Origin of the sequence: Rubritalea squalenifaciens DSM 18772 (genome assembly GCF_900141815.1) — a bacterium.
GTDB lineage: Bacteria > Verrucomicrobiota > Verrucomicrobiia > Verrucomicrobiales > Akkermansiaceae > Rubritalea > Rubritalea squalenifaciens.
The window spans coordinates 229,911-285,810 of sequence record NZ_FQYR01000002.1 but is presented as its reverse complement, the minus strand read 5'-3'; the positions used below and the strand labels follow the sequence as shown (position 1 = coordinate 285,810).

Annotated in this window: 57 protein-coding genes and 1 tRNA gene (1 of these 58 running past the window's edge); 33 read left to right on the top strand and 25 right to left on the bottom strand. The window is 54.1% G+C overall.

What is annotated here, in order from left to right; translation table 11 throughout:
* Positions 1 to 156: 156 nt before the first annotated feature.
* The 6 genes from cas1 to BUB27_RS01215 all read left to right on the top strand — a co-directional run bounded on the left by cas1 (position 157) and on the right by BUB27_RS01215 (position 5,446).
* On the top strand, positions 157 to 1,092 hold the full coding sequence (cas1, locus tag BUB27_RS01235; RefSeq protein ID WP_159434721.1) for a type II CRISPR-associated endonuclease Cas1: 936 nt from the start codon (positions 157 to 159) through the stop codon (positions 1,090 to 1,092).
* A complete protein-coding gene (gene cas2, locus BUB27_RS01230; protein ID WP_143157715.1) occupies positions 1,083 to 1,388 on the top strand; it encodes a CRISPR-associated endonuclease Cas2 in 306 nt (101 codons plus the stop codon). The genes cas1 and cas2 overlap by 10 nt, the downstream gene beginning before the upstream one ends.
* A 137-nt stretch (positions 1,389 to 1,525) precedes the next feature.
* A complete protein-coding gene (locus tag BUB27_RS01225) occupies positions 1,526 to 2,533 on the top strand; it encodes a hypothetical protein (RefSeq protein ID WP_159434720.1) in 1,008 nt (335 codons plus the stop codon).
* A gap of 134 nt (positions 2,534 to 2,667) precedes the next feature.
* Entirely contained in the window at positions 2,668 to 2,832 is a 165-nt protein-coding gene (locus BUB27_RS18820) for a hypothetical protein (protein ID WP_159434719.1), read from the top strand.
* A gap of 385 nt (positions 2,833 to 3,217) precedes the next feature.
* Positions 3,218 to 4,606, top strand: coding sequence for a Fic family protein (locus BUB27_RS01220; protein WP_143157713.1), 1,389 nt, complete (start codon positions 3,218 to 3,220; stop codon positions 4,604 to 4,606).
* 273 nt (positions 4,607 to 4,879) lie between these two features.
* Entirely contained in the window at positions 4,880 to 5,446 is a 567-nt protein-coding gene (locus BUB27_RS01215; protein WP_143157712.1) for a hypothetical protein, read from the top strand.
* A 36-nt stretch (positions 5,447 to 5,482) separates the two neighbouring features.
* Here the strand turns inward: BUB27_RS01215 and BUB27_RS01210 are convergent, their stop codons facing one another.
* From BUB27_RS01210 to BUB27_RS01200, 3 genes are all read right to left on the bottom strand, one after another.
* On the bottom strand, positions 5,483 to 6,031 hold the full coding sequence (locus tag BUB27_RS01210; protein WP_143157711.1) for a hypothetical protein: 549 nt from the start codon (positions 6,029 to 6,031) through the stop codon (positions 5,483 to 5,485).
* A 1-nt stretch (position 6,032) separates the two neighbouring features.
* Positions 6,033 to 6,641, bottom strand: coding sequence for a hypothetical protein (locus tag BUB27_RS01205; protein ID WP_143157710.1), 609 nt, complete (start codon positions 6,639 to 6,641; stop codon positions 6,033 to 6,035).
* 191 nt (positions 6,642 to 6,832) lie between these two features.
* Complete coding sequence (locus BUB27_RS01200; RefSeq protein ID WP_143157709.1) at positions 6,833 to 7,507, bottom strand: PEP-CTERM sorting domain-containing protein; 675 nt, start codon at positions 7,505 to 7,507, stop codon at positions 6,833 to 6,835.
* A 307-nt stretch (positions 7,508 to 7,814) separates the two neighbouring features.
* Here BUB27_RS01200 and BUB27_RS01195 point away from each other — a divergent pair, with 307 nt between their 5' ends.
* The 4 genes from BUB27_RS01195 to BUB27_RS01180 all read left to right on the top strand — a co-directional run bounded on the left by BUB27_RS01195 (position 7,815) and on the right by BUB27_RS01180 (position 9,991).
* Positions 7,815 to 8,273, top strand: a complete 459-nt coding sequence (locus tag BUB27_RS01195; RefSeq protein WP_143157708.1) for a hypothetical protein — start codon at positions 7,815 to 7,817, stop codon at positions 8,271 to 8,273.
* A 130-nt stretch (positions 8,274 to 8,403) separates the two neighbouring features.
* Complete coding sequence (locus tag BUB27_RS01190) at positions 8,404 to 9,045, top strand: hypothetical protein (RefSeq protein ID WP_143157707.1); 642 nt, start codon at positions 8,404 to 8,406, stop codon at positions 9,043 to 9,045.
* Between the two features lie 63 nt (positions 9,046 to 9,108).
* Positions 9,109 to 9,507 carry a hypothetical protein gene (locus tag BUB27_RS01185; protein ID WP_143157706.1) on the top strand — a complete coding sequence of 133 codons (399 nt, stop codon included), beginning with the start codon at positions 9,109 to 9,111 and terminating at the stop codon, positions 9,505 to 9,507.
* Positions 9,508 to 9,532: 25 nt separating this feature from the next.
* Positions 9,533 to 9,991 carry a hypothetical protein gene (locus BUB27_RS01180; RefSeq protein ID WP_143157705.1) on the top strand — a complete coding sequence of 153 codons (459 nt, stop codon included), beginning with the start codon at positions 9,533 to 9,535 and terminating at the stop codon, positions 9,989 to 9,991.
* Positions 9,992 to 10,334: 343 nt separating this feature from the next.
* Here the strand turns inward: BUB27_RS01180 and BUB27_RS01175 are convergent, their stop codons facing one another.
* The 5 genes from BUB27_RS01175 to ribD all read right to left on the bottom strand — a co-directional run bounded on the left by BUB27_RS01175 (position 10,335) and on the right by ribD (position 21,796).
* Complete coding sequence (locus BUB27_RS01175; protein WP_143157704.1) at positions 10,335 to 10,865, bottom strand: hypothetical protein; 531 nt, start codon at positions 10,863 to 10,865, stop codon at positions 10,335 to 10,337.
* 732 nt (positions 10,866 to 11,597) lie between these two features.
* A complete protein-coding gene (locus BUB27_RS01170; protein ID WP_143157703.1) occupies positions 11,598 to 19,559 on the bottom strand; it encodes a cadherin domain-containing protein in 7,962 nt (2,653 codons plus the stop codon).
* A gap of 419 nt (positions 19,560 to 19,978) precedes the next feature.
* Entirely contained in the window at positions 19,979 to 20,467 is a 489-nt protein-coding gene (locus BUB27_RS01165; protein ID WP_143157702.1) for a hypothetical protein, read from the bottom strand.
* Between the two features lie 110 nt (positions 20,468 to 20,577).
* Positions 20,578 to 20,652 (bottom strand) — tRNA-Thr (locus BUB27_RS01160).
* An 85-nt stretch (positions 20,653 to 20,737) separates the two neighbouring features.
* Complete coding sequence (gene ribD / locus BUB27_RS01155; protein ID WP_143157701.1) at positions 20,738 to 21,796, bottom strand: bifunctional diaminohydroxyphosphoribosylaminopyrimidine deaminase/5-amino-6-(5-phosphoribosylamino)uracil reductase RibD; 1,059 nt, start codon at positions 21,794 to 21,796, stop codon at positions 20,738 to 20,740.
* A 577-nt stretch (positions 21,797 to 22,373) separates the two neighbouring features.
* Here ribD and BUB27_RS01150 point away from each other — a divergent pair.
* A complete protein-coding gene (locus tag BUB27_RS01150; protein ID WP_143157700.1) occupies positions 22,374 to 22,970 on the top strand; it encodes a hypothetical protein in 597 nt (198 codons plus the stop codon).
* A 145-nt stretch (positions 22,971 to 23,115) separates the two neighbouring features.
* Entirely contained in the window at positions 23,116 to 23,805 is a 690-nt protein-coding gene (locus tag BUB27_RS01145) for a class I SAM-dependent methyltransferase (protein ID WP_143157699.1), read from the top strand.
* A gap of 137 nt (positions 23,806 to 23,942) precedes the next feature.
* Here the strand turns inward: BUB27_RS01145 and BUB27_RS01140 are convergent, their stop codons facing one another.
* The 3 genes from BUB27_RS01140 to BUB27_RS01130 all read right to left on the bottom strand — a co-directional run bounded on the left by BUB27_RS01140 (position 23,943) and on the right by BUB27_RS01130 (position 25,279).
* The gene (locus BUB27_RS01140; RefSeq protein ID WP_143157698.1) at positions 23,943 to 24,194 is read right to left on the bottom strand and encodes a hypothetical protein; all 252 of its coding nucleotides are present in this window, start codon (positions 24,192 to 24,194) and stop codon (positions 23,943 to 23,945) included.
* A gap of 27 nt (positions 24,195 to 24,221) precedes the next feature.
* A complete protein-coding gene (locus tag BUB27_RS01135; RefSeq protein WP_143157697.1) occupies positions 24,222 to 24,812 on the bottom strand; it encodes a hypothetical protein in 591 nt (196 codons plus the stop codon).
* Between the two features lie 80 nt (positions 24,813 to 24,892).
* Positions 24,893 to 25,279 (bottom strand): hypothetical protein, encoded by a 387-nt coding sequence (locus BUB27_RS01130; protein WP_143157696.1) that lies wholly within the window; start codon positions 25,277 to 25,279, stop codon positions 24,893 to 24,895.
* 152 nt (positions 25,280 to 25,431) lie between these two features.
* Here BUB27_RS01130 and BUB27_RS01125 point away from each other — a divergent pair, with 152 nt between their 5' ends.
* The 3 genes from BUB27_RS01125 to BUB27_RS01115 all read left to right on the top strand — a co-directional run bounded on the left by BUB27_RS01125 (position 25,432) and on the right by BUB27_RS01115 (position 27,860).
* Complete coding sequence (locus tag BUB27_RS01125; RefSeq protein WP_143157695.1) at positions 25,432 to 25,671, top strand: hypothetical protein; 240 nt, start codon at positions 25,432 to 25,434, stop codon at positions 25,669 to 25,671.
* 4 nt (positions 25,672 to 25,675) lie between these two features.
* Complete coding sequence (locus BUB27_RS01120; RefSeq protein ID WP_200797040.1) at positions 25,676 to 26,395, top strand: ATPase; 720 nt, start codon at positions 25,676 to 25,678, stop codon at positions 26,393 to 26,395.
* Positions 26,396 to 26,486: 91 nt separating this feature from the next.
* On the top strand, positions 26,487 to 27,860 hold the full coding sequence (locus tag BUB27_RS01115; protein WP_143157693.1) for an FAD-binding oxidoreductase: 1,374 nt from the start codon (positions 26,487 to 26,489) through the stop codon (positions 27,858 to 27,860).
* Between the two features lie 36 nt (positions 27,861 to 27,896).
* Here BUB27_RS01115 and BUB27_RS01110 read toward each other — a convergent pair whose 3' ends face one another.
* From BUB27_RS01110 to BUB27_RS01100, 3 genes are all read right to left on the bottom strand, one after another.
* A complete protein-coding gene (locus tag BUB27_RS01110; RefSeq protein ID WP_159434718.1) occupies positions 27,897 to 28,427 on the bottom strand; it encodes a P-loop NTPase family protein in 531 nt (176 codons plus the stop codon).
* Between the two features lie 15 nt (positions 28,428 to 28,442).
* Positions 28,443 to 29,942 (bottom strand): trypsin-like peptidase domain-containing protein, encoded by a 1,500-nt coding sequence (locus tag BUB27_RS01105; RefSeq protein WP_143157691.1) that lies wholly within the window; start codon positions 29,940 to 29,942, stop codon positions 28,443 to 28,445.
* Between the two features lie 87 nt (positions 29,943 to 30,029).
* Complete coding sequence (locus tag BUB27_RS01100; protein WP_143157690.1) at positions 30,030 to 31,877, bottom strand: hypothetical protein; 1,848 nt, start codon at positions 31,875 to 31,877, stop codon at positions 30,030 to 30,032.
* Between the two features lie 106 nt (positions 31,878 to 31,983).
* Between BUB27_RS01100 and BUB27_RS01095 the strand changes: the two genes are divergently transcribed.
* Entirely contained in the window at positions 31,984 to 32,400 is a 417-nt protein-coding gene (locus BUB27_RS01095) for an acyl-CoA thioesterase (RefSeq protein ID WP_143157689.1), read from the top strand.
* Positions 32,401 to 32,464: 64 nt separating this feature from the next.
* Here the strand turns inward: BUB27_RS01095 and BUB27_RS01090 are convergent, their stop codons facing one another.
* From BUB27_RS01090 to mnmG, 3 genes are read right to left on the bottom strand one after another with little or no spacing between them, the layout of a single operon-like run.
* Entirely contained in the window at positions 32,465 to 32,839 is a 375-nt protein-coding gene (locus BUB27_RS01090) for a hypothetical protein (protein WP_143157688.1), read from the bottom strand.
* Complete coding sequence (locus BUB27_RS01085) at positions 32,836 to 33,039, bottom strand: tautomerase family protein (protein WP_143157687.1); 204 nt, start codon at positions 33,037 to 33,039, stop codon at positions 32,836 to 32,838. Before BUB27_RS01085 ends, BUB27_RS01090 begins: the two co-directional genes overlap by 4 nt.
* A 24-nt stretch (positions 33,040 to 33,063) precedes the next feature.
* Positions 33,064 to 34,941 (bottom strand): tRNA uridine-5-carboxymethylaminomethyl(34) synthesis enzyme MnmG, encoded by a 1,878-nt coding sequence (gene mnmG / locus BUB27_RS01080; RefSeq protein ID WP_343124695.1) that lies wholly within the window; start codon positions 34,939 to 34,941, stop codon positions 33,064 to 33,066.
* 314 nt (positions 34,942 to 35,255) lie between these two features.
* Here mnmG and pdhA point away from each other — a divergent pair, with 314 nt between their 5' ends.
* The 7 genes from pdhA (at position 35,256) to tnpA (BUB27_RS01050) (ending at position 40,686) form a co-directional block, all read left to right on the top strand.
* Positions 35,256 to 36,332, top strand: coding sequence for a pyruvate dehydrogenase (acetyl-transferring) E1 component subunit alpha (gene pdhA, locus BUB27_RS01075; protein WP_143157685.1), 1,077 nt, complete (start codon positions 35,256 to 35,258; stop codon positions 36,330 to 36,332).
* Positions 36,333 to 36,374: 42 nt separating this feature from the next.
* Entirely contained in the window at positions 36,375 to 37,358 is a 984-nt protein-coding gene (locus tag BUB27_RS01070) for an alpha-ketoacid dehydrogenase subunit beta (RefSeq protein ID WP_143157684.1), read from the top strand.
* A 129-nt stretch (positions 37,359 to 37,487) separates the two neighbouring features.
* Positions 37,488 to 37,619, top strand: coding sequence for a hypothetical protein (locus BUB27_RS19160; RefSeq protein ID WP_268793958.1), 132 nt, complete (start codon positions 37,488 to 37,490; stop codon positions 37,617 to 37,619).
* A gap of 204 nt (positions 37,620 to 37,823) precedes the next feature.
* Positions 37,824 to 38,180: a hypothetical protein gene (locus tag BUB27_RS01065; RefSeq protein ID WP_143157683.1), complete on the top strand. Its 357-nt coding sequence runs from the start codon at positions 37,824 to 37,826 to the stop codon at positions 38,178 to 38,180.
* 217 nt (positions 38,181 to 38,397) lie between these two features.
* Positions 38,398 to 39,672: a pyruvate dehydrogenase complex dihydrolipoamide acetyltransferase gene (locus tag BUB27_RS01060; protein ID WP_143157682.1), complete on the top strand. Its 1,275-nt coding sequence runs from the start codon at positions 38,398 to 38,400 to the stop codon at positions 39,670 to 39,672.
* 97 nt (positions 39,673 to 39,769) lie between these two features.
* Positions 39,770 to 40,081, top strand: a complete 312-nt coding sequence (locus BUB27_RS01055) for a hypothetical protein (protein WP_143157681.1) — start codon at positions 39,770 to 39,772, stop codon at positions 40,079 to 40,081.
* 164 nt (positions 40,082 to 40,245) lie between these two features.
* Positions 40,246 to 40,686: an IS200/IS605 family transposase gene (gene tnpA, locus BUB27_RS01050; protein WP_143157680.1), complete on the top strand. Its 441-nt coding sequence runs from the start codon at positions 40,246 to 40,248 to the stop codon at positions 40,684 to 40,686.
* Positions 40,687 to 41,132: 446 nt separating this feature from the next.
* On the opposite strand, the gene BUB27_RS01045 is transcribed toward tnpA (BUB27_RS01050), so the two are convergent.
* Entirely contained in the window at positions 41,133 to 41,687 is a 555-nt protein-coding gene (locus BUB27_RS01045) for a hypothetical protein (RefSeq protein ID WP_143157679.1), read from the bottom strand.
* Between the two features lie 172 nt (positions 41,688 to 41,859).
* Between BUB27_RS01045 and BUB27_RS01040 the strand changes: the two genes are divergently transcribed.
* The 3 genes from BUB27_RS01040 to BUB27_RS01030 all read left to right on the top strand — a co-directional run bounded on the left by BUB27_RS01040 (position 41,860) and on the right by BUB27_RS01030 (position 44,717).
* Positions 41,860 to 42,267 (top strand): DUF4259 domain-containing protein, encoded by a 408-nt coding sequence (locus BUB27_RS01040; RefSeq protein ID WP_143157678.1) that lies wholly within the window; start codon positions 41,860 to 41,862, stop codon positions 42,265 to 42,267.
* 189 nt (positions 42,268 to 42,456) lie between these two features.
* Positions 42,457 to 43,719 (top strand): Glu/Leu/Phe/Val family dehydrogenase, encoded by a 1,263-nt coding sequence (locus BUB27_RS01035; protein ID WP_234991650.1) that lies wholly within the window; start codon positions 42,457 to 42,459, stop codon positions 43,717 to 43,719.
* 14 nt (positions 43,720 to 43,733) lie between these two features.
* A complete protein-coding gene (locus BUB27_RS01030) occupies positions 43,734 to 44,717 on the top strand; it encodes an MDR family NADPH-dependent oxidoreductase (RefSeq protein WP_143157677.1) in 984 nt (327 codons plus the stop codon).
* On the opposite strand, the gene BUB27_RS01025 is transcribed toward BUB27_RS01030, so the two are convergent.
* From BUB27_RS01025 to BUB27_RS01005, 5 genes are all read right to left on the bottom strand, one after another.
* Positions 44,714 to 45,163, bottom strand: a complete 450-nt coding sequence (locus tag BUB27_RS01025) for an RDD family protein (protein WP_143157676.1) — start codon at positions 45,161 to 45,163, stop codon at positions 44,714 to 44,716. The genes BUB27_RS01030 and BUB27_RS01025 overlap by 4 nt on opposite strands.
* A 77-nt stretch (positions 45,164 to 45,240) precedes the next feature.
* Positions 45,241 to 46,206 (bottom strand): tryptophan--tRNA ligase, encoded by a 966-nt coding sequence (trpS, locus tag BUB27_RS01020; protein ID WP_143157675.1) that lies wholly within the window; start codon positions 46,204 to 46,206, stop codon positions 45,241 to 45,243.
* A gap of 130 nt (positions 46,207 to 46,336) precedes the next feature.
* Positions 46,337 to 46,546, bottom strand: coding sequence for a hypothetical protein (locus tag BUB27_RS19005; RefSeq protein ID WP_200797039.1), 210 nt, complete (start codon positions 46,544 to 46,546; stop codon positions 46,337 to 46,339).
* A gap of 396 nt (positions 46,547 to 46,942) precedes the next feature.
* Positions 46,943 to 47,383 (bottom strand): IS200/IS605 family transposase, encoded by a 441-nt coding sequence (gene tnpA / locus BUB27_RS01010; protein WP_143157674.1) that lies wholly within the window; start codon positions 47,381 to 47,383, stop codon positions 46,943 to 46,945.
* Between the two features lie 325 nt (positions 47,384 to 47,708).
* Entirely contained in the window at positions 47,709 to 48,749 is a 1,041-nt protein-coding gene (locus tag BUB27_RS01005) for a hypothetical protein (protein ID WP_143157673.1), read from the bottom strand.
* 154 nt (positions 48,750 to 48,903) lie between these two features.
* Between BUB27_RS01005 and rseP the strand changes: the two genes are divergently transcribed.
* Complete coding sequence (gene rseP, locus BUB27_RS01000) at positions 48,904 to 50,376, top strand: RIP metalloprotease RseP (protein ID WP_143157672.1); 1,473 nt, start codon at positions 48,904 to 48,906, stop codon at positions 50,374 to 50,376.
* Here the strand turns inward: rseP and BUB27_RS00995 are convergent.
* Together BUB27_RS00995 and BUB27_RS00990 are read right to left on the bottom strand one after the other, a co-directional pair.
* The gene (locus tag BUB27_RS00995) at positions 50,366 to 50,749 is read right to left on the bottom strand and encodes a hypothetical protein (RefSeq protein WP_143157671.1); all 384 of its coding nucleotides are present in this window, start codon (positions 50,747 to 50,749) and stop codon (positions 50,366 to 50,368) included. The genes rseP and BUB27_RS00995 overlap by 11 nt on opposite strands.
* A gap of 13 nt (positions 50,750 to 50,762) precedes the next feature.
* Positions 50,763 to 52,151, bottom strand: coding sequence for an AI-2E family transporter (locus BUB27_RS00990; protein ID WP_143157670.1), 1,389 nt, complete (start codon positions 52,149 to 52,151; stop codon positions 50,763 to 50,765).
* Between the two features lie 73 nt (positions 52,152 to 52,224).
* Between BUB27_RS00990 and BUB27_RS00985 the strand changes: the two genes are divergently transcribed.
* The 6 genes from BUB27_RS00985 to BUB27_RS00960 form a co-directional block, all read left to right on the top strand.
* Positions 52,225 to 52,620, top strand: a complete 396-nt coding sequence (locus BUB27_RS00985) for a TfoX/Sxy family protein (protein WP_200797038.1) — start codon at positions 52,225 to 52,227, stop codon at positions 52,618 to 52,620.
* 57 nt (positions 52,621 to 52,677) lie between these two features.
* The gene (locus BUB27_RS00980; protein ID WP_143157669.1) at positions 52,678 to 54,027 is read left to right on the top strand and encodes a sulfatase; all 1,350 of its coding nucleotides are present in this window, start codon (positions 52,678 to 52,680) and stop codon (positions 54,025 to 54,027) included.
* Positions 54,028 to 54,069: 42 nt separating this feature from the next.
* On the top strand, positions 54,070 to 54,564 hold the full coding sequence (locus tag BUB27_RS00975; protein WP_143157668.1) for a hypothetical protein: 495 nt from the start codon (positions 54,070 to 54,072) through the stop codon (positions 54,562 to 54,564).
* 134 nt (positions 54,565 to 54,698) lie between these two features.
* Positions 54,699 to 55,172 (top strand): hypothetical protein, encoded by a 474-nt coding sequence (locus tag BUB27_RS00970; RefSeq protein ID WP_143157667.1) that lies wholly within the window; start codon positions 54,699 to 54,701, stop codon positions 55,170 to 55,172.
* Positions 55,173 to 55,235: 63 nt separating this feature from the next.
* The gene (locus BUB27_RS00965; protein WP_143157666.1) at positions 55,236 to 55,643 is read left to right on the top strand and encodes an acyl-CoA thioesterase; all 408 of its coding nucleotides are present in this window, start codon (positions 55,236 to 55,238) and stop codon (positions 55,641 to 55,643) included.
* Positions 55,644 to 55,655: 12 nt separating this feature from the next.
* Positions 55,656 to 55,900, top strand: partial view of a hypothetical protein gene (locus BUB27_RS00960; protein WP_143157665.1) — the 5' portion only. Its footprint extends 202 nt past the window's final position; 245 of the gene's 447 nt are visible here — the first part of the coding sequence; it begins with the start codon at positions 55,656 to 55,658; the stop codon falls past the right edge of the window.

The following is a 55,900-nucleotide window of genomic DNA, read 5'->3' as shown; positions in this document are numbered from 1 at the left end:
ATACAGTGAGATAGGGTTGTTCGCACACAACAAAAAAAGCTCAAAGGAGGCAAGCATTTCGCCTAGCCCCCTCGTTTTCTCCACCAGATAACACCACTACATACTTACTCTTAGACACTTGCATCACCATAAAAGATCATGCTAGGATGCCGGGCTTTGATTAAACATACACTGGAAATATCCGAGCGCCCGGCAAGTGTCAGCCTGCGCAATCACCAGCTGCTTATCCGTGCCGGTGAACTGGAGCGCCGCTATGCCTGCGAGGACGTTGGCGTGCTGATCCTAGAACATCCGGGTATCACCATCAGCGCGGCAGCGGTCAATGAACTGCTGACCGAGGGTGCGGTGGTGCTTTTCTGCGGGGCCAACCACCTGCCTACGGGTATGCTCCTGCCTACCATCACGCATACCGAGCTGGTGCCGCGCATGATGAACCAACTCCAGGCGGACCAGCCCAGCCGCAAACGGCTCTGGAAGGAAATCGTCCGCTCCAAGATCCAGGCCCAGGCCGCCAATGTGACTGAGCCCTACAAGCGGAAGCTTGGCCATCTGGCCAGCAAGGTGAAATCCGGCGACCCGGAAAACCGCGAAGCCCAGGCCGCCAAAATCTACTGGCCAGCCTACTTCCCCGATCAGTATGGAGCAGGAATGGCGCGGGATTATAACTGCAGCTCATTCTTTAACTCAGCTCTGAACTACGGGTATGCCATCATGCGCGCTGCTGTGGCCAGGGCTCTGGTCTCTGCGGGCCTACTCCCCGCGCTGGGAGTCTTCCATAAAAGACGGGATAACCCCTACTGCCTGGCAGATGATGTGATGGAGCCTCTGCGCCCGATTGTCGATACCAGGGTGAAAGAACTTCTCCAGGATACGGCGCATGGTGATACACAGCCTAACAGTCTGGAGAAAGAACACCGTGCCGCACTCCTGAGTCTCTTGTCAGAGCGGGTCACTTGTGGGGACTTCGAAGGTCCACTCATGGTGGCACTCCCCCGCTACATCAGCAGCTTCTACCGGATGCTGACCAAAGAAGCCTATACCCTACTCCCCCCCTACCAATGCTCATCTCACACTACCGATGTATGTGGCTAGTTGTCCTGTTTGATCTCCCCGTAGATACGCCTAAAGCCCGTAAACAATATACGGACTTCCGCAAGGACTTGCTGGGAGACGGGTTCGACATGATGCAGTATTCCGTCTACTACCGCCACTGTGCCAGCCAGGAAAACGCCCTGGTTCACATCAAGCGCATCCGCCACATCGTCCCACCTGACGGCGAAGTACGCATCATGCAATTTACGGACAAACAGTTCGAGCGCATGGAAGTTTTCTTCGGCCAGCGCAGAGTCAGAACCGAGGAAGCCCCGGCGCAGCTGGAAATGTTCTGAGTGTTTTTGTTAGAACAAACTATTACGAACTTGGCCTCAACACTCCTGTTTGGCTTTGACCAGCTGTTTCATTCACCTAGTTTATTATCGATCACCAATCTAGGATTACGGTGAATCTAGCCAGCTTTGCTATGAAGATGCGCGCCATTCCAATCTGTCTCTTGCTTACATCCCAGGCCTTGCTGGCGCGTTTGCCGGAAAACCTGCCACAAGCCAATACGCGACCTGTAGAGGGTAGCAGACAGGAAGCGGCTATCGATACCGAGACGCCACTGCCAAAACTCGTCTCACGGCTGGAGGGCGAGTGGCAGCTCGTGAGTACCGGGAAGATGTACTTGATAGGCTACACCAATGACATGTATTCCATCGCAGCGCATGGTGAGAAGGCACTCTCAGAATTAAACAAGCTGATCAAGAACACCAAAAGCGCCAAGGCTAAGTCGGGAGCGATACTCTGCATCCACCTGATAGGCATCGAGAGTACGGTGAGCGGCAGATTTGCGGAGGATTTTAATAACGAGATGGCGCGCCAGACTCTACTGGCACTGGCGGATGACAATGAGTTCGGGCCCATGGCGATCAATCTGCTCGCCCGTGATCCCTGGAAAAGCGATCTGCCGACTCTCGTCCGGATCTTGAAGAAACATGAAAAGCCAAATCCGGCGCTGATTCACGCTCTCTTCCGCTATGTCCGCGAGGGCTTCCCCTTTCGCGAGGACATCGATGAAAAGCTGGACCAGATTCCAGTCTACTTCGAGACAAGCGAAGGTAAAAAGCGTTTGGGCGTGCTCACCACCGTATTACGAGAGAAGCCAGACGATGATCCTAAGATCATCAATAAGATGAAGCGGCCAGACTATGTCATTCAGTGGGACGACACACTAACCAATCGTATCGTGCGCCGCTACACGCCAGCTCCCGATTCCCCCATCCTCTCTGAGATCAAATTCGGAAAGATCGAGAATGTACTCAGCCAATTTTTACGATTGAGCAGGGAAAAGGTGGGTGTTTTCAGCTACTGCGGCCAGCTGGAGCCCTACTGTCACTACGTAGAGCAAGGCGCAATCATCATCGTAGATGACAGTGTCGCGCGCAAGCGCTGGATCAGTCACTTCGACAAGCATCCACCAGCTCCACAGCCATGATGGCTCTAACACGTGATCATTCGTGAAGGTTAAACGACACCGAGCTCAGAGTTCCCTGCCCGAAAAAACCTCTAACCATCGGGGGATTCTTCCTTAGTACTCCGTAACCCAAGATGAACCGGAAACCCAAGGACATGAAACTCATCACCCTGCCGCTGCTACTGACTCTCCTCCCGCTCTGGGCTGAAGAACCAAAGGCGGAAGCCAAGAGAGATCCCCAGGACCCATCCAACTTCCCGCTGACAAGCCAGATGTGGCAACAATTCCTATTTCAGCAGCCTCTTCCATTCTACCTTTGAATGCCTTAACTTCCTTATTCCCCAGGGAGCCATGTAAATGGCCAAGGCTAGCAGCCCCAGCCAGCCCAGAGTTTGCATCTGTACCGGAAAAAGATGATGCAATGCCCACAGACCTCCGGGGGTCGTAACAACTCCGGCTACTTTTATCCAGTTATCGTTCGTCATAACATGCTTGACGCGGGCCTTCATGTGGGCACCGGAGTATTTTTTCTCTCTCTTTTGATCTTTCATCCTACAGGGAGCAGGCATGTCAAACGGCTCCGAGTACGCCCGTAGCTGACTTTTAAAGTGTCGCCAGCCAATACTTCTGGATGCCTCCTCAGATCATTTTAAAATGGCACGATTTAGAAATCGTGCCATAATCGTGCCACATTAGGTCATAATCATGCCATCTCAGCCACCAGACGATGAATTGCAGGTTATCCTTGAAGTTGTGGCTTCAGCTCCGCACGGGATTTCCATAGGAGAATTGTTGGAAAATAGCCGACTCGATCTCAAACGACGGACATTACAGCGCCGAATAGATTATCTCTGCGATCAAGGCCTCCTTGAGCCACGGGGAGAGGGACGAGGCCGCCGCTATTTGGTTCCGGCGGTTACGGTCGACAATACAGTTCCGGCAGCAAAAGCATCCACAGTGGACCGCGGCTGGCTCGGCCCTGAATCCACTGAAATAAGAAGACTGGTTTCCCTTCCACCCAGCAAACGCCAGCCTGTCGGGTACGACCCATCGTTTCTGGAATCCTACCAGCCTAACGTTACATTCTATCTTCCTCAGAAGACCCGTTCACACCTTGTCGAGATAGGACAAGTCGGTATCACGGACTTGCCAGCAGGCACCTATCTTCGCCAGATTCTGGATCGACTGCTAATCGATCTTTCCTGGAACTCAAGCCGACTTGAAGGCAACACCTATTCCCTGCTAGAAACCCAGCGCCTGCTGGAACTGGGCGAATCAGCGGATGGCAAGGCCACCCAGGAAGCCCAGATGATTCTCAACCACAAGGAAGCCATCGAGATGCTAGCAGAGCAGTCCGAAGAAATAGGCTTCAACCGCTACACCGTGTGCAACCTCCACGCCCTTCTATCCAACAACCTGCTCAGTGATCCGGCTGCCTGCGGGAGAATACGTTCCCGTCCTGTCGGCATTTCCGGCACGGTCTTCCATCCCCTGGAAGTTCCCCAACAGATAGAAGAATATTTCCAGCTCATTTTGGACAAGGCCGAGGCCATAAAAGACCCTTTTGAGACAGCATTTTTCGTGATGGTGCAGTTGCCTTATCTCCAAGCTTTCGAGGACGTCAATAAACGAGTCTCCCGCCTGGCTGCCAACATCCCAATGATCAAGTACAACTTCTGCCCCCTGTCCTTTGTCGATATAGAAGCAGACGACTATATTAACGCTCTGATCGGTGTCTATGAGCTTCAGCGCATCGAATACCTTCGAGATGTTTTTGTCTGGGCCTACGAGCGCTCAGCTCTACGTTACAATGCGGTACGCCAGTCTCTTGGAGATCCCGACCCATTTCGGCTGAAATATCGTTCCCAGATCGGACGTTTCGTGCGTGAGATCGTGCAATCGTCACTCGATGCGAGCGAGGCCATCCGGTGGATTCAGCAGCATGCCACGACAGAAATCCCGGAGGAAGACTATACACAATTCATCGAAACCGTGGAAACCGAACTACTCAGCCTGCACGAGGGAAACATTGCCCGCTTCCGACTACGTCCGGGAGAATTCGCCAACTGGATGTCCAAGCAAATAAGAGCATAACACTCTTAGCTCTCCTGGATTCTGCTGCGGGCAGTTACCATGTAGGATGACGTCAACTCAAATTCAATCTTGCTGCGGGTTGACCGCAAGCAGTGATCAGTTACTTCGACAAGCATCCTCCATCTCCACAGCCATGAAGGTCCTAACACGTGATCATGCCTGAAGCTCAAGCGACACCGAGCTCAGAGTTCCCTACTCAAAAAAAATCCTCTAACCATCGAGGGGTTCTTCCTTAGTACCCCGTAACCCGAGACTAAAGATTAACCCAAGGACATGATACGCATCACCCTGCCGCTGCTACTGACTCTCCTCCCGCTCTGTGCTGAAGAACAGAAGGCGGAAGCCAAGACAAATCCCCAGGACCCGAACGTGCGCCCTGCTGGCGAGGTGGTACTGCAGTTCGAGCACCGTATCGAGATTCCCCAGATCAAGCGCTTCAAGAGCGAGGACGGCGTGCTCGAGCTCTTCCCCGGCGATACCGTCCATCTGGAATTCCAGAGCAAGGAGGGCAAACTGGTCGACCCCAAGGTGGTGGCCAAGGTCACCCATCCCAAGCGCACCATCAGCTTCTCCATGACGCAGGACAAGGACATGACCTGCCTCTCCCGCAGCACGCAGATCCAGCAGACCGTGGCCTTCGACTGCATCCACCGCCAGCTCGGCAGCGAAGACTTCTACTCCACCCAGCTCATTCCCACCGAGAAAGGCCTCGCCTCTTTCGACAGCTGGTCCAATACCGTCTGGATGCTCCGCCTCACCAACTTCGAGATCACCGACAAATCCGCCCAAGACGTCTACGAAGAAAAGATCAAGAAACGCGAAGAGGCAAAGAAGGAGTGAGCGCGGATGCGGTGATGAATAGATCACCCTGCATGCCTAGCTGATCCAGATCACCACCTTGTCGACCTGCTGCCAGGTCTGGCCCAGGTACTCGAAGAGGTAGATGATGCCGTCTCCGGCGTCGATGAGGGCTTGTTTGCCGTCTTTACTGAAGCCGCCCCGGCTGAAATGCTGGAGACCGCTCCCGCTGCGTTTGATGGTGATGCCATGCTGCGCCGCCATGTTCTCACTGCCCCGATGCATCGGGACAGGTTCATTGCGCTGGAGGAAGCTCTGGTAGGTCTCCCGCTTGAGGTCCGGCATCTTGTCCCGGAGGGTTTCCCAGGGGAATTCGGTGGCCAGCTTCGAGCTGCACGAATGTCTCGGAGCCTTCCAGTAGACCTCGCGCTTGAGTTTGAAGGCATCACAGAAGCCAGCGATCAGCGCGTAGTCCTGCGCGTCAAAACTGGAGGCGTAGTGATGCTCCGTGCCGCAGGACTTGCAGCGCTCGCTCATCACGGCCACCGGCTTCTCTATCTCCGTCTGCAGGCCCTCAGGCGAGGCACAGGAAGCGAGGACGAGGGCGAGGATGGATAGGTGTTTCATCTCATTCTTTGGTTTTGGCGGGTGGGGTAATCGTCACCTGCTCGCCTTTCACGCTCACTTGTGAACCACTGACAGGCAGCGGGTAGGTTTTACCAAGACAGGAAAACTTGCCGTCTTTGATGAAGAAGATGACATCTGCTAGGCCGATCACCACCGTCCCATCCTCCGTAGTATCTCTGAAAGAGCCGCCGCTGATAGGGTCTGTCAGGACAAAGCTTACCCCAGCTACGGTATCGGTATGATTTCCAAGATACTTCCTGGGAATGAAGGGGATGGCTTTCTCGGCGGGCTTGGCTGGCTTGCCATTGATTTTCACCATGTCTTTGCTGAATTCCAGAGTCTTGATCTCCTCCATTTTAGCCACACTGCGCCTGTTGACGTAGGCCACGCCTCCTGACACGACAAAACAATAATCCCGGTACTGCACCTCAAAAGCCGTGTAGATGACATTGTCATCAGCATCAGTCTCAGAGCGATTACCACCTGCCTCGATGTCATCGAGATACGTCACTTCGATCGCACCCGTCTCAAAGACCATTTCCTTGGCATGTAACGATCCATGCCAAAGGCCACACATCAGCACCAGAGCTGCTATTTTCTCCATCATCATTTTCTATCAAGTTCCTGTTTAAGCACTAAAACGAATCCCTGTATCCTTAGCCCATCTTCCAGTGCCCTGAAAGCTTTTTGATCACAGCCCACCCCTCCTACATGTGAGAAAGTTCTCACGCCTACCCGGCAACAAAAAGCCTCCGATCCCGAGATGAGACCGGAGGCTGAAAGCTTTGTGATGCGCCAGGATTACTTGCGGCGGCGTAGGATGAATGCCAGGGCACCCAGGCCGAGAAGCGCGGTAGAGGATGGCTCAGGCACGGCCACGAAGTCCAGTGAGGAGGAACCGATGGATGGCACACTGCGTCCTGTGTGGTTCCCTGTGGTGGCCAGCATGATGTAAAGGTCTGTCTCGGCACCAGTGGCATTGTAGGTGACGGAGGGAGCCAGTGCGGAGGCACCGTTGTCCGGAGAGCCGAAACCATCCACACCTTCCGTGAGTGTCTGGAATGAGCCAGCGATGAAGTTCACCCCATCGAGTGAGAAACCGAAGGAGAACTGGGCGTTGTTGTTGTCACCGAAGTTGGTCACCCCCACATCCGCGAGAGAGAAGGTGTAGGTGCCCGCTTCCGCTGTGCCAGTGAGCTGCTGGGAGAGGATACCGAATTCATTGCCATTGTCGCCTTCGAGAAGGAGAACGTGGGTACCGGCGGTGCTATCGCTGAACCAGTTGTCCGGGTCAGAGGCTACACGGAAGTCGCCCAGGTCGAGAGAGTCAGAGCCGAGGGAGGTTTCCGTCCAGCCAGTAATGCCTGCAGAGTTGGTGACACCATCGTCTTCCCAGCTGAGGTTCACAGCGGTCAGCGCAGCATGCGAGGCGCTGATGCAGGCCACCGTAGCCAATGTAAATGCGAGTTTATTCATGATTCTGTTTGAGTGAGGTTCATTGCTTGATCGCGCCGAATTTCTCTGGTGTGAATAGGTGATTCTTTAATCTCACTCTGCAGTAAGGACTTGGCCGCGATGATTCAGCGACTGTTCTACAGGCACCACGCCAGTGCGGGCAAAAGATAGATATTGGTCTAAATCCAGACCAAATCGGCTCCGGCAACGACCGTTGCGGTGCCAGCAAAGGCCCGGAGTCACCCAGACCATGAATGTCATCGACAGGGATTCGATCAGGCTTTATCCCTAGGGCGTCATGTCGTTTCGCTACCCAGATCTCCAAACCATGAAACCCCTGGCCTGTATTTTACTCTCTCTATGGAGTTGTTTGCCCCTAGCAGCCCAGGACGGCAAGCAGAGCAAGCTGATTCAACAAGTAGAGAAGAAACGCGATAAACCAGCGGTTGTTGAACTCAACATTCCTCGTTTGCTTCCATTTGATAAGCTTGAAGACAAATCGAAAGCTAGAGAGAACGCCAATATGATCGCAGCCGAGATTCTGAGGAATAAAATTGCCGTGAGCAGGCAACAATTTGAGCATTATTGCGGGACCCCTGATGGAATTTCAGTTGATGGTGATCTTATCATGACAGCCTATTTTTACATGCGCGATGATGCTAAGAAGCTATGGGTGATGTATGCGTTTTATAAGAACGGTAAGCTGAGTGAAATTGGCTATAATGATGCATCCGTGAATGACCATTCAAAGATGCGTAAACTAAGGCCCGAGAAATTCCCCAAATAAACACCGACTAACAAGCCAAACGCTATCTAGTCAAAATCTAACCAATAACACCAACCCTAACCCACAGTCCACGCGCTCTGAGAGTCATCGGCAGATGCGCTAGGAGGCTAACAATATGATGCGCAATACCATGTTCATTTTTATGACGCTTCCTCTCATTGCCTGGAGTGAAGCTCAAGAGAGGCAGGATCCAGAGCCGAATCAGGAGGAAGCCGCTGATGCTCTTGCAGACCAGATCCGCGTCTCCAAACTCCGCCACAAGCTTCTTGACGCAACCAAGAGGAAAGAGATCCCCTATTTGAAAGATTTTATCGCTCTCTATCCAGACTCCGTCGTGCGTTACCTGTCCTTTGCGAAGGCTGATTTCCCCAGTTTGAGCGTCAATACGACGCTGCATGATCGTTACCAGCTCAATATGCGTATTCCTGTGCGATATTCGGAGGACAATAAAAAGATCACCGGTTATGGGGAACCCCTATGTTACCTGTCAGAAATCTCTTCGGTGACTCCTCGTGATGATGGGGCCGGAGGAACTGAGCTAGGAGGAACCAGTGGCGGAGATCTCTACAAACATTTTGGCCTTCAAGATTGGAAGAAACTTGTTGAAGCCAAGGGTGATTTTACAAGCCTGGGACTTAAGCTAGAAGTCAATAAACCTGTGCCGAACTTTAATCTCGTTAAAAAGTATTTGAAGAGCTTGGAACGGAAGATACCAAAACAAGCCGACCCCGAGCAGCCGGCTACCCCTCCCGAGTCAAAGTCTAACCAATAACCCACAGTCCACGCACGATCCCGCTGTAGGGATGAGTGCACGATGAGCTTCTCCAAGAAAACCATGATACGAACACTCATCAGCGTTTGTGCGGCCCTCTTCATCGTCGGCTGCGATTCTAAGCAGCCTGAAGCAGCGGGTACAGAGCCTTCACCTGAAGCCATGCAGACGGAACTGCAGGCAGGTGGCGTCTACGCCTCGAAGAATGAGGAAGGTAAGTTCACGATCACCAAGATCCTGGCGCTGGACGAGTTCACCGTGCACGCAAGATTCTACAATGAGGAATTCGATCAAATTCCTTCTGACATTGCCACGAAGAATCTGAGCTTCTTGATCGGGCATGCGCCAATAGCACGAGAAGGGTTTCTCAAGGACAACCAACAGTGGATCACTACAGAGGAAGTTTCCGCAGATGAGCTTAAAGGATACAAGCTCTACCTTGAAGCAATGCGTGAGCAGTAAGCTCATTTCATACAAAGCCTAAGCCATGATCACTCAGGAAGATTCCATCACAGAGGGTGTCTGGAACCCAGCTTCTCGCTTGATTGCTCTTTTTATCACCTCCTACTTGGCCGCAGTTTTCTACCCTGTGCCCGAAACCATCTTCCATTGGATCGCCGGTCCTGAGGTCGACGGCAACATCACAGTGATTCATAATCCTCGATTGGTGGATTTCACAGCCGTCCCACTACTCGGGACCTTGTTCCTCTCTACCGGGATCCTAGCGTTCCCCGTTTATGGCTTCTGTATTCTGTGCTCAGTCCTAGACCGGTGGGATGTTCGCAAGACGACAGCCCTGGGCTCGGCTGTAGGCTTTTCGATCTTTTTTGCCCATGACGTCACTCACTCCTATGATCTCTTCGTTGAAATGCTTGTGTTTATCGTCTCCACGGTGATTTTCTATTCTATCACATTGTGGGTGAGCTCTCGGATTGGCAGACAATGAACACCTGACCCGTCACGGATCGAACTTTTCACCGTGATTAGAAGCTTCAACCAAACTCGACTGGGCTAAAAGCGGCGGCTGATGAAAGCCAAAAGGCGGTACGACCCTTCCTCCACCCCTCCGGGGTGGTATGTGGGTGGGGACGGGTTCCCGGGGTACGCTACGCTTTACCCCGGGCTTTGTTCCATCATCCCTACGGGATGGAGCCCGCAGGGCTTCTCCCCATCGGGGTCGCGGAGCTTACCTCTAGCCAGCTTTTAGCTTCTTTCTATTGCCTCTCCACCAGGAAACGCCAATCGCGCAGAGGCTCGGCAAGAGAATGAGAGCTATCCAGGTTTCAGCATCACTTCACTCTCTTCAGCTTAAAGTCCCAGGTCGCCTCAAAATTTTTATCTCCTGTTACATTTACCACTCCCTTGATGCACATCACTCCATTCTCATCTAGGTAGAATCTAGTTTCATTCTTGTCCCCTTCTGACAACCCAACAGTACGGGATGTAAAAACGCCATCCTCATAGCTAACTATCGCAAGTGCAGCCATATCCCCTCCTCTCCAAGTCATTATCCTGAAAGTCTGACTTGTCTCGTCCCATCCGATCAAACACCGCGACTTTGATGTCTCTTCTTTTCCATCAACGGTAATGATTTCTACCTGTTCTCCCATGATAAGTCCAAGTTTCTCGTCATAGCGGTACGTCTCCTTATGACGACTTTGCACTGTCCACTTCTTACCATCTATTTTGACCTCAGCCTGATTATCCCCCTCCCAGGTTCCCAGCAGCTTCTCATACGGCTTATATACCTCAGGTAATTTACCACCGAAAGAGGCACACACCATCACCAAAGACCAGCACATCACTAACAGGAATTTCATAAAACACACCTACCACAGCTTACTCCAGTGCGTCATCTCAAATCACTACCATTTTCAACAAGTATGTATTCAGCCGTATCTACACCAGCACAGAAGCATACATCCACAGCTAATGACCTAACAATCCCTCCATATTTTTAGGAGGCTACTAGGTAGTACGACCCTTCCTCCACCCCTCCGGGGTGGTGTGTGGGTGGGGACGGGTTCCCGGGGTTGGCGCTCACTGTGTTCGCTGACCCCGCGCTGTGTTCCATCATCCCTCCGGGATGAAGCGCCCTTCGGTCGCTTGTCATTGCCCCTGCGGGGAGAATCAAGAATCAAGAATCGAGAATCAAGAATCGAGAATCGAGAATCAAGAATCAAGAATCAGGAATCGAGTTCATGCTTGATGATGCCCGGCTAGATGAAACTTACGCGACCCACCTTGGGGTCGTGTTGTTTTTTCTATCCTCTTCCCGGGGTAGCAATCCTTCGGCTGGCAACCCGCGGGCTAAGCTCCGGAACCCGCGTTGGGGTTCTCTAGGTAGCATCCCGAAGGGATGGAGCCCGCAGGGCTTCGCTGCATCTAGCAAGCAATCTGTTCTCATCTATTTAATCTGTGGCTAGATAAGTTCCATCCCGCAGAGCCCAATGACTCATGACCAATGGCCGATGACGAGGCCTCTGGCCTCCAAAAAGCCCGCAGTCAGGTGAGACTGCGGGCTGTAGGTGATGTTTGTTTTAGGCTACAGCCTAGGCATCGTGCTCATCCCGCTCGGCATGGCCATTCTGGAGGCCACGGATACCCATGGGGATCTTTTCCAGAGCCTTATCCAGTCCATTGCTTCCTTCGCTCCCGGTGGAGGCGAGAACGGCTTCGGCCAGCCCCTGCAGGACATTCTCTTCACTTGGTGTGGGTTCCGCGGAGACAGAGCTAGGATAGAACTCGGTGATATCCACGGCGCGGTAGTACACGCGTACGTCCTTGATCTCTCCGGTGAAGGAATTGCCGCTGGAATCCCAGATGCCGCCGCCACCGATGTTGAAGCTGTAGGGTGAGCTGCCGTAGCTGGTGGTATTGTTTCCGCCGCTACCCGCCAGCACGCCATCGATGTAGATCTTCAGGCTGCTGCCGTCACCTACGACCACGACGTGGTGCCACTGGTTGGCAGCCGGGATGCTGGCTGAGGCATTGCCACCTCCTGCGGTCCAGACTCTCAGGCTGTTGCCGTTGATACCGAACTCGATGACATCGTTCTGGCCCCAAAGGCCGATGCGGCTGCCATTGGTTAATCCGGAGCGGTACCAGCCGGACATGGTGAAGGCGCCCAGGTTGTTCATGAGGCCGGGATCCGTACTGATGTAGTCATCCACCCCATCGAAGCTAGCTTCCGTGCCGCTGAAGCTAGCACCTTTGACTTGAGCGTGAAGTGCGTTGCCGCTGTTGTCCACGGCGGCCGTTGAGCCGGCGGACTCGTCCAGTGACCACCAGCCTTCCAGACCAGCATAGCTGGAAGCCGGGAAGTCGAGGCTATCCATTGGATCAGTACCTGCCTTGATTTCCAGTACGTCGTGGAAACCATCGGAGTCACCGTCGTTGCTGTTAGGGTCACTGCCAGCCAGGTATTCCTCGGCGTCGGTCAGGCCGTCGTTATCCGCATCGCCTGTACCGTCAGAGCTGGTGGTATCACCGAAGTTGGCAATCTCCCAGTTGTCGTCCAAGCTGTCGCTATCGTAGTCCTCGAAGGCCACATCGGTCACCATGACGCTCACGCTTGCGCTGCCGGTGAGGCCGCCTGCATCAGTAGCCGTGACGGTGAGTGCGTAGCTATTCGTTGTTTCGTAATCGACCATGCTGGCCAAGGTGATCTCACCAGTGCTGCTGTTGATGGCGAAAGAACCATCATTGCCTGCGGTGATCGCGTAGCTCACGCTGTCTCCTGCATCAGGATCCGTGGAGCTTACTGTGGCCACAGTAGTGCCTACCGGGGAATCCTCGGCCACACTCGCGCTCACACTGTTCGCCACTGGGGCTTCGTTCACGTTGGTCACATTCACTGCCACCGTAGCCGTGTCATTCAGGCCGCCGGCATCGGTCACCGTCACACTCAGTGCATAGCTGTTAGCCGTCTCGTAATCCAAGGCCGCTGTGGTGGTGATCACGCCCGTCGCGCTATCAATTGCGAAGGAACCGTCATTGCCTGCGGTGATCGCGTAGCTCACGCTGTCTGCTGCATCCACATCGCTGGAAGTCACGGTGGCTACGCTGGTGCCTACAGCAGCATTTTCAGCCACGCTGCCGCTGGCATCATTGGCTACCGGTGCTTCGTTCACGTTGGTCACGTTTACGGTAATGGTCGCGGTGTCTGTGAACAGACCGGAGTCAGTCACCTCCACGCTCAGCACGTACTGGCTGGCTGTCTCGTAGTCGAGCGTCGTGGTCGTGGTGATCTCACCGGTCGCGGCATCGATGGCGAACTCGCCGCCTGCATTGCCTGCCACGATGGCGTAGGCTAGGATGTCACCCGCATCAGGATCCGTGGCGATCACGGTTCCCACGCTGGTACCAGCGGCAGCATTCTCATTCACTGAGAAGGTGTCGTCACTGGCGGTCGGAGCTGCATTCAGGGTGATGCCTGTCAGGTCCAGCAGATCCTGCTGGCTGAGTGCTTCCTCGAAGAGGTAGAACTCATCGACTTCCCCCTCGAAGAAACTGCCTTCATTGCGGTTCACACCGAGGTTCACGGAGTCAAACAAGTCATCGTTCACCCCTGCCAGGGTCTGAACGGCCACGCCATTGTAGTAGAGGGTGGTATCTGTACCGTCTGAAACAACGGCGAGGTGGACCCACTCACCCACCGGTGCAGCACCGAAGGTCTTGGTCTGGGATCCACGATACTGGAAACCATTGCCCATATCGATCTGGAAGGTCTTTGCGGTATTCGGCGTGTGGTTACTGAAGACGGAATCATAGACCGGCTGGCCGGCTGCGCCATTCTTCACCCAGAAGGCTACCGTGAAGGCACCCAGGTTAGACTCTGGCATCTCTACCGTGATTCTGTCGTCCACCCCATCGAAGGAAGCACCACCACCCTCGACTGCTGCGGCAGTCCAGACGGTGCCGCCGCTAAGGGTACCGTCATGGAGCCAGCCTGAGGCATCCTGAGCTGTGGTGCCGCTGGCATCATCCAGGCGCCAGTACACGAGCGGAGCCTGCGCCGGCACACTCAGTCCGTCCATAGGATCGGTTCCGTGAATGACTTCCACGTTATCGCTATAGCCGTCTCCGTCTGAATCCATCATGTTAGGATCGCTGCCTGCCGCCAGTTCGCTGGCATTGTCCAGGCCGTCGCCATCACTATCTGAGGATCCATCTGTACTGGAAACAGAGCCAAAGTTGGCGAGTTCCCATTCGTCGGCCAGGCCATCGGAATCAGAGTCATCATTCGCCACATCTGTCACTGCGATGCTTACGCTGGCGGTATCGCTCAGGCCTGCTCCATCAGTCACTTCGACAGTGAGTGAGTAGGACGCGGTAGTCTCGAAATCGAGACCTGCGGCGGTGGTGATCTCACCAGTCGCGCTATTGATGGCGAAGCTGCCGTCATTACCCGCGATGATGGCGTAAGCCGCTGAGTCACCAGCATCCGGGTCGGATGAGGCCACGGTACCTACAGATGTACCTACGGCAGCATCCTCGGAAACGCTGGCGCTGAGGTTGTTCGCCACCGGTGCTTCGTTGACGTTGCTCACGTCTACGGTGACAGTGGCGGTATCCGTTAGTTCACCGTCACTCACCTCCACGGTCAGCACGTACTGGCTGGCTGCCTCATAGTCGAGCGCCGTGGTCGTGGTGATTTCACCCGTATTGGCATCGATAGCGAACTCGCCGCCTGCATTGCCTGCGGTGATGCTGTAGCTCAGGGTGTCACCCGCATCCGAATCCGTCGCGCTGACAGTTCCCACGCTGGTTCCAGCAGCTGCATTCTCAGGTACAGTGAAGGTGGAATCAGTGGCGACAGGAGCAGCATTAAGATCAGCATCTTCCTCAAAGATCGCGGTGATCTCTGCAGCGCTCAGTGAGCGGCTGTAGATGCGGATGTCATCCATGCTGCCGTTGAAATAGCGGCTTTCTGCACTGATGTCCTGACCCAAGATCAGATCGGCATCGAAGGCCTCGACATCGTGGTTGGACACATTAGTAGCGGACTGCATTCCAGTGCCGTCATTCATGTAGATCGTGGCTTTGTCTGCCTCCACCACGAGTGCCACATAGGTCCAGACTCCATCCGGCAAAACCAGTCCGCTGGACCAGCCCCACTTGCTACCATTCCAATGATATTTCAGTTCATTGTTAGAAATGTGAAGACCGGATACGGTGCTTCCGCCGCGGCAGAAGACAACCCCAGCAAAGCTCTCATGGCCTTCCCTCTTGAGCCATCCGGAAATGGTCACGGTGTTCGAGTTCAGGTGAAGCGCAGGAATGGTCACTTTATCATCAATGCCATCAAAGCTCAGAGCGCCCTGGTCCATCCCAGTCGTCCAGCTAGGACCATTGAGCAGATCACCATCGGACAAGCCAAGGGCATCTGCGGCAAGCAGACCGGTGGCATCATCAAGCTTCCAGTAACCGACCAGTCCTGTACCACCACCCATGTTAGGAACGGAGCCCAGCTGAGTCGGGTCTGAGCCTTCTGCCAGCTCCAGGTAGTCGCTGTAGCCATCTCCATCGCTGTCAGCAGCATTCGGATCAGTACCGGCAGCTAACTCCTCGGCATCGCTGAGGCCGTCGCCATCGCTATCTGCTGTGCCATCCACAGCGGCAATGGAACCGAAGTGCTCTACTTCCCATTCATCGGTGAGTCCGTCACCATCAGAGTCATCATTCGCTACATCACTCACTGCGATGTTCACGAGAGCCGTAGCCGCCAGTCCGCCCTCATCCAGAGCGGTGACAGTCAGCGCATGGGAAGTCGCCGTTTCATAATCCACCATGCCAGCGACAGAAATTTCTCCAGTAGCTTCGTCGATAGCAAAGACTCCCTCAGGATCACCGCTGGTGATCACGTAGGTCAAAGAGCCGTCGTCCGGATCAGCACCAGTGACACTACCCAAGACGGTTCCTGGGATTGCGTTTTCAGTCACTTGGAAATTATCTCCAGCCAGTGTAGGAGCCAGGTTAGCCGCAGGAGTCAGCAGGCGCACATAGGTATTTCCATTCTCACTGACGATCTCGATATTCTCATCGAGCACAGCCGGGTCACCATTCACGGTGAACTTCGAAAGGTGCTCGCTGGTCACTGAGGACACCGTCTCATTGGTGAAGCACAACTCACCTGTAAAGGGAGTAATGAAATCAATGGACGAACCATTCACTGGATTCCCTCCACCCGTTAGGGTTAGATTCGTAGCACCAGTGACAGACATCTTGATACTAGAGAGGTACTTGAAGCCAAAGGTGCCCCCCGTGAGCTTCACTTTATTACTATAACTCAAGCCATAAGCCGTCGTACTCAGCGTACCACTCTTGAGGTTAAGAGCGTTCCATTTCAGGTCTACATTGCCGGTAATGTTCGTAAAGCTGGCTCCATCGATCATCAGATCGGAGCTGACTCCGGTAGAAGGATCGAGTGTCGCTGCGGCTGCATCGTAACCGCCGAGCTGGGTTTTCCAGTTGGATTCGTCAAAGAAATCAGTGTTCCCGCCTGCTTTGGCGACCAGGATCTTAGAATTCAGACGCGCGATCTCACCAGTGCTGATTGCACGGTTCCAGACACGCACATCGTCGATCGTTCCATTGAAGAAAGCATTAAGACCTCGGTTCACGCCAATCTTCAGGCTTCCAAAGTCACCGCCAGCATGACCGCTCAGCGTATTCACCAGCTTGCCATTCGCATAGGCGCGGATTTCATTGCCGTCTGCTACGACACAAAAATGCGTCCAGTTCTTGTTCGCATCATAGAGCTCCATCGAGCTGCTTGAATTGAAGCGCAGGCTGCTCGCTCTGTCTCCTTTGTAGTCGATCTGGAAATCATCTCCCGAGCTATCGTTATTGAAAATCGACGCGTATTGCGGGTGACGGGAAATGTCTGACTTCATCCACAAGGCCACCGAGTAGGCGGACATGCTTTGGGTGGATGCCAGTGCATGGCTGACCCTGTCGTCCACGCCATCAAAATGAAGCGCACCACCACGCATACCGTCAGTGGTCCATACTGGACCTCCGCTCAGCGTTCCGTCTCTGTCATTGCCTGATGCGTCAGCGGCGGTAGTTCCGCTTGTTTCATCTAACAACCAGGTGGCATAAGCACCCTGAGCCATGGCAGCATCCGTCACTTCTGTCGTGAAGCTCCAGACCTCACTGCTTTTGGTCAAGCCACCCCATACGGCTTCGACACGCCAGTAGTAGGTTTGGGAAGTATCCAGGGTGCCGACATCAAACCAGTTAGCGCCAGTGACTCCCTGATATTCTGGAGATGCAGTCGTGGCACTCGCCACTGCTGCGGCATCGGTACCGAAGTACACGCGATAGCCATTCTGAGCTTCGACATTTTTCCAGCGCAAGGTCTGGATGGCAGCCAGGTTCTCAGTACTCGTATTCGCTGGCACAGGAGCCGCTGGAGGGAACTTGGCATTCTCCATGATGCCAACCAGGCCCGCCGCATCCAGTGCGCTGGTGTAGATCCTGAAATCATCCATGGAGACATCTCCCATGGAGTCTGCACCCAGGATGAGTGGTGAGCGGCCATGGAAGATAAAGCTTCCACTAGTCAGCGGCTCAGAAGCCGCGAGAGCACCATCGAGATAGATCTCTGCCTGATCGGTACTGCGGTTGAATACCAGGGCCACATGATGCCATTCATCCGCGCTGAAGTTACCAGCATTCAGGGTGAGTTTACTCTGCATGCCCTCGAACTCCCGGAACGCAGCTTTCAGCTTTCCATTCTCCGTATAGACCCGGAATCCGGTGTTTTGCTCGTCGCTTTGATACTTGCTAAAGATTTCTCTCTCCACCTCCCCCGTGGTTCTGACCCAGGCAGCGATGCTGAAGTCGCGATCCATAGGGTCAAAGAAATTCCCCGTTGACATGGCTTCCTCATCAAAGGGATAGAAGTCCGAACCGGTACCGGTGTGCGCGATCGGCAGGATATTGGTATCATCCACGATGATGCCGCCGTTCGCCAGGCGCTGGCCCTTACCCACAGGAGCATCCACGCTGCCACTCTGCAGGCTGCCTGAAAGGAGCTTGCCGCCATGGCCTAGTGCGGTGGTGTTGCTGAGGCTGTTCCCTGTCACCTCGTCCATGGTGTAATGCACAGTCAGTCCTTGATTCACCACTTCGATAAAAATCAGTTCCTGGCTCTTCAAGCTCGCAGTCGAGTCATCCTGCACCGTGTAGGCGATGATGTCCTTGCCCACGTAGCCTTCTGCCGGGGTGTAGGTGAGGTTATTGCCACTCTTCGTCACGGTGCCGCCGTTGGCTGTCGTGGCGGTGAAGGAGAGCAGGCTGAGTGTGTCGCCATTAGCATCCGTATCATTCGCCAGCGGGCTGATCGTCACCGCCTGGTCCACCGTCGTGGTCACCAAGTCGAGATCCGTACTTGGATGCACAGGATCGGGATAATCTCCATTGGGTTGCCACAGCGTACCATCTGCTATCTTGTTAGACTGCGTGACTTTCATGCGCTGCTTGTTAGGCGCCCCGTAGTTCGGGTTGTCCCCCCCTCGCATGGCATCTTCACCGTACTGGGAATGGTTGGCATTCCAGCCGTGTCCCCCCACCTCGTGGTTGAGCACATCCACACCTACGGGATTACGGCCATTGATCGCTTCGATCTTGCCCACGCAGTTCTGACTGGCCACACCGGCCAAGCCCAGGCCTCCGACACTCGTCTTCGTGACGGTGATCTGCTCCCAGGTAGCATTCCGTAATGGGTAGGCTGCGTCCATCCAGGCGTTCTTGGTCAAGCCGAGTAACTTCCCCAGATCATTCGCCTGGGACATGTCATAGAACTCACCGTTCTCTCGAGTCACCAAGGTGGATATGGACACCGCATTGCCAATGTCACGGCCATGGGAGCCGTCACACTTGGATACGGCATATTCCATGTCCGCCCAAGCACGCTCGATATCATTGCCATTGTTGCTGGTAATATAGTGGTGCGTGAGGTCGACCCCGATCGGCACTTCGGTGATTCCACCTTCGGGTCGCGTAGGGTTAGGCGTTGCAGGCCCCTCCTGGTCTAACTGGCTTGAGACGTTCTGGTTCTTCACCTCCCACTTGAAGTTGCGCCCGACAAGGAAATCCTGAGCCTCAGCCCTGATGGTTCCATCGGGATAGATCACCGCAAACACGCGCGTATTCGGATCACCAGCTACCGTTCCGCGGTAGGTTCTCACTTCAGGCAAGTTAGTGTCCGCCGTGTAAGTACTGTTCGGTGTGTCATAGCGGTACCAGACGATTCCTGGCGCACGGACCGAACGCTTGTACAGGTTCAAAGTCGTTTCCTGGGAACCATTACCGTCTACATCGACGGTTAAAGTCAAACTATCAGGCAAGACAGCGAAGGCTGAACTGGCTGAGGCTGCTAAGATGGCCATACTAAGGCCTAGGCTGCCTTTGGGAATGGAGCTTTTCCATTCAGAGTGTCCTGCACGAGAGCAGGATCCAGGGCCGAGAGGGCCCTGATCTTGAGGGTAGGGTGTGGGTTTCATGGGTTGCGGAGTTGGGTTGAACCTTCACAACCGGGGATCATCAATGAGAGCAGAGGTTGAAAAGGATGAAGTCTCTTTGAAGTACATCAAGCCCCCATCACGAAGCTCTTTCTTCCCAAGCCCAGGCTAACAGCACACTAGCAGAGTCACCCCAAAATGAACCAATCCCTTATACCGCCATAAATTACACGCACAAACCGGTCCAGCTAACGGTCCAGTCGATACTCACCTCCCTCCAGCAACCAAACATCCCGCATCGCTTGACTAAATTTCCCAACTCATCCCCAGATGCAGGGCCTAGATAAACTAACAGAAACGGCCAAGTGCCAGTTCAACACCATCTGCATCAATTCGACAAGCTTCCCCTAGAAGAGAACTATAGAGTGATAGTATTTACCTGTTAGGCGATAACCGTCACTTTACAGGCTAGTTTTCATTTTCACCTTATCACGCCAAACAATTTTAATTTTTATATGTTTCTTACCTTTAACACCCTCCATGAGGGTATATCCTGACTTCATATCAAAATCCCCACCATCTATAGGAATGTTCCAACGGAAACCTTTTACATCTAACTTATACTCTCTTTCTAGATCGGCCAATAATTCTATTACATTAACACATATAGGCAACCTAACTACTTCATCATCGGTTTCTTTTTTTGAATCTTTCCATACCCAGTATTCTGAAATACCAACCAAATTATCGTTCGGTCCAGAATGATCCACTAAAATTTTCGGCTCACCTTCACGGCTAGAATCGTACGTTAGCTCCCCGTAAAATTTCTCAGGTGTGGAGAATGAAAATGTAATTTTGCTCGTTTCATATTCCCACAAGTCGATCTTCTCACCTGCTCCACAAATTGCAGGTAGTAACAAAAACATATATATACTTATTAACCACTTCATTTTTCTACCTTTCTTTCTTAAGTAAGCTTCCCCTTTGACGGACCAATTCGAAAATCGATTGAACTAGGCTACACCGAAGCCTGTTCAATTTTCCTCATGGCTTCCTAACATGGAGCCGCTGGTCGGTCTCGAACCGACGACCTGCTCGTTACGAATGAGCTGCTCTACCCCTGAGCTACAGCGGCATGTTTAGATTTTTAAACCAGCCGAATTTTTTAGCAATTTTCGGGGGCTGTAAATCCAAAAAGAGGGGCGTGGTGCAAAATGGGCTTAGCGGATCTTGCGCTTGGCGATGCCGCGGATGAGCACGTCTTGCTCAAGCTGCTTGACCGAAATTTCCTCCAGCTGGCGGCTGGCGGGCAGATGGCCTCCGGCGCCGAAGCCGAAGTCCTCCCCGCCGGTGATGATGGGGGCGTAGAAAATGGCGTATTCATCGATGAGGTCGAGCTCTGCGAAGCGGCGCATCAGGCGGCCGCCACACTCTAACATCACGCAGTTGCAGCCCTGGGCAGCGAGATCACGCAGGATCTCCTCCGGTTCCTTGTCCTGATAGACCACGGTGCGGTGGGCGTACTCGTCGCTCAGTAGGTGGCAGTCCTCTGGCAGCGTCTGCTTGCCGTCCTGGGTGATGACCACGCGCCACGGCTGTTCCTTTTCCTCGCGGAAATGCGGTCCACGGATTGTGAGCCGGGGATTGTCTATGCGGACGGTGCGGCCGCCTACGATGATGGCATCAGCCTCGCCGCGGATTTTCTGCACCTCATTACGGGCTGCAGGCCCGGTCAGCCACTGGCCCTCGCCAGGTGGTCGGGTAATGCGGCCGTCCAGGCTCATCGCCGTCTTGGCCAGCACCCAGGGGAGTCCTGTCGTCACGCGCTTGGCAAAGGGGCGCAGGATGCTCTCACAGGCCTCTCTCTCGATCCCGCTGATGACATCGATACCCAGACCCTGCAGCAGCAGGTCCGCCGCGCCAGCGTGGTCAGGATTCGGGTCCACGGCACCGTAGACCACGCGGGTGATGCCGGCATCGATGATTCCCTGCGTGCAGGGCGGTGTCTTGCCCGTGGTGGAGCAGGGCTCCAGGGTCACGTAGATGGTGGCTCCACGGGCTGCTTCCGGCCCGTGCTTGGCGAGCACGTCTGCCAGCGCCTCACGCTCGGCATGCGGCTGTCCCGCCCGGTGGTGCCATCCGGCCCCCAGTTCCACGCCATCCTTGACGACCACGGAGCCCACGCAAGGATTCGGGCTGGTCAGGCCGATGCCTTTCTCCGCCTCTTCCAGCGCTCGTCTCATCCACGGGGTGTGCTCGCTCGTCGTTTGATCGTCCATAAGGGTGCTTAAGGAGGGATAACGCGCCCGGCGTGCTTTGACAAACTCTCTCTGGTGCGGCGGCTGAAAATCCAACTTCTTGCATCGGTGAAAGGACTCGTTTCCGGAGCCCCATTGGATGCCTGAAAACTTGTCTGAAATCTTTTCACAATCCATCCACAGCGATGTGAATAATTTCTAGCAACCCTATTTGCGATTGTGAACAAGCTGTGAATTGGGAATGACTGTGAATAACTTTGGCTGGTCATTTTGGATGCACTTGCAGCCGCCCCAAGATTATCACCATCCTATTCACACGGTGGAACACTTGATTTAATCACGGGGAACACGCTTTTTTGAGAGTTATTCACATGCTTAAGATGAAGATCTTTTTTTCATTTAAATAAGAATCTATAATTAACCTTGTGGGTAAGTTGTTACCTTGGGTCGTTTTTACCGTAGTTCCACAATAGAGGAACTAGTGAAAATCTAGTTTGTCTGCATGGAGATATCCCCGGGTATCTCCCACCTCTCGCAGAGAGGAAAAACTTACACAACGAAACCAAAAACCTAAACTGATTGAATTATGAAACGAAGCATGACCCTACTCATGATCGCTCTGGCAGTGTGCCCCATGGCGCAAGGCCAGGATAAAGTCGTCAAGGAGAGGCAACGCCGGGCCCAGCAGGTAAACGCATTCTACAACCAGGCCTACCAGGCCTATCTGGATGGAGACATCGCCGAGGCCAAGCTGGCGCTCAAGAATGTCTTCAAGCTCAACCCAAATCATGCCCAGTCCTATGCCCTCAAGCTGAAGCTGGAGCGCGGAGGGAACGACATTGCCGCCCAGAACCGCAAGCGTGCGTTGACCAAGGTGATCATCCCCCGGATCGACTTCAACAATCTGGAACTCAGCCTGGCCCTGGAGCAGCTGAATGCCCTGATCATGAAGGAGACCAACAACAAGTTCACCCCGAACTTTGTGATCCATGACAAGAGCAAGACTCTCAAGGATAAGAAAGTGACTCTGGATGTCCGCAATTTCCCCGCCTCGGAAGCGATCCGCTTCCTGACCGAGCTGACCAACTCCTCGGTCACCTACGAGCAGTATTCCATTACCTTCCGCCCCCGAGGTGGTGCCACTGAGGCGCCTGCTGCCAAAGCGGACGAAAAGAAGAGCGGTTTCGACGAGTAGTCTCCCGTTCCTTTGTCTCTAGTGACCATGTGTGTACAGCCACCCTAGATGTAGGGTGGCTTTTTACTAGGGAGAACGAATGATCTAACAAAGATGCATGTAAAGGGATTGCCAGCCGGGCTGAGCCGGCTAGTCTGCGTTTTTAATGCCAGTCAAGCTAGAGAATGTCGTGCCCTTTGGGCGTACGCTGGAGGAATACAGGCGGATGCTGAGTCTGCCGGAGGATCTTTCAGGCCTGCGTATCCTGGGCTGTGGTGACGGACCCGCCAGTTTTAATGCCGAGGCCAGCCGCTGCGGCGCCGAGGTCATTTCTATCGATCCGCTGTACCAATTCAGCGGAGAACAGATCCTGGAGCGTTTCGAGGCCAGTGTGCCCCTGGTGATGGATCAGGTGCGTGCGAGCGTGGAGCGCTGGAACTGGAGCTTCCACGGCGGCCCTGACGGCCTGCTGAGGCAGCGGCGCAAGGCGATCGAGGGATTTCTGGCGGACTACGCCCAAGGCAAGCAGGAGGGACGCTATCTGGAGGCCAGCCTGCCCGCGCTGGACTTTGAGGACGGGAGTTTCGATCTCTGCCTCTGCTCGCACTTCCTCTTCCTCTACACGGAGGCCTTTGATGAGGTATTTCACCTGGCTTCCCTGCTGGAGATGCTGCGGTTATCCAGCGAGGTCCGTGTCTTTCCCCTGCTCGACCTCCAGCATCAGCGCTCGAGGCATCTGGAGCCGGTCATCGAAGCACTGCGTGAGGCTGGCTATGAGTGTGCCGTGGAAGAGGTGGACTACGAACTGCAGATCGGCGGCAATGAAATGCTGCGGATCTGGCAAGCAACTCGCTAGATTTTCTAAGTTTTGTTAGAATGTGGTGAGTCATAAAGCAAAACCATGATTAAAGAGAAAAGTTTATCTCTCATCATGGATTTTTAGTAATTTGTTAGATTGTTGGGATTGTAAGATTACCCATCAGGATTTGATTACTATTGATATTTCAGCCTACTTGCTTCTCGAATATTCATTAGTTCATTGCGCATATCCTTTGCATAATCAAAGTCTCGTTCCATGATGTCTTCGTCCGCAAAATAATGGGACAAAAAATGCCAAGATTGCTCGATAAATGGATCAACATTCCCATGAGACAAATCCCAACGACTAAATTCTTCTTGGCCTTTCTTTTCATTATCCAAGATGACTTCGATCAAGTCATACAACTCTTTGTATAGCTTATTCATTTTATCTTTTTTGTAGAAGAGATCATTCTATGGTCCCGGCCAGGAATCGGCTTCTTTCTCGGCATGCTTGAGTATGGGTGTTAGCTGTTCTATCAAATTGTTAGGAATAGATTTGTCTCTATCACTGGCCTCTGTGATGAAGAACTTGCCTTTCGATAGCTGCGGATCCCTCACATAGTGCCATCTCCAGGCCGTTGCTTTCCTACTTTGGTAAAGAAAGATCAGTCCTGCCGAGCCGTTATCGGCATTGTCATGACCGTCTTCCAGAAAGAAGCCACTGAGAATCGCTCCGCCCTCATCATCCTGTGCAGAAAAGAAGTAGGCCTGGTTTAGTGAGTGCCAGCTGAGTACATCTAGGTGCGACGGTGCAGTGGCGATGGCCTTGAAATGCTCTCCATCATTCACCACAAAGAAAGAGACGCTGACATGCAGACCCTCGATAATCTTCGGGTGGAGCACGAGGGCGCGGTAGTGGATGTTCTCACGCTTGATGGTAATTTCCTCGTCCCCTTCTGTCGGGTAGCTGATTCCACTTTTGAGAGACTCGATCTTGAACTCGCCCGAGCTAAGCTGGGCTAGCAGGCCAAGTACAAGAAATAGAACGGATACACACTTCATGGGATTGATTACGCCCAAAGGCTAGCTGGTATTTCATGGTTCTCGATGAGGAGATGATGTTAGTGATATGTGATTTATCTCTAACGGACTATGTCTCCCAGATACATCAAGCGGTAAAGGATGCCGCCAGCTGCGGCGATGCTGATGCTCCAGCAGATCCACTGGTTGAAATAGCGATGGCGCAGTAGCATCGTGCCTATCAGCATGATCACGGTGAGGCTGCCTATCCAGCGGCATTGTGTGGCCCAGAAGATCCGGATGGCGCCGTGCACTCCAGACTTCAGGTCAGGGTAGGTATCCAGGTATACAATGAAGGCGAGAATTGCCACGATGGCTGCCCACTTGCGCTGCTGAATAGGTACTTTCTGGTTCTTGGGACTGCAAAACAGGGCGATTGCCAGATAGAGGAAGATATAAACCAGAAGATTCACTGCGATCATCGCATAGTATTGATGGATTTCTGTCACTGGTATCTCTTACTAGCATTGAGCCATAGTGGGACAAAGCTCAAAGTACTGCGCTGCATCTACCAGCTTATTTCTTATCACGTCTAGCTCCATTGTGGGTGCTGCTCGGTGGCTGGCTTGACAGGGAAAACGAGCTATTTTATGGTAACCGTATGGCAGTTAAGCGTAAGCGCAAAGTGAGAAAGGACATGGTTAATTACCGAATTGGTAAACTGGCCCGTAAAGCCTTTCATGCTGCTTATGAAGGTGCCTTACAGTCTGGTCAGCCTGTTCTTGCGGTTCGTGATCAAAATGTTCTCTACAAAATTAATAGTGATGGATCAGAGGAAGTCTTGAAGCATCTACCTGAGCTTGTCGAAGTAAGTAAGCTCGCTCGCCAGTATTCATTGTAGCCTCATGTCAAAGGTGCCCAGAATACGCATGTTTGCTGGACCGAATGGTTCTGGGAAAAGTTGCCTCAAAAATTACGTCAATGAGCGTTGGATCGGTGTTTATGTTAATGCCGATGAAATCGAAAAGGAGCTGAGCTCAGATAAGGGGCTAGAGCTTAATCGGTATAAAATAGATTATTCTGACGCTGAATTTATGCAGCGATACTCGCAAAGCACACTTGCGAATAAAATAGACCTCAGCAAAGTACATTTGAAGCATGGTGTGATCAAAGTGTCTAAACAGCACATAAACTCTTACTATGCTTCGATTTTGGCCAGTGTGATACGAGACTATTTACTGGAACATAAAATTTCTTTCTCTTTTGAGACAGTCATGTCTCATGCATCAAAAGTTGAATTGTTGTTAGATGCTAGGAAGCGCGGTTATCGTACTTATCTGTACTATATAGCCACTGCATCTCCTGAAATTAATGTTAACCGTGTGGCTATTCGAGTTAGTCAAGGTGGTCATCCTGTTCCTGAAGACAAAATCATCTCTAGGTATCATCGTTCTATAAACCTACTCAAAGAGGCGATGAAAGCTTCAGATAGGAGTTTCATTTTCGACAATTCAGGGGAAAAGGAAATTTGGATAGCAGAAGGTAAAGATGGTAGCTCTCTTGAATTCAGAGAGCATCTGGTTCCACGATGGTTCCTGGATACGATGGGTATTGATATCCAATAATAATGCCTCTCACCCCGCACATTTTGTCTTGGGGTGTGGCATGCGGTGGCTGGCTTTTGACTTTTCGGGGTGGATCCGCTAAGCCTCTGGCGTGAGCACACTTTACCAAGATCTTAGCGCACTGCTCCCTGATGGGCAGGTTTCCGTGGCTGAACAGGACCTGGAGGTCCATTCCATCGATAAATGGCATGCCTCGGCACCGCCTCAGGTGGTGGTCTTTGCCCGCAGCACGGAGGATGTGGAGAAGGTGATGAAGTATGCCAACGAGCACGAGGTGCCTGTCTACACCCGTGGTGCTGGCGTAGGCTACGTGGGCGGCTGTGTACCGGTCCAGGGAGGCATCGCCCTCTCCGTGGCCAAGATGGATGAAATTTTAGAGATCAATACTGGCGACGGTGTGGCCGTGGTGCAGCCTGGGGTGATCACGGGTCATGTGCAGGCGGCAGCGCGTGAGAAGGGCTGGTACTACCCGCCAGATCCCGCCTCTCTCAAGGAATGCTCAATCGGCGGGAATATTGCTACCAATGCTGGCGGGCCACGCTGCCTGAAGTACGGCGTGACCAAGCAGTACATTCTCGGCGTGACCGTGGTGACTGCCACAGGCGAGGTGCTCAAGCTCGGTGGGCGCTGCCACAAGAACAAGACCGGCTTCGACCTGACAACGCTCATGTGCGGCTCTGAGGGCATGCTAGGCGTGGTCACTGAAGCAATACTGCGTATCATCCCCCACCCGGAGACCCGCGGCATGCTGGGGGCTTCCTTTGTCGATTTCTCTGCGGCCGCTGCTGCGGTGCAGGCCATCCTGGACAGTGGCGTGCTGCCAAGTGCGCTGGAAATCACCGATGCCTTTACGCTGGCGGCGGCCCGTGACTATCTGGGCGAAGATGCCCTCCCTCCCGGCGATGCCTACCTGATGGTGGAGATTGATGGCAAGGTGGACTCCGTGCAAAAGGAGCTGGCTTCCCTGCAGGCCTTCCTCAAAGAGCTGGGTGCTCTCCGTATCAATGAAGCTCCGGATGAAGCTGCCTGTGAGGAAATCTGGCAGCTGCGCCGTGATTTCTCCTACTCGCTCAAGCACACCGGACTCACCAAGCTGAACGAAGACGTGGTGGTCCCCCGCTCCAAGCTGGTGGATCTGGTCAACTACGCGCGCAAGCTGCAGGAGGATACCGGTATCGACGTGGCCTGCTTCGGCCATGCCGGCGATGGTAACATCCACACCAATCTCATGGTGAAAGACTACAGTGATCCGGAAACCAAGGAGAAGGCGGACAATGCCCTCGACCTGCTCTTCAACTGGGTACTCGACCATGGTGGAGCCATCACTGGAGAACACGGTGTGGGCCTTGCCAAGAAGCGCTGGATTGGCAAAGCACTCGGTGGCCCCGTGATGGATGCACACTGTGCTATCAAAGCCGCGCTCGATCCGAAAGGGATTTTGAATCCGGGAAAGTTTCTAGACTAACAGAATTAACTAACAGAATAACTTATATCATGGTGTCTACTGCTTCAGTGACGCCATGAATTTTTCTAGGTCTGATCGTTTTCTTATCCTAAAAATCTGTTTATCTTCGTGTTCTGTTAGGTAGTTTGGGAAATCTTCAGCGAAGCGTTTCGTCTGTTGCTTACTGTGCTTGATTCCTGACAGCGCGATGCGCAAGGGCATGACATTGCCTGACCAGGTAGGCGTTCGTTTAATCCACCAGCCCAGATTCCTACGCGTGGTATTCCAGATGGTCTCAGCCGGTGGGAGATCTAGCAAGATGATGCAAGTGGCTCTGTTCCAGACCTCTTCACGCATACCGACGAAGTTTCCATCGAGCACCCAGTTCGGGCTATCTAGTGGTAGTGATTGCACCACATCCTCATCACTTCTGAGCTCCCAACCCTCTCTCCAGTAGAGAGAATCCGTGTCGTAATACGGTATCTCCATACACTCAGCGATGGCTCTCGCCAGTGTGGATTTACCTGAACCACTACATCCGATGATTAGGTAACGTGATTCAGATTTCAGAGATGTTAGAAAGTGCATCTTTTGTTCTAACATCTATCGTTGATTGAGTGGTTGGATGGTTACCTTGCGCACGTTGTTGTCATTCATTTTAGTGACTGTTAGAGTAATAGGTCTCTTGATGGCGTATTTAAGCAGGTAGCGGTAGAAGATATCCGGCTGGGTAACAGATCGGTTGTCCACGTGGGTGATGATATCTCCCTTCTCTAACAATCCTTCAGCCTGGCTCTTGGCAATGATGGACTGGACTTTGACTCCAGTGTACCCTTTGCGCCATTCTTCCATGCTGAGGTGGGTGACTTCGATACCGACAGCTTTGAGAATGGTGATCGGGTTTTTGATTTTCTCCAGGTCTTCGGATAGGGTGGCCAGGATACTATCGTACTCCACGATCTCTGCGGTGATCTGGACTTTGCGCTGGTCACGCCAAATGGTCATGGGGACTTTTTCCCCCACCTTGGTGCGTTGGACCATGCCAATCAGGTGGGATGGATCTCTGACCTCCTTGTCGTTGTACTCCAGCACGATGTCATTGTGCTGCAGGCCAGCTTTCTCTGCCGGGGTATCCGGTCCCACACGGTCTATCAGAGCGCCATGGCTCATGCCGTAGCTAAGTTCCAGCTTCTTGTTGTTGGTGAGCTCCTCCATGGAGACACCGAGGAAACCACGTACGGGCCGCCCGCGCTTGCGAATCGCCTCGAAAGTGTCTTTGACGATATTGGAGGGAATCGAGAAACTGATGCCCTGGAAGCCGGGGTTCTCCTGGTCCGTGGTGTAGATCTGTGAGTTGATGCCGATGATCTCTCCCTTGGTATTGACGAGGGGGCCGCCGGAGTAGCCCGGATTCACCGCTGCGGAGCTCTGCAGCAACTCACCTTGCTGGTCTGACAAGGAGCGCTCACGCGCCGAGATCACGCCATTGGTGACGGACTTACCGATCTGAAAGGGGTTGCCGAAGGCCAGCACGATATTGCCCTCACGCACCTCATCGGAGTCTCCAAACTTGAGCGGCTTGAACTTGCCCTTGCCGTTGATCTTGAGCACGGCGATATCCAGCATGGGATCCATGCCGACGATCTCTGCCCAGTAGGCGTGGTTGCCCTCGGTAATGACCTGGATCTTCTGCTTGTTGGCAATGACGTGGTAGTTGGTGATGACGTGCCCCTCGTAACTGACAATAACCCCGGAACCCTGGCTGGTGGTTTCGGAACGTTTCACGACGGGACGGCCGAAACGGTCGATCACTCTTTTTCCCTCGACTCCGGCTGTATTCAGGCTGACTACCGAGGGCATGACCGCCTCGGTTAGTTTGGTGTATTCCCCGTTGAGCTTCTGCAACATGGGAATCTCATCTTCAGAGATGGGAGGATCCTTAGCCAGTGTCGCCTTTTCACTCTGCCCATCCGTGGACACCGAGTTTTTGATGAAATCAAGCAGTCCTGGCGTATTGCTGATCTTACGAATTCCAGTAACCACCAGAAATGCACTCAGCAGCACGATGGTGAGCACCAATAGTTTCCTGTAACCTTCTTTCATAAAGCTGGCCAACTATGTGCTCAATTCCGCAACTCAGCAAGTGGCTTTGTGGAAATGAATCGTTCTCTTAGGCTGCCTTTACAATGACTACTTTTTGAAGTCCTTGAAGATCTCGGTCTTCATGCGTTTGGTCTTGCTGACGATCTGGGCATCCAGGTTCTCGTAGCCGCGGGTAAGCTCATCGGTGGTGTTCTTGATCAGTCTGGCGTAGTAGCCTGAGCGCTCATCGTAATCCTTGTTTCGATTTCGCGATACAGCGCGGGAGAGGATCTTCAGGTTGGAAACCAGGTCTTCAGCAGTCTCGTACATGGCATCGTCTGCGGAATCCACGTAGTTCTTGATGACTTCCAGCTCCTTCTCCATCTTGGAAGCCACGACATCGATCTTATCTGAGTGATCAGAGTACTTGGCTCCGAACTTGGCGGCCTCACGGATGATCGGGACTATATCACTGGTGATGTCATCCAGCTCATAGGCGAGAAACTTGCTTTCCAGTTTGATGGGACGCTGGCCGCTGCCCTGCAGCAGGAGCATTTTCGCGGAAATGTGGTTCGGCATCAGCGCGAGGATCTTCTCCAGCCTCTCCCTCACGTGCTTGTTAGCCGTGAGGGCTCCAATGGAGCGTGACTCAGCGACTTCCTGGAATTCAGCATAGAGCTCGCAGGCTTCCTTGATCTTGGGATCTGTTAGTTTGCCGGAGTAGCTGCGGGCCTCCTTCAGGGAATTGACCACGATGATCTCGTTCTTGACGAAAAACTCGGGCTTCTCGAGCGCGATAAGCTGTCTCAGGTCGTCTTCGGCATGTTGGGGGACTAGGATCCTCCTCCCCTCTTCCGTGGCCGCTACGAGCCTCATGGTGTGCCAGAAGCTATATCCCCTGCTGAAGTCGCCATTGTCATCCACATTGGTCAGTGTCAGCGTCTTGGAGGAGTATTTGTTATCAGCTAGAGAGGAATCCAGGAAGACGAGTAAATTGGAGACGAGGTATTTCTGGTCCCGGTTGCTCAGGGAATTCTTCAGCTTCAGCTTGATCTTGGCATTTGGCAGGTCCTTCCATTCGTTGCTGAGCTTCTTCTTGATCTCGTACTCCAGCTTGCCGAGTTTGCCGTCGTGCTGAAGACTTGGCTGGCATTCGAACTGCAGGTTCTTCTCCTTGTCTGCTTTACCGGGCTGAATCTCTACACTGACCGAGGTGATTTCATCCCGGTACCTGTGTTTGTCATCGACGCGTAGGTATTCCTGTACGGGCGAAATGAAAGTACCTGTTAGAGTATGCCACTTGGAAGGTTTATCTTCTGTTAGGTCATCCTGCTGCGGTTTCTTGGGCATCTCCTCATCGTCATTCTTTGCGATGACGGGAGGGTCGATAGGTTCATCGGTGACTCGCGGAGTGTCTGCGATCTGTCTGCCACGGTCCTTGAATTTCTCTAGCTGGGCCACCTTTCCTTCCCAGCGTTTGTCAGATATTCTGAAATCACTGAGTGAGGGATGCTTGGGGTCGATCACGAGCATGGTGTCCTTGATGCAATCCGCCAGCAGGTTGGCTTCGTCTCCGGCTTCTTTGTTAGCAAGGAAGTTTACCAGTGACCAGACACGTGAGGTGGCCTTGGTAACCTGGTCGGTGGAGGTCGTGTCGTAGCTCTGTCCCCTCTTCAGGAGATCATTGAAGCGCTTGGCCTCGCGGTTCTCATTGTCGAGGATCTGTGCCAGAGCGATCAGCTGGGCATTGGTGCGCATGTCGACTGCGGTTCCCGGGCTCTCCCTCTCGGCGATGATTACCAGCTGGTGAGACAGCCATTTCATCGTGTCTGCATCGATCGGCAGACGGTCGGTGCGGATCATCACCAGATCATCGCTAGGCTCGTGGTAAGTGACGGCGAGCAAGGGCATCGCACTGAGGCCGAGACAAAGGGGGATGTAGAAAACTTTCTTCATGTGTCGATGAGTCATGTACTTGAGTAGCTATAGGACAAATAGATCCAGAAGTTACACCTATGGATACTGCACTTGATACCCTGAAGCTATCAGCTATATCAAATCCATGCCATCTGAAATGCCTAGTTTCGTGACTCATGAGGAAGTTATGTTTTTCGACACCGATATCGGCGGTGTCGTCCACAACATTGCCTACCTGCGGATGATTGAAACCTGCCGCACTAAGCTCGCTACCGAGAAGATGGGCATGGATCTCAAGGCCATGGCGGATACCGGGCTGTTCCCGGTCGTCGTCCGCACCGAGATCGACTACAAGTTCCCAGCCACGCTCGGCCATAAGCTGCGCATCGAAGGACGGCTCGAATCTCTCGATCGCGCCAAGTTCTTCTGTACCTTTGAAGTTTATGCCGAAGGCTTGGACCGCGTACTAATCCAATGCCGCCAGACCCTCGCCATGGTGCAGATGCCAGGCGGTCGTCCGCAGCGCCTCCCTGCTGATTGGAAGGAGAAGTGGGGAGATTGATTGAAACGATATTAATTAAATTACTATTAATTAGATCGATTTACATCTAATCAGAATAGTATTATTAATATGGCAAATTATCAGCGAGATCAATTCTCTCATTTAGCCTGAAAAACTGCTCTAATAGATTTAGATATTCAGCTTCAGTAATAAGGTAATCTTCTGAGTAGCTATCACCATAGCCGGCATATACTTGAACAAACCCCTCTGGGATACATTGGTCATTAGCACGATCATAATCGTCCAGATCATTGGAGTAAGTTATGCCAAAGTAACCGTCTGAATCGCCGTATCCATGACCTTGATGAGCAAACTTAAATAGTTCATCTAGTGAATGATAATGGCGGATAGCGTCTAACGCAGCTTTATGCGCTATATTCAGAGGCTCGACTGAATACTGAAATTCCAGAGAAGCTTGCGGATCGAAGATAACTTTCATCTCTTCGCTTGCTTGCGGTAATCGTCGGTAAGCATGCCAGAATACCCCCAGTTTTCCTCGGCGACTTCGTCGATGACAATGTGGATGTGCTCGGGCTTCTTACCGAGATGCTTGACGAGGGAGTGGGTAAAATCCTTCACCAGTGCTGCTTTCTGTTCACGGCTCGCCCCTTCAGTGATTTTCAGGTTGATATACGGCATGGTCCTTATCTCGGTGAAGTTTGATTACTCCCCCCTCGAGGAATACTTCTTGTCGATCCAGATGGAGAGCAGGGTGATGTCTGCCGGGGTGATACCGGAGATGCGGCCGGCCTGGCCGATGGTCTCTGGCTTGATATGGCTGAATTTCTGCTTGGCTTCCCCCTTGAGTCCCTGGATCTCCATGAAGTCCAGGTCGCGCGGGATCTTCTTGTTTTCCATCTTGGCGAGGCGCTCGACCTGGCGCTTCTGGCGCTCGAGGTGGCCGGAGTATTTGAAGTCCGTCTCGATGATCTCCCAGAGGTCTTCACTGTAGAGGTTCTGGATCTCCTGCGGCAGTTTCCTCCAGCCGTTCTCAGGGCGGCGGAACCAAAGATCCAGCTTCACTCCCTCATGGGAGGTCTGGCGGATGTACTCCCCTGCCTCCTGCAGCTTGTCCATTTTCTGCTGGGTGAAATCCATGCGCTCCTGGGTAACGATTCCTCTGGCATAGGCCTTGGGAGTCAGGCGCATGTCGGCATTGTCCTGGCGCAGCAGCAGACGGTATTCGGCACGGCTGGTGAACATGCGGTAAGGCTCGGTACATCCCTTGGTCACCAGGTCATCGATCATGACGCCAATGTAGGCTTCGTCCCTGCCGAGCACGAATGGCTCCTCCCCTTTCACCTTGAGGGCGGCATTGATACCCGCCATCAGGCCCTGGGCGGCGGCTTCCTCGTAACCGGAAGTCCCGTTGATCTGGCCGGCGAAATAAAGATTCTCCACCAGCTTGGTCTCGAGTGTCGGGTAGAGCTGGGTCGGCGGGCAGTAGTCGTACTCCACCGCGTAGCCCGGGCGGATGATCTCCGCATTCTCCAGACCGGCAATTGATCGGATGAAATCCAGCTGCACCTCATAAGGAAGTGAGGTGGATACGCCGTTGATATAGTACTCGTGGGTGTGGCGACCCTCCGGCTCCAGGAATACCTGGTGCCTTTCTTTCTCCGCAAACTTCACCACCTTGTCCTCGATGGACGGGCAGTAGCGCGGGCCGACGGACTCGATCTTGCCGGAATACATCGGCGACTGGTGCAGGTTGTCGCGGATGGTGTCGTGTGTTCCGGTGTTGGTCCAGGTGATCCAGCATGGAATTTGTTCCACGTGGAACGTTTCATCCGCCCAATGGTTCAGGGTGAAGATATCATCCTTCGCGCGTTCTATGGTGTGGGCCATGTAGGAGAAGAGCGGTGGCGGGGTATCCCCTTCCTGTTTTTCGCACTGGGAAAAATCGATCGAGCGGCCATTGATACGGCACGGGGTTCCGGTCTTGAATCGTTCCACTTCAAATCCGAGTTGCTTCAGACTGTCGCTGACGGTGGATATGGCGTCACCCATACGTCCGCCCTTTTCATTGCGGAGGCCCACATGCATCAGTCCGCGCATGAAGGTTCCGGCAGAAAGGATGACTGACTTGGCACGGATTTCCATCTGCAGGCTGGTGCGGATCCCGCAGACCTTCCCCTCTTCCGTGATGATCTCCGCTACGTTACCCTGGTGCAGGTCGAGGTTTTCGGTGGCTTCGACCAGATTCTTCATCCGGAACTGATATGCTTTCTTGTCACACTGCGCTCGCGGTGCGCGGACACTCGGTCCCTTGTTGGCATTGAGCATGCGCCACTGGATAGCAGTCGCGTCCGTGTTCAGAGCCATCGCTCCCCCGAGTGCATCGATCTCACGTACCATGTGTCCTTTGGCAAGACCACCGATCGCGGGGTTGCAGGACATGGCACCGATGGTGTCGAGATTCTGGGTCAGCATCGCAGTCTGGCAGCCCATGCGTGCGGCGGCCAAGGCGGCTTCGATTCCAGCGTGCCCTGCACCAATCACGAGCACATCATATTCTTTCGGGTAACGGAACATAGTCAGGTAGGCGGAAGATAAGTTCCTCCCCTAGGATAGCAAGTGTGAATGAAGCGTGCAGGGACTGTTCCACGTGGAACATTTCACACAAAACACCTCCCCCTCTTGGCCTGTTTTCTGCTATAATGGATCCTTCTGTTCCACGTGGAACATGGCGGAAAAACGGACCACGGCAGCGTAGTAATTTACTCTAGCCAAGCAATCACGGACTTCCTAGTATCATGCAGATTCGCACTTGCGAGGATGCCGACTAGCCGCTACGTGCACGGAGCATAGACGTCTAGTTCCCCTACAACTTTTACCAGAATCACGTAACCAATATGGATACCGCAACCAACACGAACCAGGATTATTCGCAATCCCCCATCAACCAGCAGTTGTCCGCAGAAGACAAGATCGGCCTCTTCCGTCAGATGGCCCGCATGCGTCGCTTCGAACAGATTGCGCTGAAATTCTACAACAAAGGTGACATGGGTGGTTTCCTCCACTTGTACATTGGCCAGGAGTCAGTGGCTGCCGGTACCATCTCTCTCTGTGGTGAGCACGACCACGTCATCACTGCCTACCGCTGCCACGCTCACGCGCTTGCCTGCGGCATGAACATGAACGAGTGCATGGCAGAACTCTACGGCAAGGCGACAGGTTGCTCCAAGGGCAAGGGTGGCTCCATGCACTTCTTTGCTCCGGATAAGAATTTCTGGGGTGGTCACGGTATCGTAGCCGGCCAGACTCCACTCGGTCTCGGACTTGCTTACGCGGTCAAGTACAAGGGTCAGACTGGTTCCGCCATTTGTTACCTCGGTGATGGCGCCATCAACCAAGGTGTCTTCCACGAGTCCCTCAATATCGCCGAGCTCTTCGACATCCCGGTGATCTACGTTATCGAAAACAACGGCTACTCCATGGGTACCAGCCAGGCTCGTTCCAGTGCTTACAAAGATAGCCTAGCCCAGCGCGCCGATGCCTACGGCATGGCCTGGGATCTCGTCAATGGTGAGGACCTGTACGAAGTCCGTGCCAAGACTCAGATCGCCATGGAGCGTGCGCACAAGGAATCCAAGCCTACCGTGCTCGAGATCGCTACCTACCGCTACTACGGACACTCAGTGGCAGACGCCAACGCGAAGAAGTACCGTACTCCAGACGAGATCGAGAAGTACAAGAAATTCCATGATCCGCTCCACCTCTGGCGTGCACGTCTCCTTGAGGAAGGTGTGCTGACCGACGAGCAGGCAGATGCGATCGACAAAGAAGCGAAGCTCGAAGCTGCCGAGTCCGCCAAGTTCGCCCAGAGCTCACCGGACCCGACCATCGAGTCCATCTTCGAGGATGTGTACTGGGAAGTAGACAACAACACCGAGGCAGGCAATACAGGCCGTCATTTCTTCAACGACTAATCCCCTGCCCCTTAACTGAACCTTTAGATTTTTGATACGACTATGAGAGAAATTCTTTACCGCCACGCCCTCAGGGAAGCATTCGATGAAGAGCTCGCACGCGATGAAAACGTCGTGCTCATGGGTGAGGAAGTTGCCCAGTACAACGGTGCCTACAAAGTGACCGAAGGCCTCTGGCAGAAATGGGGAGACAAGCGCATTGTCGATACCCCGATCTCCGAAGCTGGCTTCATCGGCATGGGTGTGGGTGCCTCCATGCTCGGCATCCGCCCGGTGATGGAGCTGATGTTCTGGTCCTTCCACTCCGTGGCCTTCGACCAGCTGGTCAACAACGCCGCCTGTGTACGCTACATGTCCGGTGGTCTCTGCTCCTGCCCGATCGTGGTACGTGGTCCTGCCAATGGTGGTACCAACGTGGGTGCGACCCACTCCCACACCCCGGAAGGTTTGTTCGCTGCATTCCCAGGTCTCAAGGTCGTTTCCCCGGCCACTCCGGCAGATGCCAAGGGCCTCATGAAAGCGGCGATCCGTGACAACGACCCGGTCTACGTGATGGAGAATACCCTCCTCTACGGTACCAAGGGTCCGGTCCCAGATCCTGAGGAAGGTGACTTCGTGATCCCACTCGGCAAGGCGGACATCAAGCGCGAGGGTACCGATATCTCCCTCATCGCCCACGGCCGCTCCGTCCTTCACTGTCTGGAGGCTGCTGAAATCCTCAAGTCCGAGCACGGTATCGACTGTGAGGTCGTCGACCTCCGCTCCATCCGTCCGCTTGACCAGGATGCCATCATCAACTCCGTCAAGAAGACCAACCGCGCCGTACTCGTGGACGAGTCCAAGCCCTTCTGCGGTGTTTCCGCCCAGATCACGACTCTTATCCAGGAGCACGCCTTCGATTACCTCGATGCGCCGATCAAGCGAGTCTGCTCACTCGATGCCCCGGCGATCTACTCCCCGGCTGTCGAGAACGACCAACTTCCTAACGCTAAGAGAGTCGTGGAGATGGTGCTGACCATCGCCTAATCTCTGAGATAGCATCTACTATCTTATCAGTTAGTGTATTTCTTAAGCCCGTGGCACCGTTGAGTGTCACGGGTTTCTGTTTGGAATGATCTTGATTGTTTCTTCATATCTTGCTAATAATCAAAGGTTATGAAAAAAATTACCCCCGCCCTGCTGGCTCTAGCAGTGGGTCTGTTAGTCACGGCTTGCAGTACCAACCCTGTGATCTACCAAGGCTATAACATCGATGATACCGGACCAGCTCCGCGCTCCGGAAGATAAGGTGAATGCTGGGCCCGCATCCCCCGCGGGGTCCGTCATTCTAACTAACTGTCCATGAGCCAGATCAGCTCAGAACACGCTGTAGTATGAACCTGTCACACGGCGGCGCAGGGAGGGACATATTTTTGATTCTTGGGAAAAACTGATATTTCTGTAGAATTTATTTGAAACGGTGGGGGAGAAACCTAATATCCGAGCTTATCTATGAAAATCGCTACTAAACTTTTCGCTGCAGTCATCGCTGCCATCACATTCGCTTCATGCAGCCAAGAGCCCATTTATTATGATGACACCACTGGTGAGCAACTCCAGTCAGGCGCTACCACATCCTACGTGTACACTGATGCCAAAGGTGGCAAGAGTGAGCCTGTCTATCAGCCAGTTGTAGTGGAAGAAGAGAAGCACGAGTGCACCAAGTGCGGTTCATGGTTCTGCCCTAAGCCAGATTGCTGTGACACCGTTTCCAGCAGTGTTCTTTCCCGTGCTACAGCACAGGGCGGTACAGGTGAGCCACACATCGGCCTCATCCCGACCATGAAGACACTCGCTCCACAGCAGTAAGCTTTACTCCATAGATAGATTTTTAAACCCAAACGAGCCCGCATGCCCTTGCATGCGGGCTTTTTTATGCTACCGCATCAGTGACACGCGGTCTGAGCCGGTGCGTGAATGAGTCATTCTGGAGAAATCCCGGATATTCGTCTTGCCCACCCGCTGGCTTTTTAAGACAACGTGGTGAAGATTTTCAGCCCTACAACCACTTACTGAATTAACCATCATGCCTATTAATATCGAAATGCCGAAGCTCTCCGACACCATGACGGAGGGAACTGTCGTCAAGTGGCATAAACAAGCCGGAGACACTGTGGAGATTGGTGATATCATCGCCGATATCGAAACCGATAAAGCCACCATGGAAATGGAAGCTTTCGATGAAGGTACGATTGTTGAGATCAAGGTCCAGGAAGGCACCAAAGCACCGGTAGGTGAAGTGCTTGCTATCCTCGCTGAAGAAGGTGAAGACGTGGATGCCGCCCCAGCCGCTTCCGCAGCTCCTGCTGCCGCTCCTGCCAAGGAAGAAGCAGCCAGCGCTCCAGCCGCCGCCTCAGCTGCTCCAGCTGCCGCCGCCCCAGCCACCACCGCTGACGGCGAGCGCCTTAAAGTTTCCCCGCTTGCCCGCAAGATCGCAGCCTCCAAGGGTGTGGATCTTACCAGCATCGCTGGTAGTGGCCCAGGCGGACGCATCGTCAAGGCAGACGTAGAGAATGCCCAGGCCTCCCCTGCCCCGGCCGCTAAGCCGGCAGCAGCCAGCGCCCCGGCCGCCGCTCCTGCTCCACAGGCCATCCAGCCTACCGTGAACGAGGAAGACAAGGTCATCCCGCTCTCCAGCATGCGCAAGATCATTGCCGACCGCCTGCTGACATCCAAGCAGACCATCCCACACTTCTACCTCCACGTGGAAGTCGACGCGGCTCCTCTCATGTCCCTGCGCAAGCAGGTCAACGCCCAGGCCGAACAGACTCACGGCAACAAGTACACCGTGAACGACTTCATCGTGAAGGCCATGATCAATGCCTGTGTGGCCGTGCCGGAAGTGAACGCTTCCTACACCGGTGACAGCATCGTTCAGTTCGCCAACGTGGGTGTTTCCGTGGCCATCGCTGTGGAAGACGGTCTTGTGACTCCAGTCGTCAAGGCAGCCCAGACCAAGTCCCTCCTGCAGATTTCCCAGGAGATCAAGGACATGGCCGTGCGCGCTCGCGACAAGAAGCTCAAGCCAAACGAGTTCGACGGTGGTACTATCACCATCTCCAACCTCGGTGCCTGGGGTATCGAAAGCTTCGATGCGATCGTCAACCCACCACAAGCTGCCATCCTCAGCGTAGGTGGCATCATCGAGAAGCCAGTCTCTATCAACGGCGAGATCAAGTCCGGTCTCCGCATGAACATCGGCCTCAGCTGTGATCACCGCGTGGTCGACGGCGCCGTAGCAGCCACCTTCCTCAACGAGGTCAAGAAGCTGCTCGAGAAGCCAGCGCTCATGCTCGTCTAACATAGACTAACAGAAATAAAAATTTCCATGCGCGCTACGTTCCCCGTGGCGCGCATTTTTTGTTTCAATCCCAAGATAAACCGAGTTTGTTAGATACATGGCACTGCCGCAAAAAGGATCCCGAAAGATCGTCGTAGACGGCATCGCCTATCGCTGGACGATCCGTAAGAAACCCAGCTACGACCAGGCCCTGTGTGCCTCGTCCTTGACCGCTGCTGCCGAACTGTATGTAGATCCTGCGAGCACGCTATCCATAGAATTCAAGGGCTTCAGAGCCGATAACTGGATGCAGGAAGAAGGCCTTGCCATTGGTCCCAAAGAAATTGCCCAAGCCATCCGCCAAGCATTGCAGGCAGGATGGCAAGCAGAAGAACACGGCCCGACCTTTTCTATCAGCTGTGAGCCATAGAGTCATCCCGGAGGGATGAAGGAGCAGAGCGCGGGGTCAGCGAACGAAGTGAGCGCCAACCCCGGGAACCAGATCCTCCTAACAAAACCACCCCGGAGGGGTGGAGGAACTCATGGTGCAAGATGAAGCTCGATATTCATCTTTAAATTGTCTAACAAAGAATCATGCCCTCTACCTATGCCTGTCTTTACTATCACATCATATTCAGCACCAAAGACCGTTTGCCTTGGATTGAGCGTGATCTTATCGAACGATTACATGCCTATATTGGGGGCTGCCTGAATGCTTTAGACTCCATACCCATAGCAGTCGGTGGTGTTTCGGACCATGTGCATTTACTGGTACGCAGTGACCCTACCCAAAATATTTCAAGCCTGATGCGCAGTGTGAAACGAGAAAGCTCCTGCTGGATGAAAGAAAACAAGCAGGACGGACTGTTTTCATGGCAGGAAGGTTATGGGGCATTTTCAGTTAGCCCAAATACGGTGGAAGATGTCAGGAACTACATTCTGAATCAGGAAGAACATCACAGGAACCGTAGTTTCGAAGAAGAGTTTCAAAGCATCTTGCGTAAGGCGGGTGTCACCTCATCAAACATCTCCTAGCCAGTGATAGTTCCCCCACCCCTCCGGGGTGGTATAGTGGGGAGACGGGTTCCCGGGGTTGGCACTCACTTCGTTCGCTGACCCCGCGCTCTGCTCCTTCATCCCTCCGGGATGATTTCCATGCCAGTGCTTGCTAGTGCGAATTGATTAGTGCTCTTTTGCTTCATCCCGGCAGGATGATTCCTAGACTAGCACCTGCCAGTGTTCGTTGCACCGTACTCTGTTCCCCACCCATTCCAGGATGATGCTGGGGGAACATCTGCCTGATTTCTCCAACATTTCACCCATGGTTCATCATGGCTTCACGGAGGGATGGCAGGCTGCGGGAATGCAGAATACGATAAACTGGATGCTGAGGGTGCGTTTGTTTTACCTGATGGGGGTTCTCTCATTACTCGCCATGGCGCATGTGCTCACGGTGGGCTAGAGGCGTTGTGGCAAGTAGGCTACCTGAGCGAGTAACCGTAGAAGTAGTGCAGCAGGAAGAAGACCAGCCAGATGCTGAGTCCGGTGAGGATGCCTAGGCTGGCTCCTAGCCAGCCGTACTTGCGGGCGCCGTATTCCTGGGTCATGACGGCGACGCGGTATTTCTCGGTAAACATTTCCTCGGAGGCGTGGCGGATCAGCAGTACCAGGCAGGCGCCGCCGGCGAGCGTACCCATCGGGAACAGGCACATGGCGACGACGGACGCCACATAGGCGGGTGGACGGGCCCAGGCATCAAAGTTACGCAGGCCGAAGCCGATGATGATGAAGAGAATCCCGCCGAGTACGGAGACGAAGGTGGACACCATGAAGAGCAGGCAAGGGCTGAGCCAATAGAGCCACATGGAGAGTCCAGTCAGGCTGCAAAGCACCGAGCCCAGATAGAGATAGAACCAGCCCACGGCCAGGATACAGAGCTCGTCTTTGGAGTGGTAGCGGCGCAGTTCCGCATCGCTCATGTCCTCGATGGTGGCTGATGAGCATTGCGGAGCCTGGTAGATGTCTCCCCCTTCCATACCAGCATCTTGGGTAGATTCCCGGCGCTCGGCAAGACTTCAAAACGGCCCGGATGACAAGCCCAAAATCGCTGCAGACAAAATAAGCAAAAAATATCGTGTCTAGAGGTTGACCACCTGAAAAGCATCCTCTAAATCGGGAGTCAGACACACACAAAACACGACTAAAACAATGGCATCCTGGGGACCAAAAACGTTCGAAGACGACACAGCACTCGATTGGATTTCTGAACTCGTAGATTCAGATGATCCACGTAACTTCTTGATAGACTCCATTACCACCAGCGGTGGTGATCTGGACATGGAAGAGTGCGCTGCTGTGCTGGCCGCTGCTGAGACCATTGTTGCCGTGCTGGATGAGCCTCGTGCCGGCCTGCCTGACGAACTGCTGGACTGGGTGGATGAGAACGACTGTGATGACATCAGCGACCTCCCAGCCATGACGCTCAAGTCTGTGAAACGTGTCATGGGTAAAGACTCTGAGCTTTGCCAGTCCTGGGAAGAAGGCGAAGGCTACGAAGACTGGAAAGCGGAAGTAGAAGCTCTCTACGAGATCCTTGATTCCCTCAGCCAGGTTTAAGTCCTCCTGCTCAATTAATTTCTGCACCACCTTGCCATGGCTTTGCCTGTGCAGGTGGTGCTTTTTTGTTTCTGGGTGAGTGAGTTCTGAGTGGGCCACCTCGTGCTTATCATGGGCATGCATTTCCTCGCTCAATGGCGGCTGATTTCGCTTTCTATGAGTGCTCTACTTATGTTTGACTGAGGGCATATGAAAGAACAGCTCATGGCCCATCCAGTGTTCGGGATGGCAGCACGTCAGTTTGACCGCACCGCGGACCACCTCAATCTAACAGAAGATGTGAGGGAGCGTTGCAAATGGCCGAAGCGCCTGATCACGGTGACGATCCCGATCAAGCGCGACAATGGAGATACCGAGGTCTTCTTTGGCTATCGCGTCCAGCACCACCTGTCCCGCGGTCCGGTAAAAGGCGGACTGCGCTTCCATCCGAATGTGGAGTTAGGCGAAGTGGCGGCCCTGTCCATGTGGATGAACTGGAAGTGTGCGCTGATGGAGCTTCCCTTTGGTGGAGGCAAGGGTGGTGTGACCTGTGACCCGCGCAGCATGAGCCAACGTGAGCTGGAGAATGTAACCCGCCGCTACACTTCGGAAATGCTCCCCTTCATTGGTCCGGAAACGGATGTGATGGCGCCTGACATGGGCACCAATGAGCAGACCATGGCCTGGATGACGGATGTGTACTCCACCCATGCCGGTCATCTGGTGCCTGGTATCGTGACGGGTAAGCCGGTGAACCTGCAGGGTTCCCAGGGACGTACCGTGGCGACTGGCCATGGCGTGGCCTTCCTGGCCACACGCGCGCTGACCAAGTGCAAGATCAAGCATGAGAACGCGACGGCGATCGTGCAGGGCTTCGGTAACGTAGGTTCCTACGCCGCACTCACCCTCTCCCGCTTCGGCGTAAAGGTGATCGGTATCTCGGACATCACCGGGGCGATCTTCAATGAGAACGGCATCAAGGTGGAGGACGTCTTTGACCACGTCGCTGCCAATGGTGGGGTGAAAGACTTTGCCGGTGCGGACAGCATCGATCCAGATGAGATGCTGGTGCAGAAGTGTGATGTGCTCGTGCCAGCCGCGCTGGAGCGAGTGATCACTGAGGAGAATGCACCCAAACTACAATGCCGCGTGTTAGCCGAGGCTGCCAACGGCCCGACCACGACCCAGGCGGATGCCATCATCGAGGAACGTGGAGATATCTTCCTGGTGCCGGACATTCTTTGCAATGCGGGCGGTGTTACGGTATCCTACTTCGAATGGGTGCAGAACCTGCAGCGCTTCCAGTGGAGCGAGCAGGAAGTGCTGACCAAGCTGGAGACCATGCTTGCCAAAGCCTTTGACCGCGTGCAGTGGTTTGCAGACAAGCAAGGCGTTTCTAACAGGGTTGCCGCCTTGGCACTCGGAATCAAGGAAGTGGCGGACGTAAAGAAACAGCGCGGCCTCTTCCCATAAAGCCATTTTTAACTATGTCACAAGCAGTCATCTTTCGCGAATTTGGCAAGGCCGAGGAAGTCTCGGCCTTGGAGGTCTCCCCTCACCCGGAACTCCAGGACGGGCAGATCCTCGTCCGCATGCTGGCCACCCCGATCAACCCGGCGGACATCAACTTCATCCAGGGCAACTACGGGATCCGTCCCGAACTGCCGGATACCCCGGGTATCGAAGGAACGGGACGTATTCTCGAGAGCAAGGCGGAGGGTTATCCTGAGGGGGCTCACGTGATCTTTCTGGAGCGCGTAGGCACCTGGAAGAGCCATGTGGTCTGTGAGGCCAGCAAGGCGCTGGTGATCGACGCCAAGATCGATTTCCTACAGGCTTCCATGCTAAAGGTGAACCCGATCACTGCCTGGAGGATTCTCACCGGCTACACCAAGCTGAAGGAAGGTGACTGGGTGATCCAGAACGCGGCGAACTCCGGCGTGGGCCAGTGCTTCATCCAGATCGCCAAGCTGCTTGGCCTGAAAACCATCAACGTGGTGCGCCGTGAAGGACTGGAAAAGGACCTGTTAGAACTCGGGGCAGACCATGTCCTGCTGGATGACAACGAGCTGGTCGACAAGGTCCGGGAGATCTGCGGGGACAAGCTGCCCAAGCTAGCGAGCAATGCCGTGGGGGGCGATAGCGCCCTGCGCCTGATGGATGCGCTGGCAGACCAAGGCGTGCACGTGACCTACGGCGCCATGAGCATGCGCAGCCTCAAGGTGCCTAACAAGTTTCTCATTTTCAAACGCATCCGCCTGGAGGGTCTGTGGATCACCAAGTGGATCGCGGAGGAAAAGCGCAAGAAGATCGAGGAGACCTATGCCCAGCTCGGAGAGTGGGTGGCAGCCGGCAAGCTTACACAAAAAATTGACCAGACCTTCCGGCCTGATCAATTAAAAGAAGCTTTGGTGCGGGCGCAGGAATCACGCCGCGATGGTAAGGTCGTGATCGACTGGTCGGACTACTAGCCGGCCTTGACCACCTTGGTCTTCGCCCACTGGTCGCCGAGACGCTGCATGCCTTTGTCCTTGTTTGAATTGAGGACAAAGAGTTCGACGATTGGGAAAAACGGAATAAAGAACACGACGTTACGTACGATGCCAGCTCCCCAGTTGCCTGAGAGACTCTGGCCGTCTTCTGTAACGGCTTTGATCTTGAGAGCTTTCTTGCCAAGGCTTTGTCCATTAAGGAATGGGAGACAATCTTTCGTTAAAGCATAGGCAATGGCAACGAGTGAGCCAAGAATCGGGATTAATAGCGCAACCACGATAATTATAGCCCAGTCTATTACATAACCTCCGATACGCTCTCCCATGCTAGCGAGCGCGGCGTCACCCGCCATATCAGTTGGTGTTGTCACGGTTGGATCCTCTGATGGTGTGGATGGTACGTCGTTAGCATTTTCTTCGTTCATAACAGAGAAGTACTAACAAACGTTTGAGCCCAGTTCAACTTCAATTAGGTGTCGAGAGTGTCAGCTGATTCCTGAGCCTAGCGCAGACCAACCGCCTTGCGTACGCGGTCGATCACCTTGGTCGCCTCGGCGGTCGCCTTTTCGGCGCCCTTGGCGAGTACTTCGTTCACGTAGTCGAGGTTGTTCTCGAGCTCCTCGCGCTTGGTACGCACGTGCTCGAAATGGTCGTAGTAGGCATCGAAGAGCTGCTGCTTGAAGTGGCCGTAGCCGAATCCGCCGGCCTGGTGTTCCTCGATCATCTGCTGCACGGCTGCCTCGTCGGCGAAGAGCTTGTAGAGGGCGATGACATTGGAGTTGTCGGTCGGCTTGGGATCTTCCACCGGGGTGGAGTCCGTGACGATCTTCATGATGAGCTTGCGCAGGGCCTTCTTGCCGCCCACCAGCGGGATGGTATTACCATAGCTCTTGCTCATCTTCTGGCCGTCGATACCCGGGACGATCGCGGTGTTCTCCTTGATCATGGCCTCAGGCACCACGAGGGTGTCCTCACCGAAGCGGTCGTTGATCTTGATGGCCAGGTCGCGGGTCACCTCGAGGTGTTGCTTCTGGTCTTTGCCCACGGGCACAACGTTGGCATCGTAGAGCAGGATGTCTGCGGCCATCAGTACCGGATAGGCAAAGAGGGCGTGGTTTGCATCCAGACCTTTGGCGATCTTGTCCTTGTAGGAATGGCAGCGCTCCAGCAGGCCCATCGGGCACACGGTGGAAAGGATCCAGCTCAGCTCGGTCACGGCAGACACATCACTCTGGCGGAAGATGGTCGCCTTTTCAGGATCAAGTCCGCAGGCCAGGAAGTCGATGGCCAGGTTCTGCACGTTTTCGCGCAGGGTGGTGGCATCGCTCATGGAGGTCATGGCGTGGTAGTCAGCCAGGAAGTAGAAGGCATCGCCTTTGTCCTGCAGCTGGACAGCGGGCTCCATGGCGCCGAAGTAGTTGCCAATGTGGAGAGTGCCGCTGGGTTGAAGACCGGTGAGAATTCGCATGGATCTGGTAGGAAATTTGGTTGGTGACGCGCGCAAGATGAACTGCTGGCGCGTTCTGGTAAATAAGAAATCCGGCGGAGTTTGCCCCACGCCGGATTCTCGAGAAATGCTGTTGGATGGATAGGCGGGATTACTGGGGGGCGACCTGGTTGCTCGGTGGAGTGTACTGAGGCTGGCGGGCGCGGCGTGGCTGGCCGTCCCAGGTTTTCCCGTAAGCTGTGTTTTCTACACCCTCACCCAGCCTCTTGAAGTCGCGGCCTACGCCGACGAAGGTATTGCAAGAGGTGACACCGAGGGACACGGCGCCAAGCATAGCGATGACTACAGTGCGTTTTTCCATAGGCAAACGAGTACCCCACTTCCCCCGAAATGCAACGCTATAAATTTTCTGATAGCTACTGAACTTTGCCATGCTGCAAGTCGCTGAGGGTTTGCTGGTGGTGGCTGAGTGGATATCGTCTATCACCTGAGTGGGTGGAAGGATCGAGTTTAGAAAAGTCAGGCGAACCGCCCAGAGATGAGAGTCAGGTTACTATTTCGGGAGGTCATTGAGGATGAGTTTGTAATGATCACAATGGTTACGAGTGAACGAATTTGTTTCGTCTGACGTATGGCTACTGCTGAGCAACCATCCCGCAGGGATGGAGGAACACAGCCCGGGGTAAAGCGCAGCGTACCCCGGGTCAGGGATTAGAAAAGAAAACCACCCCGGAGGGGTGGAGGAAGCGTGGATTGTTCACTGAGTTCGCTCCGCCTCCAAACCTGCTTTCTGCAGCATGATCTGGAATTCATCCTCAAAGCTACGAATCTTGTGATGCTCTTCCTGCTTAAGAATATACCTTCTCACCTCCTCTACCCCGCTGGGACTTACCGAAAACACCGCATATCCAGGTTGCCAGGCAAAAAGCCCGTCTGCGGTTTGCTCCTTCATCCAGCGTGAGCTTTCTCTTTTCACACTCCGCATAAGGCCGGCAACATCCTGAGTCGTGTCGATCCGCAGGAGAATGTGGACATGGTCAGAGATTCCCCCCACGGCCAAGGCTTTTGATCCGGCGGCTGAAAGGCAGCCTCCAATATAGGAATGCAAGCGGGTAAGATGTTCCGCGCTGATCCATGGTATTCTGTCCTTGGTCCCAAAGACGACATGGAGATAGATGCAAGCATGGGTGGAAGACATTGTTTACTGTTAGACCAAGCAGGAGAAAAAATCGAGGTTTAGATGAGGGCGGTCCTTCCTCCACCCCTCCGGGGTGGTAATAAAAGAGAGGCCTATTCCCGGGGTACGCTTCGCTTTACCCCGGGCTTTGTTCCTTCATCCCTGCGGGATGATGACCATAGGTCGATACTGATGAGATAGCATGCTTCCCTTGAGCATGTGCGGGTCTCTACGGTCTGGCCTGGGATGAGAGTCATGATAGCTACACATTTAGCTAAGTTGAGAGCATACCTAGCAGGACGTAGCTTAGTACGCCTCATTTACCTTTGGCATGATCATCCAGACCTTAGTCCTGTCCCTCTGGGCCGGGTTCGCTGTCGCGGAGGCCGTGGGAGAGGTCTACCATCATGTCGCGCAGGTGGAAGATCAGCGAGCGCAGTTCCTCGTACTTGTCATCCTCCATGGCTAGCGTGTTGGTGGCGGCGATGGCGGAGTTACAAGCTTCCAGGGTGCGCTTGAGGATGGCTACGCGGTAGCCGTTCTCCAGGTTGACCTTCTTGCTGGGCCAGCATTCATCGATCGCATCGCAGATGTAGCCGATGGCTAGGGCGAGCTCGCTGCGTGGGCCGTCATCCAGGATGGCATTGCCTAACAGTTCGATCGTCTTGTGCTGGACGAGGTAGGCGTGCTGCACGATCTGGTGGCGGTTCTTGGTGGGCATTTCCTCCACCTCGTGGATTTCGATGGTGGTTTCCGCGGGGCCTTCACCGAGGAACCAGGCGGCTTCTTCCAGCGAGTCCCTGACGCGCAGGCGCTTTTCCCACTCGAACTCATCCACCTCGCCTTCCGCATCCGCGACTTCGGACTCGGCTTCGGAGGCGGTGAGCATGAGCTCCATGAAATGCTCCATGGCCATGGCGTTTTCTTCACGCTGCTTCTTTTCACCATCGGCATCCAGCTCCCACTGGTGGCTGGAGACTTTGACTTGGTAGTCGGCGGTCTCGATGATGCAGCGCCCGTTGACCAGGCTGAACCATTCCAGGTAGAGCGCGTTGCGCCAGACACTGGGGATGTCCTGGTTCTTGGACGTGTAGTTTTCAAATTCAGACTGAGGCACGGTGGGGATACGTACCTTGATAGATGCAGTCATGTCACCGATCACTCCGCGCTGGAGTGTATGCATGGCCTCCACGACGTCTTCCTGAAGCTCAGGAGATGGGTTCGTGAAATCCAGCCTAGTACCTGCCAGATCTCTCCAGCAGTTACCTCTCAGGATCAGCTTGACGGGGCGATCCAATCCCATGATTTCCAAGGCACCACGAGTCATACCAGGGGAGGTGTTATCTATCCACCCCTTCACGACAGCCTTGTCCAAGCGGTATGCCATATCTACATCATGGCGTAAAATATCTGCCAGTCAATATGATGATGAACGAATTGTGCGCTTTCCGTTCATTTTTGCTAAACGCCCGTTCCACAAAGGCAAAAACTGTATCCACTTGTCATCCTAAGATTTCGGCTTAGGTTCGTGCCACACAATCATGGAATCCTTTTTGCACACCCTCAAAGTGATCGGCCTCATTCTGGTCGTGATCTTCAGTTTCAACGTCATTATCTTTGTTCACGAGCTGGGCCACTTCCTGGCAGCGCGTTGGAGAGGCCTGGTAGTGGACCGTTTCCAGATCTGGTTCGGTAAGCCCATCTGGAAGAAGACGATTAATGGTGTGCAGTACGGCCTGGGCTGGATCCCGGCGGGTGGCTTCGTGGCCCTGCCCCAGATGGCACCGATGGAATCCATCGAGGGCGAAAACAGCGGGCGCGACAAACCGCTGGATCCGATCAAGCCGATCGACAAGATCATCGTGGCCTTTGCCGGCCCGCTCTTCAGCTTTCTGTTAGCTCTGTTCGCAGCGGTGGTAGTCTACTTCGCAGGCAAGCCGGCCAACTTCGAGGAGAACCAGGTGGTAGGCTACGTGGAAAAAGATTCCCCGGCAGCAGTCGCCGGCCTGAAAGAGGGTGACAAGATCACTGAGATCAACGGTTCACCAGTGGATGGCTTCTACGGCAATCTGGATGCAATCACTGAGTCCATCATCTTCAGTAAGGGGGACGAGCTGCACATCACCGTGGAGCGCCCTGGCGAGGGCGAGCTCTACCTGACCTCTGGATTCGAGGTGGACGAAGGCGGCATTCTCAAGCGTGACGGCGTGCGCCGCATCGGCATTGCCCCGGAGGGAGAAGCTATCGTGGGTGGTGTCTTCAAAGGCGGACCGGCGGAGTTCAGCGGCTTCAAGGCTGGAGACAAACTACTCTCCGTGAATGGCGAGGACGTGCTCAGCATTTTCCATTTCTCCAAACTGATCAAAGAAAACGGCGACAAGCCATCGACTGTCAAGGTGCTGCGTGACGGCGAGGAAATCGAGCTCAAGACCATGGCTCTGGTTCCCAGCAATGGCTACCAGGTAGATCCTACCAAGGACCCGCAGCCGATGATCGGCATCACCTGGCAGGGCTATGCCAGGGAGCAACAGCTCGTCTATCCTAGTCCGCTGAAGCAGATCTCAGACAGCGGCCGCATGCTCTTCGTGACCATCGACCGCCTCACTACACCGAAGTCCGGCATCAAGCTGGAGCACCTTTCAGGCCCCGTGGGGATTGGCAAGATGAAGTACCAGATCCTGTTAGGCGACTTCCCGCTACGCCAGATCCTCTACTTCTGGGTGATCTTCAATATCAACCTGGCGATCTTCAACATGCTTCCCTTCCCGGTACTCGATGGTGGTCACATCACCATGGCGCTGGCGGAAATGATCCGCAAGAAGCCGCTCAATACCCAGATGCTGGAAGTCGTGCAGACTGGCTTTGTACTCGTGCTGCTCGGTACCTTCGTCTTCATTACCATGAAGGATTCCTTCTCCGGCATGGGTGCTGAAGCACCGGAGCGCAAGGGACCGAAGGAGCCGGAGTTTGACCTGACAACACTCAAGGCCCTGACGGCGAGCTCTACGAACTAGGGCTCTCCTCGGAATAGAGGACGGTGTGGATGCAGGATTTCTTGATGATCAAGTGCTTCTTGCCCTTGTCCGTGGCGGAGCCGTTCACCTTGTAGGCTCCAGAGAAATTGAGCTCCAGGCTGGTCGGGGTGACCTTCACCTCGAAGGGGGCATGGATCGTCCAGTCGGAGGTGCTGTGCCCTGACTGCGTGTTGCCCACGTGGTACTGGATGTAGAGCTTGCCGGTATCGTACTTGCCTTCGAGACTGGAGAACTCGGCGTGCTCCGCATTGTCCTCACCATGCACGATGGTCGTGGAGCTCTGTGGAGCTTTGTCACAGCTGGCTAGCAGGCAGGCCGCAGCGGCCAAGGATACAGGGAAAAGCATATTCATCACTGCCGGCACTCTACGCTGTAGCAGTGGATTCGTCCAGATCCTCTTCCGGGGGCGGCCCGTCGACGGCGCTCGGGCTCATCTTGCGCTCCCAGATGTAGCGGCGGAAGAGTACTTTCACCGAGGCAGTCATCGGCACCGCGAGAAGTGCGCCCAGGAAGCCACCCAGCAGCAGGGACCAGAACAGCATGGAGAAGATCACCGTCATCGGGTGCAGCCCTACGGAGTCACCTACGATCTTCGGTGCGGTCACCAGAGAGTTGATCTGCTGGACGATCACGAAGATCGCCACTGTGGCAGCCACGTAGGCCCATTGATTGCTACCCAGCACGCCCTCCAGCATGCCGCGGTTCTCAGGGAAAGCGAAGTGGACGTAGGCGATCATGCAGGCCGGCACCAGGCAGATGATATTTCCAATGTAAGGAATCACGCCCAGAATCGCCATCGCCAGGCCGATCACCAGCGCATAGGGCAGGCCGAAGATCATCAGGGCGATACCCACCAGAATGCCATCGATGAAAGCTACCAGCATCTGGCCGCGGAAGAAGGAAATCAGGTAGCCGTTGATCTCCTGCAGTGTGTCCACCACCTCGTTTTTGAATTCAGAGGCTTTCAGCGGCACGTAGTCATGCCAGTGCGCTTTGATCGAGGAAGATTCTTTCAGGAAATAGTAGAGATAGATCGGCACCATCGCGAGACCGAGGATCAGACCCAGCGTGCTCAGGATGGTCGAAGTGCCGCTGGTGATCAGCTTGGACACGGTACCGGCGATGCGCTCGGTATTGGAACTCAAGTAGTGGGCGAGATTGGTATCCTGGAACGGCGGTGCCACGTCTGGTGCAACCACTTCATCCAGCAGTGACTCCTCGCTGCCTTCCACGGATTCCGTATCTTCAGGTGTTTGTTTTGGGGAAGGCTCATCCTTCTTCACAGCGGCTCCGCCATTCTTGCCGTTGCCATTGGCTTCTTCCACGTGTTCGGCCAGGGCCCATTGCACACCGGGTTTGATCCAGCCTATTTCACCGAGGTCGTGCAGCGTCTTGCTGACCTTGTCCCCCAGCCTCTCCTTGTCATCGAGCAGGTCGCTCACCTGCTGGACGATGGGTGGGATCACGATCCAGCCCATGAGTAAGATTCCCATCAGGAAGGAGAAGAACACCACCAGCACGGAGCGCAGGCGGCTCAGACCCTTCCTCTGCAGCCAGCTAACAGCCGGATCCAGCAGATAGGCCACGATGCCGGCGATCGCCAGAGGGATCAGTACAGGCTGTAGATAGGAGAGCACATTACCCACCAGCCAGATCAGGCCTACGAGCAGTATTCCTAGCGTCGTGATCGCTAGTCCGGTCAGGGCTTTCCAGAGAGTCTTGCGTTGAAATGGTGTCGGGAATTGATCTTCCATGGCTTATGCCAGCTTACGTTAGAGAGCCAAATGCAATAGTGCGATGGTAAAATGCACCAGCTTTTAGAATGGCGTGTCCAAAGGGCCCGTGATCCGCTATGCTGCCCTCATGGCCTTTGATGAACTCTTTGCCGACCGTGTCCGCTGTTTTTTTGTAGAGCAGGGAGTCCCCTTCACCGAGAAACGGATGATGGGCGGGCTGTGCATCATGGTGGACGAGAAGATGTGCTGCGGCATCCTGCAGGACAAGGCCACGGGCGAGGATAAGCTGATGGCCCGCGTGGGGCCGGAGGTCTATGAGAAGTGCCTGGAGGATCCCTCGGCCGATTACATGGACTTCACCGGGCGCCCCATGACGGGCTTTCTTTTCATCCAGGGGCGTGGAATCCGCAGCGAGCAGCAGCTCAACCACTGGCTCCAGCTCTGCCTGGACTTCAACCCGCAGGCCAAGGCGACCAAGAAAAAGTGAATTGTCGCTATATGTATGCAACGTTCAGCGTTTTAGACCTATCTACTACCCGTGAATATGTACCGCACTCTACTACTTGCTCTCCTTAGTCTTGCCTCCGTGCTCAGCGCGGCGGAGAAGAAGCCGAATGTCCTGGTCATCTGTGTGGATGACCTGCGTCCGGAGCTTCCTTCCTTTGGCAAGGACTACATCCATGCCCCCGCCATGGAAAAGCTCATCGCCGAAGGGCGCCTTTTCAAGCGTCACTACGTCCAGGCCCCGACTTGCGGTGCCTCCCGCTTCTCCTTGCTGACCGGCCTCTACCCGAAGAGCGGAGCCCAGCTTTCTAACAACGCGATCGTCAACCATTTCAAAAAGGAAAACGCCGCCCCTTCCCTGCCACAGTGGTTCCGGGATCACGGCTACACCACCATGGCTATTGGCAAGGTCAGTCACTACCCCGGCGGCCACTGCGGCCAGGACTGGAACGAGGAGGACAAACTTGAGATCCCGGGTGCCTGGGACATCCAGCCGCGCGATGCCGGATTGTGGAAAACTCCCCAGGGCCTGATGCACGGACTGGCCGATGGCCAAGGGCGCGTGCGTGGCAAGACCCCGGCCATTGAGGCCAAGGATGCTAGCTATCCGGATGACCAGATCATGGATCTCTACCGTAAAAATATCCCGAAACTCACTGAAGGTGAAAAGCCTTGGCTCTGCATGGTAGGATTCCTTCGCCCCCACCTACCCTTCGGCTGTCCCAAGGAATTCTACGATCTCTATCAGGACAAAAAGCTGCCTCCCATCCCGGCTGCCCAGAAGCCCCCGAAGGGCGATTACTGGAATGGCAGTGGTGAGTTCTTTAACGGTTATTCACATGACGGGCGCAACCCTAACAAGGATGAACAATACGCCACCGATGTTCGCAAGCACTACGCAGCCTGCGTCTCCTATACCGATTCCAAAGTCGCCCAGATTCTCGACTTGTTAGAGAAGTCAGGACAGGCGGACAATACCATCATCGTGCTCTGGGGTGACCATGGCTGGCACCTCGGCGAGCAGCAGATCTGGGGCAAGCACACGCCATACGCCGTGGCTCTGCATTCACCACTCATCATCAAGGCACCGGGCATGCAAGCCGCAGGCAAGCCTACCGAGTCCCTCGCGGAAACCATCGATATCTACCCCACCCTCTGCCAGCTCGCCGGACTTACCCCGCCCAAGCATTTGGACGGCGCCTCCCTCGTTCCCCAGCTGGAGAACCCGGCGCAGCCCAGCGAGCAGACTGCCATCTCCTACTGGGGCGGCCTCAAGTCCGTGATCAAGCCCAGCGAGCACCAGATCATCGACCGCAAGACCAACAAGGTGAAACAACGCTACGACCTCAGCAAGGACCCCCACGAAGCGAATAACCTTGAGCGGGAGTGAAGCCATCTCTAGAACAGAGGCCTTCACCTTTATCCTGACTTCATGACGCGCCTGACCTTGCTTTTTCTTTTCTTCCTCAGCGGCCTTCTCAGCGCCGAGGAAGCTTCCAAAATCATCGGAACCTGGAAATCCGACAAGGAGCTGACCTTCCAGCACATCGAGAAGCATGCCAAGATCACCCCGGCCCAGCACAGGGTGCTGTCAGGTCTGTTTGGTCGTTGTACCTTCACCTTTCGTGCGGATGGCATCGGTGAAATGAATAGCGCTGCGTATACGCTAGAGACCGAAGACGGCAAGGAAATCAAAGTAGAGGCCCAAACAACTAAGTTTACCTACAAGATCCTCGGTGAGTCGCCACTACAGGTGGTAACGGAGATCAAGTATGAAGAAGACAGTGGCGTGTCGCTTTTTCTGGGCGATGTACCATTCGGTATCAGTTACTTTCCAGACAAGGACACCTTCTGGTGCTATGTAGGCAATGAGGTATTTGATCTCCACGTCCGCGAGTACTTCAAGCGTGTCAAAACCGATCAGTAAGCATGTCCAACGAAGCGAGTAAGCTTGAGTGGGTGTGATGTTTCATGGTGCACGTACGCCATCGTAATGCAGTGAATAGTCACCGCAGGTGAAAAGGCTAAGTTATGGCCTGAGATAAACGTTCCAGAACTAGGATGCCTAAGAATTATCGTCTCATACTTGCTGGTCTAGCTGCTTTGTTAGCCCTATGGCTGGTTCCTCAGCTGCATCAGGACTTTCTCTTCTGGGTGCGCCATGAATACAAAACCGTAAGTGCTGGAACGGAGCAAGAGCACCAGATTGCAGAACTTTGGTTCTTCTTCTCATGCGTGATTGTCTTTGGGCTGGCTGTACTCTGGAAGCCTATCACCAATGATTCAGTCCTATGGGAACTTTCGTGGCTGGTGCCCATATCGACCTTAACTTGGTTTAAAATGTCAGCGTCCATCCCAACAAATGATGTAGTGGTAAAAGCGATTCTCTATCTAGCTCTTTTTGTTTCCGTGCTGTGCAGCGTACGTGAGCGTCCCAAGCACCAGCTATGGCTGCAGGCTCTATGGCTTGGCACCAGCTTCTATCTCGGCGGCATGTATATGATACGATGCTACTGGACGGCCTTCCTTGAGTAGGACGCCTTCATTTGACTTCTTCTCAGACTTGCGTAGTGCTTGAGTCTAGTAAGCGACCTTATTATGCCCTACGAACACACCTTTACCGTCCCGCAGGAAGCCATTGACCGCAATGGTCACGTCAACAATGTGGTCTATGTGCAGTGGATGCAGGATGTCGCTATCATGCACTCGGATGCCACGGGCGGTAGCAAGGCGGCGGAGGAGTCAGGCGGTACCTGGGTGGCACGTGCCCACCACATTGAGTACCTCAGGCCTGCCTATGAGGGGGATGAGGTCATCGCCCGCACCTGGGTGTCGGATGCCCAGCGCGCTACCTCCCAGCGCCGTTACCAGTTCTTGAGAAAGGGAGACGAGACAGTCATCGCCCGTGGCTCCACCGACTGGGTCTTCGTGGACTCCGGCAGCGGCCGTCCGAGAAGAATCCCCGAGGAGGTGAATGCTTGTTATGTGATCGAGCATATGGAATGAATCGTAGAAACGATGAAGCTATCGATCATCTCACTATTGTTGGCCGTTGTGAGTGCGGCACTTTTATCATCCTGCTCTTGCGCGATCTTTCTTCGTGAATATGAGGTGGCGAAGAAGCCGGCGCCAAGTCTGGACACGGTTCATGAAGTGGCCGAGCAGGCAGGCTTCACATTGGTGTCCCGGCGTGAAAATAGCTTGGCCTACAAACAAAGAGGCGTGGAGCTTTTTTACGTGCAGGACCACAAGAGGGTTACCAT

Excerpts from the sequence above, each read along its gene's own strand:
- cas2 (WP_143157715.1), top strand. The coding sequence starts at position 1,083 with ATGTGGCTAGTTGTCCTGTTTGATCTCCCCGTAGATACGCCTAAAGCC.
- BUB27_RS01225 (WP_159434720.1), top strand. The coding sequence starts at position 1,526 with ATGCGCGCCATTCCAATCTGTCTCTTGCTTACATCCCAGGCCTTGCTG.
- BUB27_RS18820 (WP_159434719.1), top strand. The coding sequence starts at position 2,668 with ATGAAACTCATCACCCTGCCGCTGCTACTGACTCTCCTCCCGCTCTGG.
- BUB27_RS01220 (WP_143157713.1), top strand. The coding sequence starts at position 3,218 with ATGCCATCTCAGCCACCAGACGATGAATTGCAGGTTATCCTTGAAGTT.
- BUB27_RS01215 (WP_143157712.1), top strand. The coding sequence starts at position 4,880 with ATGATACGCATCACCCTGCCGCTGCTACTGACTCTCCTCCCGCTCTGT.
- BUB27_RS01210 (WP_143157711.1), bottom strand. The coding sequence starts at position 6,031 with ATGAAACACCTATCCATCCTCGCCCTCGTCCTCGCTTCCTGTGCCTCG.
- BUB27_RS01205 (WP_143157710.1), bottom strand. The coding sequence starts at position 6,641 with ATGATGATGGAGAAAATAGCAGCTCTGGTGCTGATGTGTGGCCTTTGG.
- BUB27_RS01200 (WP_143157709.1), bottom strand. The coding sequence starts at position 7,507 with ATGAATAAACTCGCATTTACATTGGCTACGGTGGCCTGCATCAGCGCC.
- BUB27_RS01195 (WP_143157708.1), top strand. The coding sequence starts at position 7,815 with ATGAAACCCCTGGCCTGTATTTTACTCTCTCTATGGAGTTGTTTGCCC.
- BUB27_RS01190 (WP_143157707.1), top strand. The coding sequence starts at position 8,404 with ATGTTCATTTTTATGACGCTTCCTCTCATTGCCTGGAGTGAAGCTCAA.
- BUB27_RS01185 (WP_143157706.1), top strand. The coding sequence starts at position 9,109 with ATGATACGAACACTCATCAGCGTTTGTGCGGCCCTCTTCATCGTCGGC.
- BUB27_RS01180 (WP_143157705.1), top strand. The coding sequence starts at position 9,533 with ATGATCACTCAGGAAGATTCCATCACAGAGGGTGTCTGGAACCCAGCT.
- BUB27_RS01175 (WP_143157704.1), bottom strand. The coding sequence starts at position 10,865 with ATGAAATTCCTGTTAGTGATGTGCTGGTCTTTGGTGATGGTGTGTGCC.
- BUB27_RS01170 (WP_143157703.1), bottom strand. The coding sequence starts at position 19,559 with ATGAAACCCACACCCTACCCTCAAGATCAGGGCCCTCTCGGCCCTGGA.
- BUB27_RS01165 (WP_143157702.1), bottom strand. The coding sequence starts at position 20,467 with ATGAAGTGGTTAATAAGTATATATATGTTTTTGTTACTACCTGCAATT.
- ribD (WP_143157701.1), bottom strand. The coding sequence starts at position 21,796 with ATGGACGATCAAACGACGAGCGAGCACACCCCGTGGATGAGACGAGCG.
- BUB27_RS01150 (WP_143157700.1), top strand. The coding sequence starts at position 22,374 with ATGACCCTACTCATGATCGCTCTGGCAGTGTGCCCCATGGCGCAAGGC.
- BUB27_RS01145 (WP_143157699.1), top strand. The coding sequence starts at position 23,116 with ATGCCAGTCAAGCTAGAGAATGTCGTGCCCTTTGGGCGTACGCTGGAG.
- BUB27_RS01140 (WP_143157698.1), bottom strand. The coding sequence starts at position 24,194 with ATGAATAAGCTATACAAAGAGTTGTATGACTTGATCGAAGTCATCTTG.
- BUB27_RS01135 (WP_143157697.1), bottom strand. The coding sequence starts at position 24,812 with ATGAAGTGTGTATCCGTTCTATTTCTTGTACTTGGCCTGCTAGCCCAG.
- BUB27_RS01125 (WP_143157695.1), top strand. The coding sequence starts at position 25,432 with ATGGCAGTTAAGCGTAAGCGCAAAGTGAGAAAGGACATGGTTAATTAC.
- BUB27_RS01120 (WP_200797040.1), top strand. The coding sequence starts at position 25,676 with ATGTCAAAGGTGCCCAGAATACGCATGTTTGCTGGACCGAATGGTTCT.
- BUB27_RS01110 (WP_159434718.1), bottom strand. The coding sequence starts at position 28,427 with ATGCACTTTCTAACATCTCTGAAATCTGAATCACGTTACCTAATCATC.
- BUB27_RS01105 (WP_143157691.1), bottom strand. The coding sequence starts at position 29,942 with ATGAAAGAAGGTTACAGGAAACTATTGGTGCTCACCATCGTGCTGCTG.
- BUB27_RS01100 (WP_143157690.1), bottom strand. The coding sequence starts at position 31,877 with ATGAAGAAAGTTTTCTACATCCCCCTTTGTCTCGGCCTCAGTGCGATG.
- BUB27_RS01095 (WP_143157689.1), top strand. The coding sequence starts at position 31,984 with ATGCCATCTGAAATGCCTAGTTTCGTGACTCATGAGGAAGTTATGTTT.
- BUB27_RS01090 (WP_143157688.1), bottom strand. The coding sequence starts at position 32,839 with ATGAAAGTTATCTTCGATCCGCAAGCTTCTCTGGAATTTCAGTATTCA.
- BUB27_RS01085 (WP_143157687.1), bottom strand. The coding sequence starts at position 33,039 with ATGCCGTATATCAACCTGAAAATCACTGAAGGGGCGAGCCGTGAACAG.
- pdhA (WP_143157685.1), top strand. The coding sequence starts at position 35,256 with ATGGATACCGCAACCAACACGAACCAGGATTATTCGCAATCCCCCATC.
- BUB27_RS01070 (WP_143157684.1), top strand. The coding sequence starts at position 36,375 with ATGAGAGAAATTCTTTACCGCCACGCCCTCAGGGAAGCATTCGATGAA.
- BUB27_RS19160 (WP_268793958.1), top strand. The coding sequence starts at position 37,488 with ATGAAAAAAATTACCCCCGCCCTGCTGGCTCTAGCAGTGGGTCTGTTA.
- BUB27_RS01065 (WP_143157683.1), top strand. The coding sequence starts at position 37,824 with ATGAAAATCGCTACTAAACTTTTCGCTGCAGTCATCGCTGCCATCACA.
- BUB27_RS01060 (WP_143157682.1), top strand. The coding sequence starts at position 38,398 with ATGCCTATTAATATCGAAATGCCGAAGCTCTCCGACACCATGACGGAG.
- BUB27_RS01055 (WP_143157681.1), top strand. The coding sequence starts at position 39,770 with ATGGCACTGCCGCAAAAAGGATCCCGAAAGATCGTCGTAGACGGCATC.
- tnpA (WP_143157680.1), top strand. The coding sequence starts at position 40,246 with ATGCCCTCTACCTATGCCTGTCTTTACTATCACATCATATTCAGCACC.
- BUB27_RS01045 (WP_143157679.1), bottom strand. The coding sequence starts at position 41,687 with ATGGAAGGGGGAGACATCTACCAGGCTCCGCAATGCTCATCAGCCACC.
- BUB27_RS01040 (WP_143157678.1), top strand. The coding sequence starts at position 41,860 with ATGGCATCCTGGGGACCAAAAACGTTCGAAGACGACACAGCACTCGAT.
- BUB27_RS01035 (WP_234991650.1), top strand. The coding sequence starts at position 42,457 with ATGAAAGAACAGCTCATGGCCCATCCAGTGTTCGGGATGGCAGCACGT.
- BUB27_RS01030 (WP_143157677.1), top strand. The coding sequence starts at position 43,734 with ATGTCACAAGCAGTCATCTTTCGCGAATTTGGCAAGGCCGAGGAAGTC.
- BUB27_RS01025 (WP_143157676.1), bottom strand. The coding sequence starts at position 45,163 with ATGAACGAAGAAAATGCTAACGACGTACCATCCACACCATCAGAGGAT.
- trpS (WP_143157675.1), bottom strand. The coding sequence starts at position 46,206 with ATGCGAATTCTCACCGGTCTTCAACCCAGCGGCACTCTCCACATTGGC.
- BUB27_RS19005 (WP_200797039.1), bottom strand. The coding sequence starts at position 46,546 with ATGGAAAAACGCACTGTAGTCATCGCTATGCTTGGCGCCGTGTCCCTC.
- tnpA (WP_143157674.1), bottom strand. The coding sequence starts at position 47,383 with ATGTCTTCCACCCATGCTTGCATCTATCTCCATGTCGTCTTTGGGACC.
- BUB27_RS01005 (WP_143157673.1), bottom strand. The coding sequence starts at position 48,749 with ATGGCATACCGCTTGGACAAGGCTGTCGTGAAGGGGTGGATAGATAAC.
- rseP (WP_143157672.1), top strand. The coding sequence starts at position 48,904 with ATGGAATCCTTTTTGCACACCCTCAAAGTGATCGGCCTCATTCTGGTC.
- BUB27_RS00995 (WP_143157671.1), bottom strand. The coding sequence starts at position 50,749 with ATGAATATGCTTTTCCCTGTATCCTTGGCCGCTGCGGCCTGCCTGCTA.
- BUB27_RS00990 (WP_143157670.1), bottom strand. The coding sequence starts at position 52,151 with ATGGAAGATCAATTCCCGACACCATTTCAACGCAAGACTCTCTGGAAA.
- BUB27_RS00980 (WP_143157669.1), top strand. The coding sequence starts at position 52,678 with ATGTACCGCACTCTACTACTTGCTCTCCTTAGTCTTGCCTCCGTGCTC.
- BUB27_RS00975 (WP_143157668.1), top strand. The coding sequence starts at position 54,070 with ATGACGCGCCTGACCTTGCTTTTTCTTTTCTTCCTCAGCGGCCTTCTC.
- BUB27_RS00970 (WP_143157667.1), top strand. The coding sequence starts at position 54,699 with ATGCCTAAGAATTATCGTCTCATACTTGCTGGTCTAGCTGCTTTGTTA.
- BUB27_RS00965 (WP_143157666.1), top strand. The coding sequence starts at position 55,236 with ATGCCCTACGAACACACCTTTACCGTCCCGCAGGAAGCCATTGACCGC.